58 protein-coding genes (2 of these 58 running past the window's edge) are annotated in these 56,698 nt (G+C 51.8%); 33 read left to right on the top strand and 25 right to left on the bottom strand.

The window, feature by feature from the left end; translation table 11 throughout:
- Positions 1-386: the 3' end of a Holliday junction branch migration DNA helicase RuvB gene (gene ruvB / locus OGX92_RS17415; RefSeq protein WP_003034872.1), read on the top strand. The gene continues 625 nt to the left of window position 1, outside the view; 386 of the gene's 1,011 nt are visible here — the last part of the coding sequence; the start codon falls outside the window, past its left edge; the stop codon is at positions 384-386.
- A 78-nt stretch (positions 387-464) separates the two neighbouring features.
- Here the strand turns inward: ruvB and znuB are convergent, their stop codons facing one another.
- On the bottom strand, positions 465-1,250 hold the full coding sequence (znuB, locus tag OGX92_RS17410; protein WP_003833831.1) for a zinc ABC transporter permease subunit ZnuB: 786 nt from the start codon (positions 1,248-1,250) through the stop codon (positions 465-467).
- The gene (gene znuC, locus OGX92_RS17405; protein ID WP_003833829.1) at positions 1,247-2,002 is read right to left on the bottom strand and encodes a zinc ABC transporter ATP-binding protein ZnuC; all 756 of its coding nucleotides are present in this window, start codon (positions 2,000-2,002) and stop codon (positions 1,247-1,249) included. The genes znuB and znuC overlap by 4 nt, the downstream gene beginning before the upstream one ends.
- Positions 2,003-2,080: 78 nt before the next feature.
- On the opposite strand from znuC, the gene znuA reads away from it, so the two are divergent.
- From znuA to lpxM, 3 genes are all read left to right on the top strand, one after another.
- Positions 2,081-3,025 carry a zinc ABC transporter substrate-binding protein ZnuA gene (gene znuA, locus OGX92_RS17400; RefSeq protein ID WP_003844151.1) on the top strand — a complete coding sequence of 315 codons (945 nt, stop codon included), beginning with the start codon at positions 2,081-2,083 and terminating at the stop codon, positions 3,023-3,025.
- 15 nt (positions 3,026-3,040) lie between these two features.
- Positions 3,041-4,360, top strand: coding sequence for a murein DD-endopeptidase MepM (gene mepM / locus OGX92_RS17395; RefSeq protein WP_003833825.1), 1,320 nt, complete (start codon positions 3,041-3,043; stop codon positions 4,358-4,360).
- A gap of 120 nt (positions 4,361-4,480) precedes the next feature.
- A complete protein-coding gene (gene lpxM / locus OGX92_RS17390) occupies positions 4,481-5,452 on the top strand; it encodes a lauroyl-Kdo(2)-lipid IV(A) myristoyltransferase (protein ID WP_020996628.1) in 972 nt (323 codons plus the stop codon).
- 46 nt (positions 5,453-5,498) lie between these two features.
- Here the strand turns inward: lpxM and pyk are convergent, their stop codons facing one another.
- Together pyk and OGX92_RS17380 are read right to left on the bottom strand one after the other, a co-directional pair.
- Positions 5,499-6,941: a pyruvate kinase gene (pyk, locus tag OGX92_RS17385; protein WP_003833821.1), complete on the bottom strand. Its 1,443-nt coding sequence runs from the start codon at positions 6,939-6,941 to the stop codon at positions 5,499-5,501.
- A 119-nt stretch (positions 6,942-7,060) separates the two neighbouring features.
- A complete protein-coding gene (locus OGX92_RS17380; protein WP_032934480.1) occupies positions 7,061-7,930 on the bottom strand; it encodes a MurR/RpiR family transcriptional regulator in 870 nt (289 codons plus the stop codon).
- 364 nt (positions 7,931-8,294) lie between these two features.
- Between OGX92_RS17380 and zwf the strand changes: the two genes are divergently transcribed.
- From zwf to kdgA, 3 genes are all read left to right on the top strand, one after another.
- Complete coding sequence (gene zwf, locus OGX92_RS17375; protein ID WP_003833817.1) at positions 8,295-9,770, top strand: glucose-6-phosphate dehydrogenase; 1,476 nt, start codon at positions 8,295-8,297, stop codon at positions 9,768-9,770.
- A gap of 233 nt (positions 9,771-10,003) precedes the next feature.
- Complete coding sequence (gene edd, locus OGX92_RS17370) at positions 10,004-11,815, top strand: phosphogluconate dehydratase (RefSeq protein WP_003833815.1); 1,812 nt, start codon at positions 10,004-10,006, stop codon at positions 11,813-11,815.
- 34 nt (positions 11,816-11,849) lie between these two features.
- Entirely contained in the window at positions 11,850-12,491 is a 642-nt protein-coding gene (kdgA, locus tag OGX92_RS17365) for a bifunctional 4-hydroxy-2-oxoglutarate aldolase/2-dehydro-3-deoxy-phosphogluconate aldolase (RefSeq protein WP_003034901.1), read from the top strand.
- Positions 12,492-12,558: 67 nt separating this feature from the next.
- Here kdgA and purT read toward each other — a convergent pair whose 3' ends face one another.
- Entirely contained in the window at positions 12,559-13,737 is a 1,179-nt protein-coding gene (gene purT / locus OGX92_RS17360; RefSeq protein WP_003833812.1) for a formate-dependent phosphoribosylglycinamide formyltransferase, read from the bottom strand.
- Between the two features lie 132 nt (positions 13,738-13,869).
- Between purT and yebG the strand changes: the two genes are divergently transcribed.
- From yebG to ptrB, 4 genes are all read left to right on the top strand, one after another.
- Positions 13,870-14,160, top strand: coding sequence for a DNA damage-inducible protein YebG (gene yebG / locus OGX92_RS17355; protein ID WP_003833810.1), 291 nt, complete (start codon positions 13,870-13,872; stop codon positions 14,158-14,160).
- A 121-nt stretch (positions 14,161-14,281) separates the two neighbouring features.
- Positions 14,282-14,635: a protein YebF gene (gene yebF / locus OGX92_RS17350; protein ID WP_206159589.1), complete on the top strand. Its 354-nt coding sequence runs from the start codon at positions 14,282-14,284 to the stop codon at positions 14,633-14,635.
- Between the two features lie 93 nt (positions 14,636-14,728).
- Complete coding sequence (locus OGX92_RS17345; RefSeq protein ID WP_063940875.1) at positions 14,729-15,388, top strand: tellurite resistance TerB family protein; 660 nt, start codon at positions 14,729-14,731, stop codon at positions 15,386-15,388.
- Positions 15,389-15,474: 86 nt separating this feature from the next.
- The gene (gene ptrB / locus OGX92_RS17340; protein WP_286586881.1) at positions 15,475-17,529 is read left to right on the top strand and encodes an oligopeptidase B; all 2,055 of its coding nucleotides are present in this window, start codon (positions 15,475-15,477) and stop codon (positions 17,527-17,529) included.
- Here ptrB and exoX read toward each other — a convergent pair.
- From exoX to OGX92_RS17325, 3 genes are all read right to left on the bottom strand, one after another.
- Complete coding sequence (exoX, locus tag OGX92_RS17335; RefSeq protein WP_003833802.1) at positions 17,520-18,182, bottom strand: exodeoxyribonuclease X; 663 nt, start codon at positions 18,180-18,182, stop codon at positions 17,520-17,522. The genes ptrB and exoX overlap by 10 nt on opposite strands.
- A gap of 23 nt (positions 18,183-18,205) precedes the next feature.
- Positions 18,206-18,862 carry a carbon-nitrogen hydrolase family protein gene (locus tag OGX92_RS17330; protein WP_206159588.1) on the bottom strand — a complete coding sequence of 219 codons (657 nt, stop codon included), beginning with the start codon at positions 18,860-18,862 and terminating at the stop codon, positions 18,206-18,208.
- Between the two features lie 106 nt (positions 18,863-18,968).
- Complete coding sequence (locus OGX92_RS17325; protein WP_003833800.1) at positions 18,969-19,199, bottom strand: DNA polymerase III subunit theta; 231 nt, start codon at positions 19,197-19,199, stop codon at positions 18,969-18,971.
- Between the two features lie 143 nt (positions 19,200-19,342).
- Here OGX92_RS17325 and yobA point away from each other — a divergent pair, with 143 nt between their 5' ends.
- From yobA to pphA, 4 genes are all read left to right on the top strand, one after another.
- Complete coding sequence (gene yobA, locus OGX92_RS17320) at positions 19,343-19,717, top strand: CopC domain-containing protein YobA (protein ID WP_003833799.1); 375 nt, start codon at positions 19,343-19,345, stop codon at positions 19,715-19,717.
- A 3-nt stretch (positions 19,718-19,720) separates the two neighbouring features.
- Positions 19,721-20,593, top strand: a complete 873-nt coding sequence (copD, locus tag OGX92_RS17315; RefSeq protein ID WP_008785042.1) for a copper homeostasis membrane protein CopD — start codon at positions 19,721-19,723, stop codon at positions 20,591-20,593.
- Between the two features lie 20 nt (positions 20,594-20,613).
- Positions 20,614-20,952 (top strand): YebY family protein, encoded by a 339-nt coding sequence (locus OGX92_RS17310; protein ID WP_003833793.1) that lies wholly within the window; start codon positions 20,614-20,616, stop codon positions 20,950-20,952.
- Positions 20,953-21,364: 412 nt separating this feature from the next.
- The gene (pphA, locus tag OGX92_RS17305; protein WP_286586880.1) at positions 21,365-22,006 is read left to right on the top strand and encodes a protein-serine/threonine phosphatase; all 642 of its coding nucleotides are present in this window, start codon (positions 21,365-21,367) and stop codon (positions 22,004-22,006) included.
- On the opposite strand, the gene OGX92_RS17300 is transcribed toward pphA, so the two are convergent.
- The 5 genes from OGX92_RS17300 to yebS form a co-directional block, all read right to left on the bottom strand.
- A complete protein-coding gene (locus tag OGX92_RS17300; protein WP_003833789.1) occupies positions 22,007-22,198 on the bottom strand; it encodes a YdfD/YebW family protein in 192 nt (63 codons plus the stop codon). It abuts the gene before it with no gap.
- A gap of 102 nt (positions 22,199-22,300) precedes the next feature.
- Positions 22,301-22,537, bottom strand: coding sequence for a YebV family protein (locus OGX92_RS17295; RefSeq protein WP_029139506.1), 237 nt, complete (start codon positions 22,535-22,537; stop codon positions 22,301-22,303).
- A gap of 100 nt (positions 22,538-22,637) precedes the next feature.
- The gene (gene rsmF / locus OGX92_RS17290; RefSeq protein ID WP_286586879.1) at positions 22,638-24,059 is read right to left on the bottom strand and encodes a 16S rRNA (cytosine(1407)-C(5))-methyltransferase RsmF; all 1,422 of its coding nucleotides are present in this window, start codon (positions 24,057-24,059) and stop codon (positions 22,638-22,640) included.
- Positions 24,060-24,141: 82 nt separating this feature from the next.
- Positions 24,142-26,775: a PqiB family protein gene (locus OGX92_RS17285; RefSeq protein WP_063940870.1), complete on the bottom strand. Its 2,634-nt coding sequence runs from the start codon at positions 26,773-26,775 to the stop codon at positions 24,142-24,144.
- On the bottom strand, positions 26,744-28,027 hold the full coding sequence (yebS, locus tag OGX92_RS17280; protein ID WP_003833783.1) for a membrane integrity lipid transport subunit YebS: 1,284 nt from the start codon (positions 28,025-28,027) through the stop codon (positions 26,744-26,746). Before yebS ends, OGX92_RS17285 begins: the two co-directional genes overlap by 32 nt.
- Positions 28,028-28,155: 128 nt before the next feature.
- On the opposite strand from yebS, the gene msrC reads away from it, so the two are divergent.
- The 4 genes from msrC to htpX all read left to right on the top strand — a co-directional run bounded on the left by msrC (position 28,156) and on the right by htpX (position 32,578).
- Complete coding sequence (gene msrC, locus OGX92_RS17275; RefSeq protein WP_286586878.1) at positions 28,156-28,653, top strand: free L-methionine (R)-S-oxide reductase MsrC; 498 nt, start codon at positions 28,156-28,158, stop codon at positions 28,651-28,653.
- Between the two features lie 96 nt (positions 28,654-28,749).
- Entirely contained in the window at positions 28,750-29,436 is a 687-nt protein-coding gene (gene proQ, locus OGX92_RS17270; RefSeq protein WP_003833781.1) for an RNA chaperone ProQ, read from the top strand.
- A 19-nt stretch (positions 29,437-29,455) separates the two neighbouring features.
- Positions 29,456-31,504, top strand: a complete 2,049-nt coding sequence (prc, locus tag OGX92_RS17265; RefSeq protein ID WP_048235216.1) for a carboxy terminal-processing peptidase — start codon at positions 29,456-29,458, stop codon at positions 31,502-31,504.
- A gap of 192 nt (positions 31,505-31,696) precedes the next feature.
- On the top strand, positions 31,697-32,578 hold the full coding sequence (htpX, locus tag OGX92_RS17260) for a protease HtpX (protein WP_003034964.1): 882 nt from the start codon (positions 31,697-31,699) through the stop codon (positions 32,576-32,578).
- Positions 32,579-32,624: 46 nt separating this feature from the next.
- Here the strand turns inward: htpX and OGX92_RS17255 are convergent, their stop codons facing one another.
- Positions 32,625-33,998, bottom strand: a complete 1,374-nt coding sequence (locus tag OGX92_RS17255) for an MFS transporter (RefSeq protein WP_286586877.1) — start codon at positions 33,996-33,998, stop codon at positions 32,625-32,627.
- A gap of 174 nt (positions 33,999-34,172) precedes the next feature.
- On the opposite strand from OGX92_RS17255, the gene kdgR reads away from it, so the two are divergent.
- A complete protein-coding gene (gene kdgR / locus OGX92_RS17250) occupies positions 34,173-34,964 on the top strand; it encodes a DNA-binding transcriptional regulator KdgR (RefSeq protein ID WP_003833778.1) in 792 nt (263 codons plus the stop codon).
- Between the two features lie 114 nt (positions 34,965-35,078).
- On the opposite strand, the gene OGX92_RS17245 is transcribed toward kdgR, so the two are convergent.
- Positions 35,079-35,318: a YobH family protein gene (locus tag OGX92_RS17245; protein WP_003034975.1), complete on the bottom strand. Its 240-nt coding sequence runs from the start codon at positions 35,316-35,318 to the stop codon at positions 35,079-35,081.
- Positions 35,319-35,482: 164 nt separating this feature from the next.
- On the opposite strand from OGX92_RS17245, the gene mgrB reads away from it, so the two are divergent.
- From mgrB to rlmA, 6 genes are all read left to right on the top strand, one after another.
- Positions 35,483-35,626: a PhoP/PhoQ regulatory lipoprotein MgrB gene (gene mgrB, locus OGX92_RS17240; protein ID WP_003833775.1), complete on the top strand. Its 144-nt coding sequence runs from the start codon at positions 35,483-35,485 to the stop codon at positions 35,624-35,626.
- A gap of 74 nt (positions 35,627-35,700) precedes the next feature.
- Positions 35,701-35,985 (top strand): YebO family protein, encoded by a 285-nt coding sequence (locus tag OGX92_RS17235; protein ID WP_003833774.1) that lies wholly within the window; start codon positions 35,701-35,703, stop codon positions 35,983-35,985.
- Positions 35,986-36,621: 636 nt separating this feature from the next.
- Positions 36,622-36,765, top strand: a complete 144-nt coding sequence (locus OGX92_RS17230; RefSeq protein WP_003034983.1) for a DUF2627 domain-containing protein — start codon at positions 36,622-36,624, stop codon at positions 36,763-36,765.
- A 12-nt stretch (positions 36,766-36,777) separates the two neighbouring features.
- Positions 36,778-36,987: a transcription antiterminator/RNA stability regulator CspE gene (gene cspE / locus OGX92_RS17225; RefSeq protein ID WP_001062678.1), complete on the top strand. Its 210-nt coding sequence runs from the start codon at positions 36,778-36,780 to the stop codon at positions 36,985-36,987.
- A 219-nt stretch (positions 36,988-37,206) separates the two neighbouring features.
- Positions 37,207-38,952, top strand: a complete 1,746-nt coding sequence (gene ftsI2, locus OGX92_RS17220; RefSeq protein ID WP_003833773.1) for a peptidoglycan DD-transpeptidase FtsI2/PBP3(PARA) — start codon at positions 37,207-37,209, stop codon at positions 38,950-38,952.
- 63 nt (positions 38,953-39,015) lie between these two features.
- Positions 39,016-39,825 (top strand): 23S rRNA (guanine(745)-N(1))-methyltransferase, encoded by an 810-nt coding sequence (gene rlmA / locus OGX92_RS17215; RefSeq protein ID WP_197385804.1) that lies wholly within the window; start codon positions 39,016-39,018, stop codon positions 39,823-39,825.
- Here rlmA and mntP read toward each other — a convergent pair.
- The 5 genes from mntP to manX form a co-directional block, all read right to left on the bottom strand.
- The gene (gene mntP / locus OGX92_RS17210) at positions 39,822-40,388 is read right to left on the bottom strand and encodes a manganese efflux pump MntP (RefSeq protein WP_003021013.1); all 567 of its coding nucleotides are present in this window, start codon (positions 40,386-40,388) and stop codon (positions 39,822-39,824) included. The genes rlmA and mntP overlap by 4 nt on opposite strands.
- 433 nt (positions 40,389-40,821) lie before the next feature.
- Positions 40,822-41,280 carry a DUF986 family protein gene (locus tag OGX92_RS17205; RefSeq protein WP_003021010.1) on the bottom strand — a complete coding sequence of 153 codons (459 nt, stop codon included), beginning with the start codon at positions 41,278-41,280 and terminating at the stop codon, positions 40,822-40,824.
- A gap of 60 nt (positions 41,281-41,340) precedes the next feature.
- The gene (locus OGX92_RS17200) at positions 41,341-42,192 is read right to left on the bottom strand and encodes a PTS mannose transporter subunit IID (protein WP_003833769.1); all 852 of its coding nucleotides are present in this window, start codon (positions 42,190-42,192) and stop codon (positions 41,341-41,343) included.
- Positions 42,193-42,204: 12 nt separating this feature from the next.
- Positions 42,205-43,005 carry a PTS mannose/fructose/sorbose transporter subunit IIC gene (locus OGX92_RS17195; protein WP_003021004.1) on the bottom strand — a complete coding sequence of 267 codons (801 nt, stop codon included), beginning with the start codon at positions 43,003-43,005 and terminating at the stop codon, positions 42,205-42,207.
- A gap of 58 nt (positions 43,006-43,063) precedes the next feature.
- Positions 43,064-44,026, bottom strand: a complete 963-nt coding sequence (manX, locus tag OGX92_RS17190; protein WP_003833768.1) for a PTS mannose transporter subunit IIAB — start codon at positions 44,024-44,026, stop codon at positions 43,064-43,066.
- Between the two features lie 262 nt (positions 44,027-44,288).
- Here manX and OGX92_RS23620 point away from each other — a divergent pair, with 262 nt between their 5' ends.
- Positions 44,289-44,498, top strand: coding sequence for a protein YoaL (locus OGX92_RS23620; RefSeq protein WP_008785027.1), 210 nt, complete (start codon positions 44,289-44,291; stop codon positions 44,496-44,498).
- Positions 44,486-46,045 (top strand): CNNM family cation transport protein YoaE, encoded by a 1,560-nt coding sequence (gene yoaE / locus OGX92_RS17185; RefSeq protein ID WP_008785026.1) that lies wholly within the window; start codon positions 44,486-44,488, stop codon positions 46,043-46,045. The genes OGX92_RS23620 and yoaE overlap by 13 nt, the downstream gene beginning before the upstream one ends.
- Positions 46,046-46,051: 6 nt before the next feature.
- On the opposite strand, the gene pdeD is transcribed toward yoaE, so the two are convergent.
- The 4 genes from pdeD to pabB form a co-directional block, all read right to left on the bottom strand.
- A complete protein-coding gene (gene pdeD, locus OGX92_RS17180; protein ID WP_267397856.1) occupies positions 46,052-47,653 on the bottom strand; it encodes a cyclic di-3',5'-guanosine monophosphate phosphodiesterase PdeD in 1,602 nt (533 codons plus the stop codon).
- Between the two features lie 130 nt (positions 47,654-47,783).
- Positions 47,784-49,148 (bottom strand): L-serine ammonia-lyase, encoded by a 1,365-nt coding sequence (gene sdaA / locus OGX92_RS17175; protein ID WP_003833765.1) that lies wholly within the window; start codon positions 49,146-49,148, stop codon positions 47,784-47,786.
- Positions 49,149-49,331: 183 nt separating this feature from the next.
- A complete protein-coding gene (locus OGX92_RS17170) occupies positions 49,332-49,910 on the bottom strand; it encodes a CoA pyrophosphatase (protein ID WP_003020991.1) in 579 nt (192 codons plus the stop codon).
- 3 nt (positions 49,911-49,913) lie between these two features.
- A complete protein-coding gene (gene pabB, locus OGX92_RS17165) occupies positions 49,914-51,275 on the bottom strand; it encodes an aminodeoxychorismate synthase component 1 (RefSeq protein WP_197385807.1) in 1,362 nt (453 codons plus the stop codon).
- Positions 51,276-51,358: 83 nt separating this feature from the next.
- Between pabB and OGX92_RS17160 the strand changes: the two genes are divergently transcribed.
- The gene (locus tag OGX92_RS17160; protein WP_286586876.1) at positions 51,359-51,532 is read left to right on the top strand and encodes a YoaH family protein; all 174 of its coding nucleotides are present in this window, start codon (positions 51,359-51,361) and stop codon (positions 51,530-51,532) included.
- Between the two features lie 6 nt (positions 51,533-51,538).
- Here the strand turns inward: OGX92_RS17160 and OGX92_RS17155 are convergent, their stop codons facing one another.
- Positions 51,539-51,883: a RidA family protein gene (locus OGX92_RS17155; protein ID WP_003020984.1), complete on the bottom strand. Its 345-nt coding sequence runs from the start codon at positions 51,881-51,883 to the stop codon at positions 51,539-51,541.
- A 141-nt stretch (positions 51,884-52,024) separates the two neighbouring features.
- On the opposite strand from OGX92_RS17155, the gene yoaA reads away from it, so the two are divergent.
- From yoaA to fadD, 4 genes are all read left to right on the top strand, one after another.
- Complete coding sequence (gene yoaA, locus OGX92_RS17150; RefSeq protein WP_286586874.1) at positions 52,025-53,935, top strand: DNA repair helicase YoaA; 1,911 nt, start codon at positions 52,025-52,027, stop codon at positions 53,933-53,935.
- Positions 53,936-53,993: 58 nt separating this feature from the next.
- Complete coding sequence (gene tsaB, locus OGX92_RS17145; RefSeq protein WP_286586872.1) at positions 53,994-54,689, top strand: tRNA (adenosine(37)-N6)-threonylcarbamoyltransferase complex dimerization subunit type 1 TsaB; 696 nt, start codon at positions 53,994-53,996, stop codon at positions 54,687-54,689.
- Positions 54,690-54,783: 94 nt separating this feature from the next.
- Positions 54,784-55,368 (top strand): Slp/YeaY family lipoprotein, encoded by a 585-nt coding sequence (locus tag OGX92_RS17140; RefSeq protein ID WP_267397854.1) that lies wholly within the window; start codon positions 54,784-54,786, stop codon positions 55,366-55,368.
- 204 nt (positions 55,369-55,572) lie between these two features.
- Positions 55,573-56,698 carry the 5' portion of a long-chain-fatty-acid--CoA ligase FadD gene (gene fadD, locus OGX92_RS17135; protein WP_286586867.1) on the top strand. It continues 560 nt past the right edge of the window, so 1,126 of the gene's 1,686 nt are visible here — the first part of the coding sequence; the start codon lies at positions 55,573-55,575; its stop codon lies off the right edge, out of view.

The following is a 56,698-nucleotide window of genomic DNA, read 5'->3' as shown; positions in this document are numbered from 1 at the left end:
CGCTGGAAGTGGCACGCCGCGCCCGCGGTACGCCGCGTATCGCCAACCGTTTATTACGCCGGGTACGCGATTTCGCTGAAGTGAAGCATGACGGCACGATTTCGGCTGATATTGCCGCCCAGGCGCTGGATATGCTCAATGTGGATGCGGAAGGATTCGATTATATGGACCGTAAGCTGCTGCTGGCGGTTATCGATAAATTCTTTGGCGGACCGGTAGGACTGGATAACCTGGCAGCGGCGATTGGGGAAGAGCGTGAAACCATTGAGGACGTGCTGGAGCCGTATCTGATTCAGCAAGGTTTTCTGCAGCGTACGCCGCGTGGACGTATGGCAACCGTGCGCGCCTGGAACCATTTTGGCATTACACCGCCACAGATGCCTTAGTGCCTGATGTCGTGACGCTCATCAGGCCTGGGCGATTTTGTAGGCCCGGTAAGCGCAGCGCCACCGGGCAACGCATGCTTAGTTCGCCTGCTTTTTCATCATGCTGAAAATAAACAGCAGCGCGGCGCACAGCACCACGGAGGGACCTGCCGGGGTGTCATAGAAGGCCGAGAAGGTCAGCCCGCCTGTAACCGCTATCATTCCCACTCCAACGGCAACTCCTGCCATCTGCTCCGGCGTACGGGCAAAGCGACGGGCGGTCGCCGCAGGGATGATAAGCAGTGAGGTGATAATCAGCGCCCCGACAAACTTCATCGCCACACCAATCGTTAACGCCGTAACTAGCATCAGCAGCAGCTTCACGCGTTGCAGCTTCACACCATCGACAAATGCCAGATCAGGACTGATGGTCATCGACAGCAGGTTGCGCCACTGCCAGAACAGAATCGCCAGAACAATAACCACGCCGATGGCGATGGAGATAAGATCTTCTGGCGTCACGGCGAGCAAATCACCAAACAGGTAAGCCATCAGATCCACACGGATGTTGGACATCAGGCTGACAACAACCAGCCCCAATGACAACGCGCTGTGCGCCATAATACCCAGCAAGGTATCGATCGCAAGGTGAGGGCGCTTCTCCAGCCATACCAGACCGCCAGCCAGCAACAGGGTGACGGCGATAACCGCATAGAAAGGGTTTACATCCAGCAGCAGGCCAAAGGCGACCCCCAGCAGCGAAGCGTGGGCCAGCGTATCACCGAAATAAGACATTCGACGCCAGACTACAAACGAGCCGAGTGGGCCAGCGGCACAGGCCAGCATGATCCCGGCTAACCAACCGGGTAATAACAATTCAATCATGAGTGACCATTTCCCCGGCGTAAGACGATACGACCCTGTAAATCGTGGCGGTGATTGTGATTATGACGGTAAATTCCGAGTTGTTCGGCGCCGCGTTGCCCGAACATTGAGATGAATTCCGGGTGCATAGAAACCACTTCCGGCGCACCGGAACAGCAAATATGATGGTTCAGGCACAGTACCTCATCGGTTTTGGCCATCACCAGATGCAGGTCATGGGAAACCATCAGTACGGCGCAATCCAGTTCACGTCGCAACTGGTCGATAAGGTCGTACAGTGCGACCTGCCCATTGACATCCACGCCCTGGGTTGGTTCATCGAGCACCAGTAGCTGAGGTTTATTCAATAAAGCACGGGCCAACAGGACGCGTTGTGTTTCCCCGCCAGAGAGCTTTTGCATCGGCGCATCCATCAGATGCCCGGCCTGAACGCGCTTCAGTGCCGGAAGGATATCCTCTTTTTTGGTACCGGGACGTAAGCGCATAAACCGACTTACCGTCAGTGGCAGCGTAGTATCGAGGTACAGTTTTTGCGGTACATAGCCAATCCGCAATTGACCATTACGCTTGATTACTCCCTCATCAGCCGCTACCAGCCCTAATACAACGCGCACCAGCGTAGACTTCCCGGCGCCATTTGGGCCGAGAAGCGTTAAAATTTTACCGGGTCGAAGTTCAAGCGATACGTCAGACAGGACGCGGCGTTGACCATAAGAGACCGAGACATTTTCCAGTGAAACCAAAGTCGTCATATCAATTTTAGTCTTGCAGAAGTTATAGAATGTTATAATATCACATTTCTTACATTCATTACGATGATTGGTCGCATTATGTTACATAAAAATACGCTTCTTTTCGCAGCATTATCCGCTGCTCTTTGGGGTAGTGCAACACAGGCAGCAAATGCCGCTGTGGTGGCCTCGCTCAAGCCGCTGGGGTTTATTGCTTCAGCCATTGCAGACGGGGTAACAGACACTGAGGTTCTGTTGCCTGATGGGGCTTCCGAACATGACTATTCACTGCGTCCATCAGACGTAAAACGCTTACAGGGCGCGGACTTAGTTGTTTGGATTGGGCCTGAGATGGAAGCGTTTATGGAAAAGTCAGTCAAGAATATTCCTAACGCGAAACAGGTAACGATTGCGCAGCTCAATGACGTGAAACCGTTACTCATGAAAGGTGCTGATGACGACGATGACGATCATGGACACAATGATGCTGGCAGTGAAAAAAGTGACGAGCATCACCATCATGGCGATTACAACATGCATCTTTGGCTTTCCCCAGAGATAGCGCGGGCCTCAGCGGTTGCAATCCATGAAAAATTAGTGGAACTTATGCCGCAAAGTCGAGCCAAACTTGACGCCAACCTGAAGGATTTTGAGGCACAATTAGCCGCAACCGATAAGCAGGTAGGTAACGAGCTCGCACCGCTCAAGGGAAAAGGTTATTTCGTTTTTCATGACGCCTATGGCTACTACGAAAAACACTACGGACTAACACCGCTTGGTCACTTTACCGTGAACCCTGAGATTCAACCTGGTGCGCAGCGTTTACATGAAATAAGAACACAGTTGGTTGAGCAAAAAGCAACCTGCGTTTTTGCTGAGCCACAGTTCAGGCCAGCGGTCGTTGAAGCCGTCGCGAGAGGGACATCCGTTCGAATGGGAACGCTGGATCCGCTCGGAACGAATATCAAACTGGGTAAAACAAGCTATTCAGCGTTTTTGAACCAATTAGCCAACCAGTATGCGAGCTGCCTGAAAGGAGATTAATGAGGAAGTGAATACGTGCAACAGATAGCCCGCTCTGTCGCTCTGGCATTTAATAATCTGCCGCGACCCCATCGCGTTATGCTGGGGTCGCTTACCGTACTGACATTGGCCGTCGCCGTCTGGCGGCCTTATGTTTACCATCCCGATTCTGCACCCATCGTTAAAACTATCGAGCTGGAAAAAAGCGAGATTCGTTCGCTGTTGCCTGAGGCCAGTGAACCTATCGATCAGGCCGCGCAGGAAGACGAAGCCATTCCGCAGGATGAACTGGATGACAAAACGTCTGGTGAAGCTGGCGTGCATGAGTATGTCGTCTCCACAGGCGATACGCTGAGCAGTATTCTTAATCAGTACGGCATCGATATGGGCGACATCAGTCAGCTCGCTGCTTCCGATAAAGAACTGCGCAATCTGAAAATTGGTCAACAGTTATCCTGGACGTTAAGCGCGGAAGGTGACCTGCAGCGCCTGACCTGGGAAGTGTCCCGCCGTGAAACCCGCACTTACGATCGCACTGCGACAGGTTTCAAAATGAGCAGCGAAATGCAGCAGGGCGATTGGGTTAACAGCCGTATCAAAGGCACGGTGGGCGGAAGCTTTGTCGCCAGCGCCAAAGAGGCCGGACTGACCAGCTCTGAAATCAGCGCGGTGATTAAGGCCATGCAGTGGCAGATGGATTTCCGCAAACTGAAAAAAGGCGATGAGTTCTCAGTGCTGATGTCTCGCGAAATGCTGGACGGTAAGCGCGAGCAAAGCCAGCTGCTGGGCGTGCGTTTACGTTCTGAAGGCAAAGACTATTACGCCATCCGTGCTGAAGACGGTAAGTTCTATGACCGTAACGGTACCGGGCTGGCGAAAGGCTTCATGCGTTTCCCGACGGCGAAACAGTTCCGTATCTCCTCGAACTTTAACCCGCGTCGCCTGAATCCGGTGACTGGACGCGTAGCACCGCACAAAGGTGTCGACTTTGCGATGCCGCAGGGGACGCCAGTACTGTCGGTAGGCGATGGTGAAGTGGTCGTAGCGAAGCGTAGCGGCGCTGCCGGATACTATGTTGCGGTACGTCATGGTCGCACCTACACCACCCGTTATATGCACCTGCGTAAGCTATTGGTGAAACCAGGTCAAAAAGTGAAACGTGGCGATCGTATCGCGCTGTCAGGTAACACCGGGCGTTCAACCGGTCCGCACCTGCACTACGAAGTGTGGATCAACCAGCAGGCCGTGAACCCTCTGACGGCGAAACTGCCGCGTACAGAAGGTCTGACCGGCTCGGATCGCACCGATTATCTGGCGCAGGTGAAAGAAGTTATGCCTCAGCTACGTTTTGATTAATTAGCACACTGATAAAGCCGGTACGCGATGCGTGCCGGCTTTTTTTATTTTGTACGGCGCATCGTGCGCCGCTACACTATCAGCAGATCTACTTTTCGCCGCACCAGACACTGGAAGAGCATGGAAACGAAAAAAAAGAATATTGAGTATATCCCTGAGTTTGATAAATCATTTCGCTATCCGCGCTACTGGGGCGCCTGGCTGGGTGTAGCGGCGATAGCTGGGATTGCGTTAACGCCGGCGTCATTTCGCGATCCTATTCTGGCAAAGCTCGGACGGATGGTTGGACGTTTGGGAAAAAGCTCTCGTCGCAGAGCACTGATCAATTTATCCCTTTGTTTTCCTGAACGCAGCGAAGCTGAGCGCGAAGCCATTGTCGATGAGATGTTCGCGACAGCCCCTCAGGCGATGGTCATGATGGCGGAACTGGCCCTGCGCGGTCCGGAGAAAATTCAGAATCGGGTTGACTGGCAGGGCCTTGAAATCATCGAAGAGATGCGCCGCAACGATGAAAAAGTGATTTTTCTCGTTCCTCATGGCTGGGGTGTAGATATCCCGGCGATGCTGATGGCTTCCCAGGGACAGAAAATGGCAGCAATGTTTCACAATCAGGGGAACCCGGTATTTGATTACGTCTGGAACACGGTGCGCCGTCGTTTCGGAGGCCGATTACATGCACGTAATGATGGCATCAAACCGTTTATTCAGTCTGTACGTCAGGGATATTGGGGATACTACCTGCCGGATCAGGACCATGGGCCTGAGCACAGCGAGTTTGTCGATTTTTTTGCTACCTATAAAGCAACGTTACCGGCAATTGGTCGCTTGATGAAGGTTTGCCACGCGCGTGTAGTGCCGCTGTTTCCGGTGTATGACGGTAAAACGCACCGCCTGACGATTAAGGTCCGTCCTCCGATGGATGACATCCTGACAGCGGATGACCACACCATTGCCAGACGAATGAACGAAGAGGTGGAAATTTTTGTCACGCCTCATGTCGAACAATACACCTGGATACTGAAACTGCTTAAGACGCGTAAACCCGGCGAGATTGAGCCCTATAAGCGCAAAGATCTCTATCCGAAGAAATAAAAAAAAGCCTCTCAAACGAGAGGCTTTTTTACATCAAACGCTGGCGTTACTCGACGGTCAGAATACGCGTGGTGTTAGTTGAGCCAATAGTGCTCATCACATCGCCCTGTGTCACAATCACCAGATCGCCGGAAACCAGATAGCCTTTATCGCGCAGCAGGTTCACTGCTTCATTGGCGGCAACGACGCCATCTGTTTCGCTGTCAAAGTGAACCGGGGTGACACCGCGATACAGAGAGGTCAGATTCAGCGTACGTTCATGACGAGACATCGCGAAAATTGGCAGACCGGAACTGATACGAGAAGTCATCAGCGCAGTACGACCAGACTCCGTCATAGCGATAATAGCGGTGACCCCTTTCAGGTGGTTAGCAGCGTACATCGCTGACATCGCAATCGCTTCTTCAACGTTATCAAACTGCACGTCAAGGCGGTGTTTAGAGACGTTGATGCTTGGGATCTTCTCTGCACCCAGGCAAACGCGCGCCATTGCCGTGACGGTTTCCGCCGGGTACTGACCTGCTGCTGTTTCGGCAGAGAGCATCACGGCATCGGTACCGTCGAGGACGGCGTTAGCCACGTCCATCACTTCCGCACGAGTCGGCATTGGGTTGGTGATCATCGACTCCATCATCTGTGTGGCGGTGATGACCGCACGGTTCAGCTGACGCGCACGGCGAATCAACGCTTTCTGAATACCTACCAGCTCAGGGTCACCGATTTCAACACCCAGGTCGCCACGGGCTACCATCACTACGTCAGAAGCCAGGATGATGTCATCCATCGCATTCTGGTCGCAGACGGCTTCTGCACGTTCTACCTTGGCGACAATTTTCGCATCGCAACCGGCGTCGCGTGCCAGACGGCGGGCATAGTTTAGATCTTCGCCGCAGCGCGGGAAGGAGACAGCCAAATAGTCAACGCTGATTTGCGCTGCGGTAATGATGTCGGCTTTGTCTTTTTCGGTGAGGGCTTCAGCAGAGAGACCGCCGCCCAGTTTGTTGATGCCCTTGTTATTGGACAGCGGGCCACCGACAGTGACTTCGGTGAAGACTTTCATGCCCTGAACTTCCAGCACTTTAAGCTGTACGCGACCGTCGTCGAGCAGCAGGATATCGCCAGGCACGACGTCTGCAGGCAGTCCCTTATAATCAATGCCGACTTTTTCTTTGTCGCCTTCGCCTTTACCGAGGTTGGCGTCTAACAGGAACTTGTCGCCAACATTAAGAAAAACTTTACCTTCTTTAAAGGTAGATACGCGGATTTTAGGTCCCTGCAGGTCACCCAAAATAGCTACATGACGTCCCAGTTTTGCGGCAATTTCACGGACCTTATCCGCCCGCAGTTTGTGATCTTCTGGAGAGCCGTGGGAAAAGTTCATACGTACGACGTTCGCACCCGCGGCGATAATCTTCTCAAGGTTGTTATCGCGGTCAGTTGCCGGGCCTAACGTGGTAACGATTTTGGTTCTGCGAAGCCTTCTGGACATGTAATACTCCGTTGACTGAAACAACTAGGTGTTGCGTGAACATTAATCCGGCCGTTCTCAAACATTAACGGTAAAATGAACGACCCGGATGATAAAAGGGTAGAACATTGTTATTGCTTTTAGCGGTCATCACTCTTGATGAGTAATTCTTTATCAAAACGCGATTCCTTGAGCGCTTCCTTGACACGCTTCAAGTTATCTCTAAATTTTGCCCCTCGGCGCAAAGTAAATCCTGTAGCCAGCACATCTATCACGGTCAGTTGAGCAAGTCGAGAGACCATGGGCATATAAATGTCAGTATCTTCCGGTACATCGAGGGTAATAGCCAGCGTGGCTTCACGCGCCAGTGGCGTGCCGGGAGAGGTGAGGGCGATAACCATAGCGTCGTTTTCCCTTGCTAACTGCGCCAGTTCAACCAGACTTTTGGTTCTTCCGGTATGAGAAATAAGCACAATGACGTCGTCGTCGCTACAATTCATACAACTCATCCGTTGCAGGACAATGTCGTCGGAATAGATTACCGGTACGTTAAAGCGGAAAAATTTGTTCATCGCGTCGTGCGCGACCGCGGCGGAAGAACCTAAACCAAAGAAGGCGATTTTCTTCGCCTGGGTTAACAAATCTACCGCCCGGTTTACCGCTGTGTTATCCAGCGACTGACGAACGTGGTCAAGGCTTGCCATCGCCGATTCGAAGATTTTCCCCGTATAAGATTCTACGCTGTCATCCTCATCCACATTGCGATTAACATAAGGGGTACCATTTGCCAGACTTTGTGCCAGATGCAGTTTAAAATCAGGGAAGCCGCGCGTATCCATGCTACGACAGAAACGGTTCACCGTCGGTTCGCTGACGTTGGCTTCTACAGCAAGCGTGGCGATGCTTGAGTGAATTGCCCGCTCGGGAGAGGCAAGAATAATGTCGGCGACTTTACGCTCTGACTTGCTCAAATGTTCCAGTTTTAACTGGATTTTTTCCAGCATATTCATGATGTAGGTAGACTCATGGGTCATGGGCAAAAACGATTTCAACGATAAGGGGAAATCGAGTGGTAACTCTGGTAGATAGTACCCCTGCTAGTGCAGCAACGGGGCAAAATGGACAAAATAGTTGTTGTTTTTTTTCATTACATGATCGGAGTCGGATTTTCATACTTCTTCATGGGTACGAAAAAGACGACTTTTTTATCCATTTTGATGGGTTATACGCCAATAAAGCGGCTGTTCGCGGTAACAGCACGGCTGGATAAGCGTTTACGGTTTCCGGATTCACGTAAAAGCAGTACAGTGCACTGTAATAAAATTACAACCAGTGTCTGGCAAAAGCACCAGGCACTTAATTGAGGAGAATGACATGGCGGTAACGCAAACAGCCCAGGCATGTGATCTGGTCATTTTCGGCGCGAAGGGCGACCTGGCGCGACGGAAATTGCTGCCTTCCCTGTATCAACTGGAAAAGGCCGGCCAGATTAACCCGGATACCCGCATCATTGGGGTTGGGCGTGCCGACTGGGACAAAGCAGCCTATACCAAGGTTGTGCGCGAAGCGCTCGAAACCTTCATGAAAGAAAAAATTGATGAAAGTTTGTGGGAAACCCTCAGCGGTCGTCTTGAGTTTTGTAACCTGGACGTCAACGACACCGCCGCGTTTAAGCGTCTGGGCAAAATGCTGGATCAAAAATCGCGTACCACCATCAACTATTTTGCAATGCCGCCGAGCACCTTTGGCGCGATCTGCAAAGGTCTGGGTGAAGCAAAGCTGAATGCTAAGCCTGCCCGCGTGGTGATGGAAAAACCGCTGGGTACATCACTGGCAACATCCCGTGAAATCAACGATCAGGTTGGCGAGTATTTCGAAGAGTGCCAGGTTTACCGCATCGACCACTATCTCGGCAAAGAGACGGTACTGAACCTGTTGGCACTGCGTTTTGCCAACTCCCTGTTTGTGAATAACTGGGATAACCGCACTATCGACCACGTAGAAATTACCGTGGCGGAAGAAGTGGGCATTGAAGGGCGCTGGGGCTACTTTGACCAGGCCGGTCAAATGCGCGACATGATCCAGAACCACCTGCTGCAGATCCTGTGCATGATCGCGATGTCTCCGCCGTCCGATCTGAGCGCCGACAGCATCCGTGATGAAAAAGTGAAAGTACTGAAATCACTGCGTCGTATCGATCGTTCGAACGTACGTGAAAAGACAGTTCGTGGTCAGTACACCGCCGGTTTTGCCCAGGGCAAAAAAGTTCCGGGATACCTGGAAGAAGAAGGCGCGAACAAGAGCAGCAACACGGAAACGTTTGTGGCGATCCGCGTGGATATCGATAACTGGCGCTGGGCGGGCGTACCGTTCTACCTGCGTACCGGTAAGCGTTTACCGACCAAATGCTCTGAAGTGGTGGTTTACTTCAAAACGCCTGAGCTGAACCTGTTCAGAGAATCCTGGCAGGACCTGCCGCAGAACAAGCTGACTATCCGTTTGCAGCCTGATGAAGGTGTCGATATCCAGGTACTAAACAAAGTGCCGGGGCTGGATCACAAGCATAACCTGCAAATTACCAAACTTGATCTGAGCTACTCCGAAACCTTCAACCAAACGCATCTGGCCGACGCTTATGAGCGCCTGCTGCTTGAAACGATGCGCGGCATTCAGGCGCTGTTTGTGCGTCGAGATGAAGTTGAAGAAGCATGGAAGTGGGTCGATTCTATTACTGAAGCCTGGGCAATGGACAACGACGCACCTAAACCGTATCAGGCCGGGACCTGGGGACCGGTTGCCTCTGTGGCCATGATTACCCGTGATGGTCGTTCCTGGAACGAATTCGAGTAAAATATCATCTAGCTCATAGGTGTTATTTTACCGGTAACATGATCTAACACAGATTGTAGAATAATTTTTGCACTTTTAAGCTCCGCGTGGATTCACCCGCGGGGCTTTTTTTATTACACTGCCTGAAACGATTTTGCCCCTGAGCTACGGCTAACAAGCGATTCAGCTGCTTTTAACCCAACTGAAACACATTGTTGATCCAACGCTCTGACAGATAAATTTTAGGAGCCTCTATGAATCCGAATTTGTTACGCGTAACAAAGCGTATTGTCGAACGTTCTCGCGACACGCGTTCCGCCTACCTTGCCCGTATTGAACAAGCGAAATCGACTACCGTTCATCGTTCACAACTGGCGTGCGGTAACCTGGCGCATGGTTTTGCTGCCTGCCAGCCAGATGACAAGGCCTCGCTGAAAAGCATGCTGCGTAACAATATCGCGATCATTACCTCCTATAACGACATGCTTTCCGCGCATCAGCCGTACGAACATTATCCGGACATCATTCGTAAAGCGCTGCATGAAGCCAATGCGGTAGGCCAGGTCGCTGGCGGTGTTCCTGCGATGTGCGACGGTGTGACCCAGGGACAGGATGGGATGGAGCTTTCGTTACTGAGTCGCGAAGTGATTGCGATGTCGGCTGCTGTCGGCCTCTCACACAATATGTTCGACGGCGCGTTATTCCTTGGCGTGTGCGACAAAATTGTCCCGGGTCTGGTGATGGCGGCACTGTCATTTGGTCATCTGCCTTCGATCTTTATTCCCTCCGGCCCGATGGCGAGTGGTCTGGCGAACAAAGAAAAAGTGCGTATCCGTCAGTTGTATGCTGAAGGCAAAGTCGATCGCATGGCGCTGCTTGAATCCGAAGCGGCGTCTTATCACGCACCGGGGACCTGTACGTTCTATGGTACGGCAAACACCAACCAGATGGTGGTGGAGTTTATGGGGATGCAACTGCCAGGGTCCTCATTCGTACACCCGGATGCCCCGCTGCGCGAAGCGTTGACCGCCGCGGCTGCTCGTCAGGTAACGCGTCTGACCGGTAACGGCAATGAATGGATGCCGATCGGTAAAATGATCGATGAAAAAGTAGTGGTGAACGGTATTGTCGCGCTGCTGGCGACCGGGGGGTCAACCAACCATACAATGCACCTGGTTGCGATGGCGCGCGCAGCCGGGATTCTGATTAACTGGGACGACTTCTCCGATCTGTCCGATATAGTGCCGTTGATGGCGCGTCTGTATCCGAATGGTCCGGCAGATATTAACCACTTCCAGGCAGCGGGTGGCGTGCCGGTGTTAATGCGCGAACTGCTGAATGCGGGTCTGCTGCATGAAGATGTGAACACCGTTGCTGGGTTTGGTTTGTCGCGTTACACCATGGAACCCTGGCTCAACGAGGGTGAACTGGACTGGCGCGAAGGGGCAGCGAAGTCGCTGGACAGCAATGTGATTGCTACCATCGATCAGCCATTCTCCCACCACGGCGGTACCAAAGTGCTGAGCGGTAACCTCGGACGTGCGGTGATGAAAACGTCGGCGGTTCCGGTAGAAAATCAGGTAATTGAAGCGCCCGCGGTTGTTTTTGAAAGTCAGCATGATGTATTGCCGGCCTTCGATGCGGGACTGCTCGACCGTGATTGCGTAGTCGTTGTGCGCCATCAGGGACCAAAAGCAAACGGAATGCCAGAATTACATAAACTCATGCCGCCACTTGGTGTATTATTGGACCGTTGTTTCAAAATTGCGTTAGTTACCGATGGACGACTTTCAGGTGCTTCAGGTAAAGTGCCTTCAGCAATCCATGTAACCCCAGAAGCCTACGATGGCGGGCTGCTGGCAAAAGTACGCGATGGCGACATCATTCGTGTGAATGGACAGACAGGTGAATTGACGCTGCTGGTTGATGAAGAGGAACTTGCTTCTCGTCAGCCTCACATTCCTGACCTCAGCGCATCGCGCGTGGGCACAGGCCGTGAAATGTTCAGCGCGTTGCGTGAAAAGCTGTCCGGTGCGGAACAGGGCGCAACCTGTATCACTTTTTAAGACTTATTTTGTAATCAGGCGAGAGAAAACTCTGATGAAAAACTGGAAGACAAGTGCAGAAGCAATCCTGACCACTGGCCCGGTTGTACCGGTTATCGTGGTTAATAAACTGGAACACGCAGTGCCGATGGCAAAAGCGCTGGTTGCAGGCGGCGTGCGCGTTCTGGAAGTGACCTTACGTACAGCATGTGCGATGGATGCCATTCGCGCGATCGCAAAAGAAGTTCCGGACGCTATCGTTGGTGCAGGTACTGTACTGAATCCACAACAGCTGGCTGAAGTTACCGAAGCCGGTGCACAGTTTGCTATCAGTCCGGGTCTGACCGAGCCGCTGCTGAAAGCCGCGACGGAAGGTACTATTCCGCTGATCCCTGGTATCAGCACCGTGTCTGAACTGATGCTGGGTATGGACTACGGTTTGAAAGAGTTCAAATTCTTCCCTGCTGAAGCAAATGGCGGTACCAAAGCGCTGCAGGCAATTGCGGGTCCGTTCTCTCAGGTGCGTTTCTGCCCAACCGGCGGTATCTCTCCGGCGAACTACCGTGACTACCTGGCACTGAAAAGCGTGCTGTGCATCGGTGGTTCCTGGCTGGTTCCGGCGGATGCGCTGGAAGCGGGTGATTACGATCGTATTACCAAGCTGGCTCGTGAAGCAGTAGAAGGCGCGAAGCAGTAAGCCGTTAATGCGTAAACCGTAGGTCGGATACGGCATCAATGTTTTATCCGGCCTACGGGTCTGGTTTTTATCCTGCGACTTTCACCTGTGCGGCTGCGTCTTTCGCGCGTATCACCGCATCTTCAATGCTCTGTGCTGTGGCCAGCACAACGCCCAGACGACGGCTCCCGTCGATTTCCGGCTTGCCAAAGAAACGCACTTGCATACCCGCACCTACAGCGGCTTGTACGTTATCAAATGTGATATTCTGGCTGGTAAGTTGCGGCAGAATAACGGCGGAAGCAGAAGGTCCATACTGGCGGATTTCGCCAACGGGCAGACCGAGAAATGCACGTACGTGCAGGGCAAACTCAGACAGATCCTGCGAAATTAAGGTCACCATACCCGTGTCGTGAGGGCGAGGGGAGACTTCGCTGAAAATCACCTCATCACCGCAGACAAACAGCTCCACGCCAAACAGTCCGTGACCGCCCAGCGCCAGTACCACCTTGCGGGCTATTTCCTGCGCGCGCGCCAGCGCCAGGTCACTCATCTGCTGCGGCTGCCAGGACTCGCGATAATCGCCATCTTCCTGGCGATGACCTACCGGCGCGCAGAAATGCACACCATCAACGGCGCTGACGGTTAGCAGGGTGATTTCAAAATCAAAATTCACTACGCCTTCGACGATAACGCGTCCGGCGCCTGCCCGGCCTCCCTGTTGAGCATAGTTCCACGCCTCGGTGAGCTGATCGGCTGAACGGATAAAGCTCTGCCCCTTGCCGGAAGAACTCATGACCGGCTTCACAATGCAGGGATAGCCGATTTCGGCAACGGCCTCACGGAAGCGTGTTTCGGTGTCTGCAAAACGGAAAGATGATGTAGGTAAAGACAATTCTTCGGCGGCGAGACGACGGATTCCTTCCCGGTTCATGGTCAGTTGGGTCGCTCGTGCGCAAGGCACAACGTGTTGACCTTCCTGTTCCAGTTTGACCAGCATATCCGTGGCAATCGCCTCTATTTCCGGCACGATGTAATGTGGTTTTTCACGCTCGACAAGCTGGCGTAATGCCTCGCCATCCAGCATGTTAATTACGTAGGAGCGATGGGCAACGTGCATGGCTGGCGCGTCGGGGTAACGATCCACGGCAATGACTTCCACACCCAGGCGTTGGCATTCAATCGCCACTTCTTTACCCAGTTCACCTGAACCTAATAACATCACTCGCGTTGCTGCGGGACGCAGCGCTGTGCCTAATAACGTCATAAATTAATCCCCTGTTTTATCTGGGCGCAGTATATACGAAAACGTTTGCGTCTGTCTTTATTACCAGGTTGATTTCAGAGCTTAAAAAGAATATACTGTACATAAATACAGGTAATTTAAGAGGCTGCAAAAATGGCGGTTGAAGTTAAATACGTAGTCATTCGGGAAGGTGAGGAAAAAATGTCGTTTACCAGCAAAAAGGAAGCCGATGCGTATGACAAAATGCTGGATACAGCAGATCTGCTCGACACATGGCTGGAGCAATCGCCGGTAGCGCTCGAAGACGAGCAGCGTGAAGCTCTCTCCCTGTGGCTGGCTGAGCAAAAAGATGTGCTGAGCGCCATTCTGAAAAACGGCAAGCTGCCTTCGCCACAGGCTGTCGAAAACGATGCGCACGCTGAGGATGATACTCAGGCTGCCTGAAACGACTTGCGCTCCTGACGTTTTGTACCATGCTTTTCCCTGAATCATTGTGCAATTCCTGACGTTATTTCACGTTGCCGCAGGCAACCTGAAGGACGAAGGGGAGATTAAGGAGAAAAGAATGTATAAAAAAAGAGCGTTATTGAGCCTGCTGTTATTGTCTGCCAGCGTATCGGTATTTGCGGCAAATATGGAAAGCAAGAATGTTCAGTTCCCCAAGTGCGAAGGACTGGATGCTGACGGTATTGCGGCAAGCGTGAAACGTGACTATCAGCAAAATCGCATCGCGCGCTGGGTTGACGATCAAAAACGCGTCGGTCAAGCCGACCCTGTCGCCTGGGTTAGCACGCCCGATATTACGGGCAAAGACGCGAAATGGTCAGTTCCCCTGACGGTTCGTGGTAAAAGCGCAGATATTCACTACCTGGTGAAAGTCGACTGCAAAGCCGGAACGGCCGAGTATCAGCCGCAGTAACGCAGGTATTTGCACATCTTTTGATGACCTGAACACTTCCTGACAACCCTCGGGTACGCTTTGATGATTATTCGTCTGTACTTGAGGGGCAAAATGGCTAATTGGCTGAATCAACTACAATCTCTTCTTGGGCAAAAAGGATCCTCCGCGTCATCTTCTGGCGAGCAAGGGCTGAGTAAACTTCTGGTTCCAGGCGCGTTAGGCGGTCTGGCAGGATTACTGGTTGCCAACAAATCTTCACGAAAATTGCTGAGCAAATACGGCACCAGCGCGCTTCTGGTGGGCGGCGGTGCGGTTGCCGGTACCGTGTTATGGAACAAATACAAGGATAAGGTTCGCGCTGCGCATCAGGATGAGCCGCAGTTTGGCGCACAAAGTTCACCGCTGGATGAGCGCACCGAGCGTCTGATCCTGGCGCTGGTTTTTGCGGCGAAAAGCGATGGACATATTGATGCCAAAGAACGAGCGGCCATTGAACAGCAGCTCCGTGAAGCGGGCGTGGAAGAGCAGGGCCGCGTTCTGATTGAACGTGCTATTGAACAACCGTTAGATCCTCAGCGCCTGGCGCAGGGCATCCGCAACGAAGAAGAAGCGCTGGAAATTTACTTCCTGAGCTGTGCGGCGATTGATATCGACCACTTTATGGAGCGTAGCTATCTCAATGCGCTGGGCGATGCGTTGAAGATCCCGCTGGATGTTCGTGAAGGCATTGAACAGGATCTCAAAGAACAAAAACAGGCTTTACCGGGTTAATTACTTACCGCTAAGGCGCATGTTTCGCTTGCATCATTGCTGTCTTTTGCCACCCTTATAGGATGTTTAAGCAAAAGAACAATGACATGCTACCAAAAGCTTCTCGTATTCCTCACGCCATGACGCAGCATGGCGATACTCGTGTTGATAATTATTACTGGCTGCGAGATGACACCCGCTCGCAGCCAGAAGTGCTGGATTATCTGCAACAAGAAAACGCGTATGGCCGCCAGGTTATGGCCTCGCAGCAGGCTTTGCAGGATCGTGTCCTGAAAGAGATTATCGACCGTATCCCGCCTCAGGATGCATCCGCCCCCTATGTGAAGAATGGTTATCGCTACCGGCATATTTATGAACCGGGGTGCGAATATGCTATTTATCAGCGTCAGTCTGCCCTCAGTGAAGAGTGGGATGATTGGGATACTCTATTGGATGGGAACCAGTGCGCGGCACACAGCGAGTTTTATACGCTGGGTGGACTGGCGATATCTCCGGATAACACCATCATGGCGCTGGCGGAAGATTATCTCTCTCGCCGGCAATATGGCGTGCGTTTTCGCAACTTGCAAAGCGGCAACTGGTATCCGGAAGTGCTGGAAAACGTCGAAGCGGATCTGGTCTGGGCGAATGATTCTCAGACTTTCTATTACGTGCGCAAGCACGAAACAACGTTATTGCCGTATCAGGTGTGGCGACATACAGTCGGCTCTCCATCGTCATTGGATGAGCTGGTGTATGAAGAAGCCGATGATATGTTTTATGTCAGCCTGCATAAAACCACCTCGCTACACTATGTGGTTATTCATATCGCCAGTGCGACCACCAGTGAGGTTTTACTGCTTGACGCAGAACTGGCGGATGCCGAACCGTTGGTCTTTTTAGCGCGACGCAAAGACCATGAATACAGTCTCGATCACTATCAACACAATTTTTATCTGCGCTCCAACCGTCAGGGGAAAAATTTCGGCCTGTATCGTACCCGCGTTCGTGATGAGCAAGCCTGGGAGACGCTGATCCCAGCGCGCGACAACGTGATGCTGGAGGGCTTTACGCTATTCACTGACTGGCTGGTGGTAGAAGAGCGTCAGCGGGGCTTAACCAGCCTACGACAGATTAATCGTAAAACGCGCGAAGTGGTCGGGATCGCCTTTGACGATCCGGCTTATGTGACCTGGCTTGCCTATAATCCAGAGCCTGAGACATCGCGCCTGCGCTATGGCTATTCCTCCATGACCACCCCGGACACGTTGTTTGAACTGGATATGGACACCGGGGAACGTCGTGTGCTTAAGCAGACGGAGGTCCCCGGATTTGATGCGGCGAATTACCGTAGCGAACACCTATGGATAACTGCGCGTGATGGCACCGAGGTTCCGGTTTCGCTGGTTTATCATCAAAAGTATTTCCTGAAAGGAAAAAATCCGTTACTCGTTTATGGCTATGGCTCATATGGCGCCAGCATGGATGCCGATTTCAGCAGCAGCCGTTTGAGCTTACTGGATCGCGGCTTTGTTTATGCTATTGCCCATGTGCGTGGTGGTGGTGAATTAGGACAACAGTGGTACGAGGACGGTAAGTTTCTGCACAAGAAAAATACTTTTAATGATTACCTCGACGTCTGTGATGCGCTGCTAAAAATGGGCTATGGCGCGCCTGAGTTATGTTATGGCATGGGCGGAAGCGCCGGAGGCATGTTAATGGGCGTCGCCATTAATGAACGCCCGGAACGCTTCCATGGTGTTATTGCTCAGGTGCCGTTTGTCGATGTGGTAACCACTATGCTCGATGAATCAATTCCCCTGACGACCGGTGAGTTTGAAGAGTGGGGTAATCCGCAGGACGAAGAGTATTACACCTATATGAAAAGCTACAGCCCGTATGACAATGTAACCGCGCAGGCATACCCACATCTGCTGGTCACGACGGGATTACACGATTCCCAGGTGCAATACTGGGAACCAGCAAAATGGGTGGCAAAACTGCGTGAGCTGAAAACGGACGATCGTTTGCTGCTACTTTGCACGGATATGGATTCCGGACACGGCGGTAAATCCGGGCGTTTTAAATCTTACGAAGGCGTGGCCCTTGAGTACGCTTTTTTGATTGGACTGGCGCAGGGAACACTGCCTGCTCAGGCGTGATCCAAATAGTGTTTTAGCGTTAATCGTAGTTCCGGGCTCATATTGTCAAGGTTATTAAATAACCAACGTAGATAGCCCGGATCGCGTTCAGCCACTTCTGATACCGGTTTTCCGCGGTACTTTCCAAAAGTGAAAGTAGTGAGTAAGGCGGGACGGCCGGTAATATCGACCATTTGATCGGCTGTCCAGCCTGACGTCTGCATGATGTCGATCAGCAGTGCCGCAGTGATGTAGCAATCGTACAGGGCGCGGTGATGGTGGAGACCCGCTGGCGTCTGGACGCTCAGCTTGCGCGATTTATACAACGCCATGTTGCTGTATTTGATCCCCGGCCACAACCGACGGGAGAGCTTCATGGTGCAAATCCATTCCCCGGGCATATCGGGCAATACGCGGCGGTCAAAGCTGGCATTGTGCGCCACGTACCATTCGCTGCCGTAATACTGCGGGATGACGTCTTCAATCCATGGCTTATCGGCCACCATTGCTTCAGTAATGCGATGGATAGCCATTGCTTGTGGGCTGATGGGGCGGTCAGGGCGTACCAGGTGGCTCATGGGGTTGACTATTTTTCCGTCAACCACGTCGACAGAAGCAATTTCAACAATGCCTCCCTGTAGACCACAGGTTTCTGTATCTATTATGCGCAACATGCCATGCTCCTGACCCAAAACGACTAGCGTAATGGAATGATATCACCTTGCCAACCCCGTGGCGTGCGTTGGCCGGTTAACAGCAACGAACCGCTGTCTGCGCGAACAATCAATCGACCTCGTTCATCCCATAACGCACTGCTACCCCGCGCATTGGCCATTAATACCGCGATGGCGAATTTATGTGAGAAACTTTGTAGGCGAGATGTAGAGGAGAGCAGTTCCGGTTCACTGACTGATTGGCAGCTGGTGAACAGCGAAAAAGCCGGGTCGATATCAATGCCTTCCGGTTGGCTATCTACAACGCTGATGGCATTTCGCTGTCTGGTAATACAGGCCCCGTGGCTCTGATGGAAGGTTAATGGCGAAGTCATCCAGGGAGAGAAAAGCGCAATGCCTTTCACGAACCGGTTGTTATGTTCTACAGGTAGTCCCGCAATTATCGTCATGCGATAAGTCGCTGCGGCATGTGCGAGAGGTTCTAACAGCGCTTCATCGGGTGGGGCAGGAAGCGCGTCATTCTCATCAACACAACCCAGCAATGAGAGGGAAGGGAAGACCAGCAATTCACATTGGCATTGAGCTGCCGCATGAATGAATTGCAGGTGATGCGCGACATGTTCGGTAACTGAGGTGTGAAGAGGTTCGTATTGTGCTGCTGCGATTTTCCAGTATGACATAATGATTTCCTTTTCATAGTGTCTACAACCATCCTTAATGTGTGGATTAAGAATATGCTTATACTGTAGCAGGCGTCATGTAAGGAATCGTAACGTAATATAAGTTTTATTTAACTTTAGGCTCGTATGGTAAACGTGAAAGCGTAACGGATGCCAGACGGTGCGCGATGAGTCTTTCGCGGAACCAGTCGCGTAAATGCTCTGGCTGTTCGCGTTCAACAACTTCTGCAACAACGGGCATATTGTATCGCTCCTTAAATGCCACTCCAGCCGCAGCCAGATCGACATTGACCTTATCCATTTCCGCTTGCTCAAGTTTGGCCAGATTGATGTTCATGGGCTTTTCCTTTTCTCTGTCTTTCGGCGCGCAAAGTTACTAAGAGTGTGCGTTAATGGCAAGACAGAAATGATGATTCTCGACTCGACCATTGTAGAAGGTTATTCTCTACAGGTTAGACATAACAAAAAGGAATAGTTGAAATGGCTTCATCTGCATCTATGCTTCGCAACGCGCTCATCGTACTCGCCAGCGTTCTGGCAACACCTGCGGCATTGGCGCATGCCCACCTCACAAAACAAAGTCCGGCGGCTAACGCTGAAGTTGCGGCATCTCCTCAGGCGTTGACGCTGAATTTTTCTGAAGGCGTAGAGCCGGGATTCAGCGGTGCAACGCTGACCGGTCCTAACAAAGAACAGATCAAAACGGGCAAGGCATCGCGCAGTGAGCAGGACAAAACGCAGCTGATTGTTCCGCTTGATCAAACACTTGAAGCAGGAAAATATACGGTCGACTGGCACGTTGTCTCCGTGGATGGTCACAAGACGAAGGGGCAATATACCTTTAGCGTGAAATAACCAATGCTGGCATTTACCTGGGTTGCACTACGGTTTATCCATTTTACCGCTTTGATGCTGGTGTTTGGCTGTGCGCTTTACGGCGCATGGCTGGCTCCCGTTTCGGTTCGTCGTTTAATGATGCGTCGTTTTTTACGTCTGCAACGGCATGCTGCGACGTGGAGCTTTATCAGCGCGACGCTGATGCTGGCGATTCAGGGTGGGTTAATGGGCTCAGGCTGGCGGGATGTTGTCTCTACTGACGTTTGGCTCGCCGTGTTGCAAACGCAATTTGGTGGCGTCTGGTTATGGCAGATTATCCTCGCGTTGGTCACGCTGGTGGTGACCATCATGGTGCCGCGCAGTATGCCGCGACTACTATTAATGCTGACTATTGCGCAGTTTATTTTGCTGGCTGGCGTCGGACATGCGACGCTGCACAGCGGTATCCCTGGCGCAATCCAGCAGGTTAACCACGCTTTACATTTGGTATGCGCTGCCGCCTGGTTCGGTGGTTTGCTGCCCGTACTTTACTGTATGCGAATGGCGCAAGGTCGCTGGCGGGAACAGGCCATCAGTACCATGATGCGCTTCTCACGCTATGGACATCTTTTCGTTATCGGTGTTTTACTAACCGGTATTATGAATGCGCTGTTTATTGTCGGTTTTTCTGTTCCCTGGCACATGGCTTACGGGCGACTGCTTTTGTTAAAAGGTGCCCTGGTCATGCTAATGGTGGCGATTGCGCTGGTGAATCGGTATGTTCTGGTACCACGCATGCGGCAGGATAACCGCGGCATGACTCTCTATTTTATTTGGATGACCAAACTGGAATGGGGTATAGGAGCCGTTGTTCTGGCGATTGTCAGCCTGTTTGCAACCCTCGAACCTTTCTGATTGATGGACTGGCGAAACGCATGAAAAAAATCATAATCTCTTTATTACTCCTGGCAAGCTCCGGAGCCGCGCTGGCTGCGCCGCAGGTCATTACCGTCAGCCGTTTTGAGGTTGGCAAAGATAAGTGGGCGTTTAATCGGGAAGAGGTGATGCTGACCTGCCGTCCAGGTAACGCGCTGTATGTCATCAATCCTAGTACGCTGGTGCAATACCCGTTGAATGATGTCGCCAGACAGCAGGTGGAGAGCGGAAAAACCACGGCAAAGCCGATAGAGATTATCCAGATTGATGATCCGGCGAAACCGGGCGAAAAAATGAGCCTGGCACCGTTTGTAGAGCGTGCAGAAAAGCTCTGTTAATTGTCAGATGTAGCGCTCTGATTTCCAATAAAAAACCGCAAGGATCTCGCAGGAGAACTTGCGGTTTTTGCGTTTGGATGCGTAACAAACGTCCTTTTTTTCCGGCCACTTTAGCCGCGGACTGGAAAACCTGGCGCTGTCATCTATTCTTAAATGGCAGGGTAACTTAGCCTGCATTAATGCCAACTTTTAGCGCACGGCTCTCTCCCAAGAGCCATTTCCCTGGACCGAATACAGGAATCGTATTCGGTCTCTTTTTATGTGGCGAATGCGATGCCATCCAGGGCAAAACACGACGTATTGCATGCTGCATTCTCCATAAACCATACCATACTCCTGCCCACGATCGTCCAGGCTTTTTTACCATCATTGCTAAAATTATAATCAGGTACCCTTGTAATCTGGAGGCGACATGGGACGACCTGGCAATATCTATCAACGAATCGACGGTACGCAGTGGCGTCACGTCTGGGTGGTTGGGGATATCCACGGATGCTTCTCGATGCTGATGGCTAAACTGCGCCAGTACCGTTTTGATCCCTGGCAGGATCTGCTGGTTTCAGTGGGGGATGTTATCGACCGTGGACCAGACAGTTTGCGTTGTCTGAAACTACTGCGTAAACGCTGGATTGTCGCGGTCAGGGGGAACCATGAACAGATGGCGCTGGACGCGCTGGCGACGGGGGATCAATTCATGTGGTTTATGAATGGTGGCTCGTGGTTCGAGCAGGCGGAGCAACCGGCAGCGAAATTTGCTCTTGAAGGGTGTTGGCAGTTACCCTGGATTCTGGAGCTGCATTGTCAGAACGGTATACACGTTATTGCTCATGCCGATTACCCGGATGATGATTATCAGTGGCTAAAAGAGATCGATTTACAGCGCGTGCTGTGGGACCGCTCGAGACTGATGAACAGTGGTTGTGCGATTCACGGCGCGGATCACTTCTGGTTTGGCCACACGCCGTTGCGCCATCGGCTGGATCGCGAGAATCTACACTATATTGATACCGGCGCTGTATTCGGCGGCGAGTTAACGCTGGTACAACTGCAATAATCAAAAATCGCTGTATTCCTGGGCCGGATGCCAGAAACTGTCGATGTAGTCGTCCGCAGGTAAACATCCGCCGTTACGAATACGTTGATCGTCCATCGATATCAGGCACTGCCGCTCAGTTTTGTAGACATCAACCACGATATCTTCACAACCGCCATCCAGATAGCACACAAAAAGAACCAGCGTGAACATTCCATCCTCAAATGGTAAAGCCATACCTGTAGTGTAGAAGATGTTGATAGATGAGGGAAATTAACCAAGAAATAACCCGTCTGGCGACGGGTTCTTTTTGAATCAGGCAAGGCGCATGATCCAGGCATCTGACTTACGATCGTAGTGTTCGCGAAATAGTACTGAATGTTCTCCGTTCAACAGGGCCGGGACGCTGGTGTCGGCATCCCAGGCATCCAGTTGCATACATAAATCTGGATCGGATTTACACGGAATGGTTAACGTTCGGTCCCCCGGCGATTCGCCATGTAACTCGGCGTCGTCGATTTCAAAAGCGCCAATGCGCACACTGGTTTTCATCATCGTGCTCTCCGTTAATTTGCTGGTTGTGGTACGACCAGTTAGGCCGTCCATTTTTCAGCGTAGTCAACGTTAGCAAAAGCGCCAGTAAAAACGTGCGTTATCCCGTAAAGAGTTTGCCATCCCGGACAAGATCGCGCGGATAGCTATTCTTCAGTCGCGATCCAATGCGTTTTGCCAGACCGATCGGCTGATGCTGGAACGTAACCAGTACGTCGTCACTCGTCGGTGCGGTTTGCGGGTAAACATCTCTACCGCGATACCACTCTTCCGCTTCGGCAAGGGTCAGCTCGAATGCATGGCTGTGGTTCGGATCGGCGAGGGCGATAACGGCCTCATGCTGCCAGCGATACCCTTTGTTGTGGGTTTCAGCCAGTTTGATCCCGAGTCGAGAAAAGCGAACCTTGCCAATCAGAGGTTCAATGTCAGTCGGGAACAGCCAGATCTCTTTATCGCGCTGCCACAGGCGCAAATTATCTTCCCACTGCAGTCCACAAGCGCTCGCGGCTTGCGTGACAAGCGCGGACTCGCGTCCTTTAAGCGGGCTAAACGGGAAGTTTCCGACTTTGTACTTCGGCGCAGGTAGTGCAGGGATTGCAGCTGTTTTGCGCAAACGCGCAACGAAGAAACCTTCGCAATCGTAAATCTGCGGGAATACATGCAGGAATCCTTCCGGCGTCAGGGCGCGTTCGGCCTGCGGAAATAAATCACCCAGAGGTAAAAACTCGACGGCATCAGGATAGGTCTCAATCAACCACTGCATGATATTTTCATTTTCGTCACGATTAAGCGTACAGGTCGAGTAAACCAATGTGCCACCGGGACGCAGGGCGTGGAAGGCGCTGTCGAGTAATTTGCGCTGGGTCGCGGCAATTTCCAGATTACTTTCTACAGACCAGTTTTTTAGCGCATCAGGGTCTTTACGCACCACGCCTTCACCGGAACACGGTGCGTCGAGCAATATGGCATCAAATGACTCCGGCAACGCAGCGCCAAATACGCGTCCGTCAAAATGGGTCAGGGCGACGTTGGCTATCCCGCAACGGCTGACATTGGCATGCAGGACTTTGACGCGACTGGCAGAAAACTCATTCGCCAGAATGGCGCCTCGATTATTCATTTTTGCGGCAATTTGCGTGGTTTTGGAGCCGGGGGCTGCCGCAACATCCATTACGCGTTCCGGGGTATTGCCTTCGGCGAACAGCGCGGCGACTGGCAGCATTGAGCTGGCTTCCTGAATATAAAACAGGCCGCTTAAATGTTCTGCGGTGCTGCCGAGCGGCACTGACTCTTCATCATCGCGTTCGATCCAGAAACCTTCCGTACACCAGGGAACCGGAGTGAGAGACCAGTTGTAAGGTGCTGTCAGCGCGAGGAAATCGGCAACGGAGATTTTCAGCGTATTGACGCGAATGCTGCGGCGCAACGGGCGCTGACAGGCAGCGAGAAAGTCATCGAATGAGAGCGTGGAAGGCATTGCTTCACGCATTTGAGTCAGAAAGGCGTCGGGAAAATAAGCCACTTGGTACCACCGGCAAAAAAACAGGTGCGCAGTGTAGCATAACTGCTCCGGCGTACGTACTCGCGCCGGAGCAGTGGATACATTAACGTGGCAGGGCGGTGCCCCATTCACGCCACTCTTTCGGTTCACTTTCCAGCAACAGGAAGTGTTTACCTGCCTGTGCTTTCGGAGCCAACGGTGTACCCGGTGGAGTCGCGAAGGCGATGCCGCCGCGGATGAACTGATTGAAGGTACCGGTCTTCACGACACCGCCGGTCAGGCCGAAGTCGAGATTGTAGCCGGATGCCAGCCAGAACACGGAGTTGTTGCGTACCAGATGCTGATAGCGTTGGCTAATGCGCATGGCAACCATCACACGATCGGAAAGCGAGCCCAGCGTCAGCCCGGTGACGGTCCCCACTTCAATACCTCTGAACAACACCGGGGTTCCGATATTCAGCGAACCTGCTTCTGGTGCTTCAACCACAATACTCAGACCATCGAGGTAACGAGAGTCGGTAATGGTGGCTTCCTGCAGCTCAAAATCACGGCGCGGATTACCGCGTCCTGGTTCAACGTTGATATACGGCTGCAGGATTGTATCCAGATGCTCCACGCCCGCTGCCGAAATTTGCGGGGTGATCACGGAGAAACGGGTACCGCTTCGCGCGAAGGTCTGCACGTATTCCGGGTACAGAACCGCTTTTGCCTGAACTTCGTTACGGGCGGTGATCAGCTCAAGCGTCTGGATCTGTCCGATATCGATTCCCAGGTAGCGAATCGGCATGCCTGCAGCGAGTTTGCCGGCATCGAACGCATGCAGCGTTATCTGGCCGCCGACCGCACGCGCGGCGGTTTCCGAAGCATACAGAATACGCTTGTCGCCTTTACGTTGGCTGGCGCTGGCACCGCTTAAATTATCGAAGCTAATCGCCCCTTTAAGCGCGCGTGAAAGGGGAGATGCCTGTACGGTTAATCCGCTGCCGTTAAGCTGAACTTTTGCTCCGCCTTCGGCCCAGAACACGCTGTTGCTGGTCAACAGGTTGCGATATTCCGGTTTGATATGCAGATCGATATCAAACGCATCGGCGCGAGGACGAACGCTAATCACTTCACCGACCTCGAATTTGCGGTAAAGCACCACCGAGCCGGCCTGCACATCAGGCAGCGTTTCGGCGCTCAGGCTGACCGTAGTGGTTGGCAGATCGCTCAGACTGTTTTCAATCGCTTTCTCCAGGTTAGCGTAAAGCGGGTAGCTTTTTTTCATTTCACCCTTAGTACCGGGCAAAATACGAATGCCGCCGCTGAGCCACTCACTGGCGCTGGCGCCAAGGAACTCCACGCCATCAAGTCCGACTTTGACATCCACGCGGCTGTTCACCACGAACTTACTGTCACCCTGCACCAGGTCACGATGCTGTGGTTCAACAGCAACGGTAAATGAGACGCCTTTGCTGGAAAGCGTACGCTCAATCACCTGACCGACCTGTACGCCGTGAAGAATTAGCGGCTGGCCAGCATCAATACCGTAACTCTCCGGCGCGGTCAGCGTAAACGTCATGACGCCTGGGTCGTGTAACAACGACTTCTCAGCGGGAATAACGACAAACTGGTTACGCGGCTCGCCTTCGCCAGGTACCAGCTCGAAAGTTTTACCTGTTAGCAGCGAACTGAGATTCACATCGCTTAACGATAATTTAGGGCTGTGTAACTCAATTCGTGTGTTGTCACGCAGCAGCGTTACGACGCTGGGATCGACCGTCATTTCGCCGGTGACTTTACCGCCTGGGTTTAAATCCAGTTTTGTGAGCTGACCGACTTCTAATCCTTGATACATCAGCGATGTTGAGCCTGCTTTGAGTCCATCTCCGCTGGGTAAATCAAGCTTGACGATTACTCCACGCTGGCTGTGCGCGAGATCCTGATATAGACCAAACGTGTCGTCTGCCGCAGCAGGTTTTGAGTCTTCGGGTGAATCAAAAGCAATGGCACCGTTGACCAGCGCCGCCAGACTCTCCAGTTTTACCTTCGCACCGCTAAGGCTGACATCCGCATTTACACCGGAGACGTTCCAGAAGCGGCTGCCTTTTTTCACCAGATTGGTGAAGCGACGTTCAATCAATACATCGATGGTTACGCCCTGATGGTTCGGGTTGATGGTGTAGTCATAGACCCTGCCCACCGGAATCTTACGGAAATAAACCAGCGAACCGCTATTAAGCGATCCGAGATCAGGGGCGCGCAGATGCAGCATTAAATCGCCATTATCCAGACGATACTTGGGCTGGGTGTCGAGGGCGACGAAATGATCCTCGGCCTCGCCAGTACCGGGCATCATGCCGATATAGTTGCCGCCAACCAACGCATCCAGACCAGAAACCCCAGCCAGCGACGCCTTCGGCGTGACCAGCCAGAACTGGGTATCTTTGCGCAGAGCATCTTTCATGCTCGATTTGATGCTGACGCGGACTTCAATTTTGCGTAGATCTTTGCTGAGGTTGATATCCTGCACCGTACCCACTTCAACGCCCTGATAGCGAACGGGAGTTCGGCCTGGCACAATGCCGTCCGCAGACATAAAGTCAATGGTCACGGTATTGCCGCGATCTTCATAGCTTCCCCAGATAAGCCATCCTGCGATCATCAGCGCGATGAACGGCAGTAGCCAGAACGGGGAGATACGGCGTTTTGTTTTAATCTGCGCTTCAGTCTGCGAAGCGGGCGTTTCCTGACTCATGTGCATCCCAAAGTAAGCGGCTGTCCAGCCATTCCACAGCAAGAATAGTCAATATTACCGCTGCGCCGAAATAAAACGCAGCCGGTCCCATAGTAAAAGCAAGTATCTGATCGCGATTTATCAGCGACATGGTTAACGCGATAACAAAGAGATCCAGCATCGACCAGCGGCCAATCCAGGTCACCATACGCAGTAGTTTTATACGGGTGCGCAACCCTTGTTCACAATTAAAGTGGATGCTGAATAGCAACGTAAACATCACAATCACTTTGGTAAATGGCACTAATATACTGGCGATAAACACGATCGCCGCTACGCCGACATTACTGTTTGCCAAAGACATTATGCCTGACAGGATTGTGTCTTCCTGCCGGCCGCCGTTGACATAAATTACCGAGATGGGCAGCAGGTTAGCGGGTAAAAGCAGGACAATCGAGGCCAGCAGAGCCGCCCAACACTTTTGGATACTTTGATTTCTGCGCCAGCGCAACGGAATATGGCAGCGGGGGCAGCGACCGCGGGCGTCCGGATAACCTGTAAAATGGCAGCCAAGGCAGACGCGGAGCTTATCATCGGGCCGACGAGCCGGTCTTTGCGGGTAGAAACGGTCCCAAAGTTGCTCAACGTTAAGATGCGACAGCGTCAAAATACTGAGGATCACCAGCGCAATAAAAGCAAACAGCCCCACGCCAGGCTGCAAAAAAGCATAGTCCTGAACCTTGATTGATGCGACACCGATACCCACCAGGTAAATATCGAGCATCACCCACTCTTTGAGCCTTTCCAGCATCAGCAGCACCGGGCGCAGGTTCATCCCGAGAATATTACCAAACCACAGATAAGCGATTGAAGTAACAAGAATTAGCGGCGCACCAGCGACGCAAAAAAGCACGAAGGAGGCGGTAAGGGGGTCACCTTGTCGGGTCATTTGCCAGATGCCTTGCATCACATTGGCATCAATGCGCACGCCTAATAAATAGATGTGCAGAAGTGGCTCTCCCCAGGCAAAGGGCATCAGCAGCAACATGGTGAAAGCCATGGCCGCCAGTCGCGTTAACGACCAGTCGCGTCCGTCACGAATTTTTGCCTGGCAGCGTGGGCAAAAGGCACTTTGGTGCGAACGCATTTTAGGCAAGCTAAATATCAGGTCACATTCAGGGCAGCGATGATAATGTGCACGAGGTAGTGCCTCACCGATGGACCTGATGGCTATTTTTTTAGTTGGCGTGATGCGTGGTGTCGTTAAGGCCATGTATCGCGAATCAAATTGTTGAAGTAATGTTATCTTAACTCATGACGGGAATGATCTTGAGCATTAACGCATTTAATGTTTATTTTAGTAGGCTGCAGTTTTAAGTAAGACAACTAAGTGATTATATAATGAACAAAATAGAGCTATATACGGATCTGAACCGTGATTTTCAGGCATTGATGGCAGGTGAAACCAGTTTTCTGGCAACGCTGGCGAATACCAGCGCATTGTTGTACGAGCGTCTTGCAGAAGTGAATTGGGCCGGTTTTTACCTGCTTGAGGACGATAAGCTGGTGCTTGGTCCCTTCCAGGGCAAAATTGCCTGCGTGCGGATCCCGGTAGGGCGCGGTGTGTGCGGTACCGCAGTGGCGCAGAACCAGGTTCAGCGTATTGAGGACGTACATGCTTTTGATGGGCACATCGCCTGTGATGCCGCCAGCAATGCTGAAATCGTCCTGCCGATCGCTGTGGACAATCAGATAATAGGCGTGCTGGATATTGATAGCACGGCATTTGGCCGCTTTACTGAAGAAGATGAACAAGGTCTGCGTACGCTTGTGGCACAGCTTGAAACCGTGCTTGCAACGACGGATTACAAAAAATTCTTTGCGCGCGTCGCAGGATAATCAACGGATAACGTAGCAATTACTGATGACGTCATTATAATGTCGCCTGTTCATGCCTGCGCTTGTTGGCTACGTCCGTTGTAATCAGGAAATTTCATGGAAAATCAACCTAAGTTGAATAGCAGTAAAGAAGTCATCGCGTTTCTGGCCGAACGCTTCCCGCAGTGTTTTAGTGCGGAAGGCGAAGCGCGCCCACTGAAAATTGGCATTTTTCAGGATCTGGTAGAGCGTGTTGAGGGTGAAATGAACCTCAGCAAGACTCAGCTCCGTTCTGCCTTACGTCTCTATACTTCAAGCTGGCGCTATCTGTATGGCGTTAAATTGGGCGCAACGCGTGTTGATCTCGACGGCAACCCTTGTGGTGAGCTGGATGAACAACATGTTGAACATGCTCGCAAACAGCTGGAAGAAGCTAAAGCCCGTGTTCAGGCGCAACGCGCAGAGCAACAGGCGAAAAAACGCGAAGCGGCCGCTGCCGCCGGTGAAAAAGAAGACGCACCGCGTCGCGAGCGTAAGCCGCGTCCTGCACCGCGTCGTAAAGAAGGTGCTGAGCGTAAACCTCGCGCTGAAAAACCAGCAGCAAAAGCACCGCGTGCTCCTCGAGAAGAACAGCATACCCCGGTATCTGATATTTCAGTACTGACGGTAGGGCAGTCTCTGAAGGTGAAAGCAGGAAATAATGCGATGGATGCCACCGTATTAGAAATCACCAAAGATGGCGTCCGTGTACAGCTGAATTCGGGTATGTCTTTGATTGTACGCGCAGAACACCTGGTGTTCTGAAACGGAGGCCAGGCCTGGCATGAACACTTTTTTTAGGCTTACTGCGTTAGCTGGTCTGCTTGCATTAGCAGGCCAGGCACTTGCTGTGGAAGACATCACGCGTGCCGATCAAATCCCCGTTTTAAAGGAAGAAACCCAGCATGCGACGGTAAGCGAACGTGTGACGTCGCGTTTTACGCGATCACATTATCGCCAGTTCGATCTGGATCAGGCGTTTTCGGCAAAAATTTTTGACCGCTATTTGAATTTGCTCGACTACAGCCACAACGTGCTGTTGGCGAGCGATATCGAACAGTATGCAAAAAAGAAAACGGTCCTCGGCGATGAACTGCGCACCGGCAAGCTGGATGTCTTTTACGATCTCTATAATCTGGCGCAAAAACGCCGATTTGAACGTTATCAGTACGCATTAAGCGTACTGGCACGTCCAATGGATTTCACCGGTAACGACACCTTTAACCTCGACCGAAGCAAAGCGCCGTGGCCGAAGAGCGAAGCAGAGCTTAATGCGCTGTGGGACGGCAAGGTTAAATTTGACGAACTCAGCCTGAAGCTGACCGGTAAAACCGATGCGGAAATCCGCGAAACGCTGACGCGCCGCTACAAATTTGCGATTCGCCGTCTGGCACAGACCAACAGCGAAGATGTGTTCTCACTGGCGATGACAGCGTTCGCCCGTGAAATCGATCCGCATACTAACTATCTCTCTCCGCGCAATACCGAGCAGTTCAATACTGAAATGAGCTTGTCTTTGGAAGGTATTGGCGCGGTTCTGCAGATGGATGATGACTACACCGTCATTAACTCCATGGTGGCAGGTGGTCCGGCAGCCAAGAGCAAAGCGATCAGCGTTGGCGATCGTATTGTCGGCGTCGGACAGACGGGCAAGGGCATGGTCGATGTGATTGGCTGGCGTCTGGATGATGTCGTGGCACTGATCAAAGGGCCTAAAGGCAGCAAGGTACGCCTTGAAATTCTGCCCGCCGGCAAAGGTACCAAGACGCGCACCGTGACGCTAACGCGTGAACGTATCCGTCTCGAAGACCGCGCCGTTAAAATGTCCGTGAAAACCGTCGGCAAAGAAAAAGTTGGCGTACTGGATATTCCTGGCTTCTATGTAGGCCTGACTGATGATGTCAAAGTCCAGTTGCAGAAACTGGAAAAACAGAACGTCAGCAGTATCATCATCGATCTGCGTACCAACGGCGGTGGAGCGCTGACCGAAGCGGTTTCGCTTTCCGGTCTGTTCATTCCTTCCGGCCCGGTGGTTCAGGTTCGTGACAATAACGGTAAAGTGCGTGAAGACAGTGATACCGACGGCGTTGTGTACTACAAAGGCCCGCTGGTGGTATTGGTCGATCGCTTCAGCGCCTCAGCTTCAGAGATTTTCGCTGCGGCAATGCAGGATTATGGCCGAGCGTTGATCGTTGGTGAACCCACCTTCGGTAAAGGCACCGTTCAGCAGTATCGCTCCCTGAACCGTATTTACGATCAGATGCTGCGTCCGGAATGGCCTGCGCTGGGTTCTGTTCAGTACACGATCCAGAAATTCTACCGCGTAAACGGTGGCAGCACGCAGCGTAAGGGTGTTACGCCGGATATCATCATGCCGACAGGTAATGAAGAAACTGAAACTGGCGAGAAGTTTGAAGATAACGCGCTGCCGTGGGACAGCATTGATGCGGCGACCTACACCAAGTCAGATAATCTGACGCCGTTCGGACCTGAATTGCTGAAAGAGCACAATGCACGTATTGCGAACGATCCTGAGTTCCAGTACATCATGAAGGACATTGCGCGTTTCAATGCGATGAAGGATAAGCGCAACATCGCTTCTCTGAATTACGCTCAGCGTGAAAAAGAGAATAACGAAGATGACGCAATGCGTCTGGCGCGTATTAACGATCGGTTCAAGCGTGAAGGCAAACCGCTGCTGAAGAAACTGGACGATCTACCGAAGGATTACCAGGAGCCGGATCCATACCTGGATGAAACGGTAAAAATCGCGCTCGACCTGGCGCATCTTGAAAAAGAAAAGCCAGCGGAACAGCCCGCAACCAGTCAATAATCTCGAACAGGCACAAGAAATTGTGCCTGTTTTTTTAACAAGTGCATGAAGACGTCAGTCTGATACGATAAAATGTAAAGTTGTGTCTTTCTGGTGACTTAGCACCTATGGATGCTTGAAAATAGTCATAAGACCCATACGATATGGGTAATCGCATAGTGCGTTTTGTTAAATTGAGGTTAAAAGAAAATTATGATGCGAATCGCGCTCTTCCTGCTGACGAACCTGGCTGTGATGGTCGTTTTCGGGCTGGTATTGAGCCTGACAGGGATTCAGTCAAGCAGCGTTCAAGGCTTGTTGATCATGGCACTGCTGTTTGGTTTTGGTGGTTCCTTCATTTCGTTGCTGATGTCCAAATGGATGGCGTTAAAGTCCGTTGGCGGGGAAGTGATCGAACAGCCTCGCAATGAAAGAGAACGCTGGCTGATGAATACAGTTGCGAACCAGGCCCGCCAGGCCGGGATCGCTATGCCGCAGGTTGCAATCTACCATGCGCCAGATATTAACGCGTTTGCTACCGGTGCGCGCCGGGATGCCTCGCTGGTGGCTGTAAGTACTGGCCTGTTGCAAAACATGAGTCCGGATGAAGCCGAAGCGGTTATCGCGCATGAGATCAGCCACATCGCTAATGGCGATATGGTGACCATGACGTTAATTCAGGGGGTGGTGAACACCTTCGTTATCTTTATCTCGCGTATTCTGGCGCAGATTGCCGCTGGGTTTATGGGCGGTAACCGCGATGAGGGAGAGGGTAGCAACGGTAACCCGTTAATCTATTTTGCGGTAGCGACGGTACTGGAGCTGGTATTTGGTATTCTGGCGAGCATTATTACGATGTGGTTCTCACGTCATCGTGAATTCCATGCGGATGCAGGCTCAGCGAAACTGGTGGGTCGTGAAAAAATGATCGCCGCGCTGCAGCGCCTGAAAACCAGCTATGAGCCGCAGGAAGCGACCAGCATGATGGCGTTCTGCATCAACGGTAAATCCAAATCGTTGAGCGAGCTATTTATGACTCACCCCCCGTTGGACAAACGTATTGAAGCGCTGCGTAGCGGTGAATACCTGAAATAATCTGCAGCAGACAACAACAAAAAGCGCGTCGACTGACGCGCTTTTTTTATGCCTGAACTCGCGGTTGTGTAATACGTAAGCCACTCACGATTGCGGCCAGCGAAGCCAGAATACCCGCTGTTATCAGCGAGACGTGTGTTCCACTGTCACCAAACTGATTTAGCATCAGCGCAACCAGTGCGGCCCCGGTACTCTGGCCCAGTAAACGCGCCGTTCCGAGCATACCGCTCGCGCCTCCGCTACGATCACGCGGCGCGGAGGTGATGATGGTGTGATTATTCGGTGACTGGAACAAGCCAAAACCCGCACCGCACAAAATCATTGGCCAGATGATATTAAAATCAGAAGGTGATGCGGGCAGCAACACCAGCGAAAACAGCCCACACGCCATTACTGCCATGCCCAGCGCGCCCAGCAGACCCGCATGAACACGTTCAATCAGATATCCCGCCAGTGGGGCCATCACCATGGTTGCCAGCGGCCACGGCGTCAGTAGCAGGCCCGTTTCAACCTCGCTGCGCCCGAGAACCGTTTGCATGAAAAAGGGGAGAGAAACCATTGCCAGCATTTGTGCGCTGAATGAACAGATTGAGGTGCAAATAGAGAGTGAAAACAGCGGAATGCGTAGCAGATCAACCGGCAATAACGGTACTGGCAATGCGAGTTGGCGGCGGATAAAGAAAAACCCTACCACGAGAAGCCCCACTAGTTCAGCACCAATCAATTTTAGCGACTGTCCCTGTGCAAACCCGCTGAGTGCCGTGATTAACAAACCGAATGTTAAGGCGTTCATTACTGCGCTGGGCAGATCAAAGCGCGGTTTATTTCTACGTGAAGAATTGGGGGGCAAAAAACGCATAGCCAGTAGCAGGGCGATGATCCCCAGCGGGACGTTAATCAGAAATAGCCATTTCCACGAGGCAATAGAGAGAATTGCCGCCGCAATAGTCGGACCCGCTGCCGAGGAGACTGCCACAATAAAGGAGTTAATACCCATTCCGCGGCCAAGCTGGCGCTGAGGATAAATGAGTCGGATCAATGCCGTATTAACGCTCATCAACGCCGCGCCGCCAAACCCCTGAGCCACGCGCGCTAACGTCAGCATATGTAGCGAGTCTGACAAGGCACAAAACAGCGACGCCAACAGAAACACGACCAGACCACACTTATAAATGCGTCGGTAGCCAAACATATCACCTAAAAAAGAGAGCGATAACAGCGAAACAACGATCGCAATTTGGTAGGCGTTCACAATCCAGATTGAGCTGGCGGGTGAGGCCTGAAGATCGGTGGCGATAGTGGGGAGGGCAACGTTCGCTATTGCGCCATCGAGTACTGCCATAGAGATGCCAATAACAATGGTTAAAATTGCGCCATATCGCTGGGGCAATGGCAGACCATCGGTCTGAGTTTTTTCCATAGGAAGTCAATATTGTCGGAATTTATGATGAGAATAATAATTTTAGCATTGATATTCAGGCGTTAGGTCGCAGATTTGTAACTAAGTAAGCAAAGAGCGATTGCGAGGGCTGATACGTGAAATTATAATAAAAACCGGTTCTGATTTTTATAAAACACTCGAAAGGGGTGATAAATGGCAATCGCAGATCTGGATAAACAACCCGATTCTGTATCTTCCGTGCTGAAGGTTTTTGGCATCCTGCAGGCGCTGGGTGAAGAGCGCGAAATTGGTATTACCGAGTTGTCGCAACGCGTCATGATGTCAAAAAGCACCGTTTATCGCTTTTTGCAGACCATGAAAACGCTGGGTTATGTGGCACAAGAAGGGGAATCTGAGAAATACTCACTGACCCTGAAATTATTCGAGCTGGGTGCTCGCGCGTTGCAAAACGTCGATCTTATCCGTAGCGCTGATATTCAGATGCGCGAACTTTCGCGCCTGACCAAAGAGACAGTACACCTTGGCGCACTGGATGAAGACAGCATCGTCTACATTCATAAAATCGACTCCATGTACAATCTGCGCATGTATTCTCGCGTAGGTCGCCGTAATCCACTGTACAGCACGGCTATCGGTAAAGTTCTGCTGGCATGGCGTGACCGCGATGAAGTGAAGCAAATACTGGACGGTATTGAGTACAAACGCAGCACCGACCGTACTATTACCAATACTGATGAACTGCTGGTACTGCTGGATAAAGTCCGTGAGCAGGGCTACGGTGAAGACAACGAAGAACAGGAAGAAGGTCTGCGCTGCATCGGTGTGCCGGTGTTTGACCGTTTCGGTGTGGTGATTGCAGGCTTGAGTATTTCATTTCCGACGCTGCGTTTCTCTGAGGAACGTTTGCACGAGTATGTGGCGATGCTGCATACGGCTGCGCGTAAAATTTCAGAACAAATGGGTTATAACGACTATCCGTTCTAATCTGGCGTAATAGCGTCAACGTTAAAACCCCAGGTATTTTTGTATCTGGGGTTTTTTATGAACAGTCATAAAGTTAGTTGGTGCAAATAACGTAGCGTATGTATTGTTGCTATATTAACCGTTATCAATAATGACCGTACTTTTTCTTAACAAAGGGCAATCCGACAGGCCAATGATACCGCTGTTTGTGTGGACGTATTGTGCGGTGCTGGTTCCGCGGGCGGTCAGATATTGGCATTGCAAGCCCAGACCCGCTGCATTCTCCTTACTTCCAATCAAAATTCCATAGCCGCTCAGTAATAAACCGATCCAAACCAGAGCTAACAACACAATAGCGCGGATTATCAGACGCATTACAACCTCTTATCTTTTCTCGTTATTATTAGATTAGCCTGTACATGGGATGAAACAAGTGAATCATTCCTAAAAAGATTGAATGCCGATACAGTTAACGCTGGGTTTAGGTAACGCATGATAATTTATAGACATAAGATGTAGATTCGAAGAGTGGAGCTGGAGTGAAAAAAATTCGCTGGGTAGTGCTGATAGTTGTCGTGCTGGTATGCATACTGATGTGGGCGCAAGTGTTCAACATCATGTGCGATCAGGATGTACAATTTTTCAGCGGTATTTGTGCCGTTAATAAATTTATTCCCTGGTAAGCGCATTTTTGCCACAGTTGATTACCTTCTTGTGCGGCAGTGGTAAACTACGCTGTCTACATTGAGGTGGTAAAATGAACGAAGTTTTGAATTCTGGCGCGTTGAGTTTGGCGTCTTTGGCTGTATCGGTGGTGATTCTGGTTGTCGGGCTTGTACTGTGGTTTTTCGTCAATCGGGCAAGTTCGCGTACTAATGAGCAGATTGAGCTGCTCGAAGCATTGTTAGATCAGCAAAAAAGACAGAACGCATTGCTCCGTCGCCTTTGCGAAGCGAACGAACCTGAAAAAGCGGCAGAGCCTGCTGCGGTCACAGCGAAGGATGAAGATGATGACATCATCCGCCTGGTAGCTGAGCGGTAAAAACGGTATGACAGGATGAGGATCTGTTGCTTTTGTTCTCAGATGTTTCATCCTGTCGCCAACGTGCCAGATTATTTTCTTCTGTACATGTCGTGTAATTAGCACTCTGATACGCGTCTAAACTCAGTATTTTCAGATGCTCCAACCAATTAATATCTTATCCCCGGTCTGATATAAATATAATTTCCCATACGATAAAAATATGATTATGTCATTTTTGTGATAGCGATCGTTTTATTAACAGCGAAACGTTTCTCTTACTTTTTTTGTGCATTGTCATCATTCTTTCATTATTTTGGTGCAAAAGCAGAAGGCGGATCTCATTTTTACGCTTGTGACATTTTATGCATTACTAAGCATAAAAAATGATATCCGGCACACCCTGTAACAGCTAATCTGGAATAACCGAAGCTATTGAGCTATGGTAGAAATGTCCCGGCAATGGTGCAAGCCAGGCGGGGGATGGGGCGAGCGGCGGGAATATAACACTACTCGGTGTGGCGCATAACTGTGCAGTTGCTGTTTGATGAACGACGGGATTTGTGCGACCGATCGAGACACGTTTAAAAATGGCTTGCCATTATTAACGTTGTATGTGATAACACGTTTTGGGTTAAACGAGGTACAGTTCTGTTTATGTGTGGCATTTTCAGTAAAGAAGTCCTGAGTAAACACGTTGACGTTGAATACCGCTTCTCTGCCGAACCTTATATTAGTGCCTCAAGCAGTAATGTCTCAGTTTTATCTATGTTATGCCTGCGGGCGAAGAAAATACTCTAAGGAATTTTGCAAATGGCAAAGATTAAAGGTCAAGTTAAGTGGTTCAACGAGTCTAAAGGTTTTGGTTTCATTACTCCGGCTGATGGCAGCAAAGACGTGTTCGTACACTTCTCCGCTATCCAGGGTAACGGCTTCAAAACTCTGGCTGAAGGCCAGAACGTTGAGTTCGAAATTCAGGACGGCCAGAAAGGTCCGGCTGCTGTTAACGTAACAGCTATCTGATCGACACCACTGATTTGAAGCGCATATGCGCAACCATCTCAGATATAAAGCCTCGCTTATGCGGGGCTTTTTAATTCAAAATACGTCTAAATATTTCTAAATGCCCTTCCATTAGCGCTTTGTTGCAAAGGCGTGATGTTCGTAGCATAGTTTTCCCCGCTTTCTTACGACATTTCTCGTTAAATCAGACACCTGAAAAACTATCTTGCTGGAGACCAGGTGAAAAAGAAAAACGACGGCGACGCGCGCAATTTTACTCCCGTACGTTTTGCCCTGCTTTGTGTGGCAATATTATTGAGTCTGGGATTGCTGCTGGGTCGGGTTGCGTGGCTGCAAATTGTCACGCCGACGAGTCTGGTGAAACAGGAAGACATGCGTTCGTTACGTGAGGTAACTATTGCCTCGCCGCGCGGGATGATTACCGATAGAGAAGGGCGACCGCTGGCGGTAAGTGTTCCGGTTAACGCCGTATGGGCCGATCCTAAGACCATCATCAGCAAGGGAGGCGTGGGTTACAACGAACGCTGGCAGGCTCTGGCAAGGACTCTGCATTTGTCACTTAGTACGCTGGCGGAACGCGTTAACAGTAATCCTGGCGGACGTTTTATTTATCTGGCACGACAAATTTCCCCTCAGCAGGCTGAGTGGGTCGATGATCTTAATCTCCCGGGCATCAACCTGCGCGAGGAATCCCGCCGGTTCTATCCCGCAGGCCACGTAGCGGCGAATCTCATTGGTTTTACCAACATTGATGGACAAGGCATTGAAGGGCTGGAAAAGAGCTTTAATAACCAACTGATGGGTAAACCTGGCTCCCGTCTGGTACGTAAAGACAAATTTGGCCATGTCATCGAAAATATCACCGAAGTTACGCCTGTTCCTGCACACGAATTACAGCTCAGCATCGATGAGCGTCTGCAGACGGTCACCGAAGATGCGTTGGACAATGCCGTTACGTGGAATAAAGCGGAATCAGGAGCCGCAGTGCTGGTCAACATTGCTACCGGTGAAATACTGTCCATGGCGAGCTTTCCTGACTTCAACCCCAATAATCGTGATGGCGCGGTACTGGATGATTTTCGTAACCGTGCAATTAGCGATACGTTTGAACCCGGTTCAACCGTTAAACCGCTGGTGATCATGACTGCACTCCAGCAGGGGATAGTACAACCCGACAGCGTGATTGATACCCATCCTTTTTACCTTGATGGACATCGCATTCGCGACGTCGGATTTTACCCGGAACTGTCGCTGACCGGGATTTTACAGAAATCGAGCGATACCGGCGTGTCGCACCTTTCATTGGCTATGCCTGTCCAAAAATTGCTGGATACCTATAAAAGCTTTGGTTTTGGCGATCCAACCGGACTGGGATTAACCGGTGAAAGTAGCGGTTTAATGCCTCAACGCCGCTACTGGAGCGATTTGGATCGCGCGACCTTTGCATTTGGTTATGGATTAATGGTAACGCCGCTGCAGTTGGCGCACGTATATGCAACCATTGGTAGTTTTGGTATCTATCGGCCCCTTTCGATTACCCGTATTGACCCGCCGGTAATCGGTACCCGAGTGATGCCGGAGGCGCTGGTTCACCAGGTTGAACATATGATGGAAAGCGTTGCATTACCCGGTGGTGGGGGAACTAAAGCCGCGGTCAGAGATTATCGCGTGGCGGTTAAAACAGGAACGGCAAAGAAAATTGGTGATGACGGTAAGTATGTCGATAAATACGTGGCCTACACGGCAGGTGTTGCGCCAGCGAGCGACCCGAAATTCGCATTGGTTGTCGTCATCAATAATCCGCAAAACGGTGCTTATTATGGTGGGGCTGTCTCTGCGCCTGTCTTCAGCCAGATAATGGGTGATGTCCTGCGTCTGGAGAACGTTAAACCGGATGGCATGCCTGCTGACTCCGATCATCTGCTGGTGATGCACGGCAGCAACGTATCCTCGCCGTCGCTGTAAGTTATTTTCCCAGGGCGCAATTCGCGTTACACTTGCGCCCTTAAGTCACCTGCCGGAGTTGTCATGTCGTTTTCCTGTCCTCTTTGCCACCAGCCTCTTACTCAAGCGAATAACAGTTTTGTCTGCCCCGGGCGGCACCAGTTTGACGTGGCGAAAGAAGGGTATGTCAACTTACTGCCGGTTCAGCATAAACGATCGCGCGATCCGGGTGACAGCGCTGAGATGATGCAGGCGCGACGGGCATTTCTTGATGCCGGGCACTATCAACCGTTGCGTGATGCGATTGTGAATGTGCTGAAAGATAAGTCGACTTCAGAAGATGCAGCGATCCTGGATATTGGCTGTGGGGAAGGGTATTACACCCATGCGTTTGCCGACGCGCTGACGGGTTGTACAACCTTTGGTCTTGACGTCTCCAAAGTGGCAATTAAAGCCGCAGCCAGACGCTATCCGCAGGTGACCTTTTGCGTTGCCTCCAGCCATCGTCTACCGTTCGCAGATGAGTCAATGGATGCCATCATCAGGATCTACGCGCCCTGTAAAGCGCAAGAGCTGGCACGCGTGGTTAAACCGGGGGGATGGGTTATCACCGCCACGCCGGGACCGCGTCATTTAATGGAACTGAAAGGGCTTATTTATGATGAGGTGCGTTTGCATGCGCCGCACACAGAGCAACTGGACGGTTTTGTTCTGCAACAGAGTATTGCGCTGGGGTATCAGATGCAGCTTCAGGGCAGCGAGGCCGTTGCGTTACTGCAAATGACGCCGTTCGCCTGGCGGGCAAAGCCGGAGGTGTGGGAAACGTTAGCGGGGAAAACGACGTTTGACTGCCAGACCGACTTTAGTATTCATGTCTGGCAGCGTCTGAATTAACCGTGGAAGTGTGCCCAGAGGATCTGGGCACCGATACCAATCAGCACCACCCCACCCAAAATTTCTGCTCGTTTGCCCAGCATCGGGCCAATAAAACGACCAATCATCATGCCGAGCGTGGACATAATCAATGTGGCGCAGCCGATGGCCAGCGCGGTGGCAATAATGTTGACCTGCAGGAAAGCCAGGCCCACCCCGACGGCCATTGCGTCTAGACTGGTGGCAATGGCGGTGGTGACCAGCAGCCAGAAACCATGACGGCGCTGCGGTTCTTCCTCTTCATCACCGTTGTCGCGAAAACCTTCGATTATCATTCGCCCGCCTAAAAAAATCAGCAGAATGAAGGCGATCCAGTGGTTCCACTCCAGCACGAATTTGCTGGCTAACATACCCATGCCCCAACCAATCAGCGGCGTAAGCGTTTCAACTGCGCCGAATATCAGACCTGTGCGCAATGCTTCAGAAAATTTGGGTTTATGCAGTGTGGCGCCTTTGCCAATTGATGCAGCAAAAGCATCCATCGACATGCCGAAAGCGAGAAGAACGGTAGCGGTGAGATTCATAACAGCGTCCTGACCGGGGTATCCATAAAACACATCACTGCCCCCAGTAACCATGCATACAGGCCGGAATCACTGTAAATACAGCGCCATTCAGATATGCATTGCAGTTGATGTGCCTATGGTCTCGCCTGACTGAACCTGTAAATTCAGTCCGTACGCGCCACGTTTTTCAACGAGTATGTTGACACGTACATTTCCGGAGTCTGGAAATCGGCTACTCCCCAACGACGGGCGCAACCTTAACATATTTTGAGAATATAAAACAAGAAACGCAGAAATAATATTTGACTTCTAATTGAAAACGATTTTCATTTAGATTTATTTTTAAATAAAACGTTAAAATAAATAACATTGCGGACAGTGAAATATAGCCTTGGCTATGTTTATTTTTATGCTGATATATAAAAAACATAGTTCAGGCTATATTTATAACTTATTGATTTGAAATTAAAAGTTTATATATTCTCTCAAGATCGTCTATATTTCGTACGCGAATCAACAATCTTCGATGTTCTAATTGCATCACTAATACACCGTCTTCAGATAAATTCATCTCTTTAATGCGGTTATATTCAATCCAGACGTTGGCGAAGAAAAAACCTTTCTGCTTGAAGATGATTTTTGGCGTACGGATCCAGAACAGATACAACCCCATCAATACCAGTGCACATAATAACCATGTGGTAAATTGCGCGCCGTGGCTGGTGATGTTGTTGTAGATAAGAATAGCTACCAAGCCAAGGAAGATAACGCTGTCGACTCTGCTGCGGGGAAGCAGGGCGACAGTAAGCAGAGTAGGGCCATTACGGCGGGGCATGATGAACTGATCGTAAATGGCATACGCCAGCAGCGAAAAGATAAATAGAACCAGCACCAGGTCCGTGATAGTCATGAATCCTCAACCCTCTAAATAGAAAAACCGGGGGCAAGCCCCCGGTGATGTACAACAGTCTTACAGGCCGAGCAGTCCGACAGCGTAGCCCGCGATACCGATGACGAAGAAGCCAACGATGATCCACAGCGGGTTCACTTTCTTACGCAGCAGCCACATACAGGCGAATGTCAGCAGCAGAGGAACCAGACCCGGCATCAGCTGGTCAAGGATAGTCTGCACGGTGGTAACACGAGTCTGACCATCCTGACCGGTGATAGTAGAAACCACCAGTGGGATGTTTACGTGCGTCCACTTGTTAACCAATGCTCCCATGACAAACAGGCCGAGGATTGACGCCCCCTCAGTCAGTTTCTGCAGGAAGCCGCCGCCCATATCTTTAACGATATCGACACCTTTACGGTAGCCATATGCCACACCGTAATAACGGGTTGCCAGACGAACCAGGTTAAACAGGATGAAGAACAGCAGTGGCCCCAGCAGGCTGCCGCTCATCGCGATACCTGCGCCGAGTGCGGCGAAGACCGGACGTACGGTACCCCAGAAGATCGGGTCACCGACGCCTGCCAGCGGACCCATCAGACCAACTTTGATACCGTTGATGGCACCATCGTCAATCTCTGCGCCGTTTGCACGCTGTTCTTCCATTGCCAGCGTAACGCCCAGTACTGGAGCCGCTACGTACGGATGGGTGTTAAAGAATTCCAGGTGACGCTTAATCGCTTGCTTACGTGCATCGTTGTTTTCCGGGTACAAGCGGCGGATAGCCGGTACCATGGAGAAACAGAAACCCAGCGCCTGCATACGTTCGAAGTTCCATGAACCCTGAAACAGGTTAGAACGAATGAACACGCCACGAATATCACTCGGAGTGAGTTTTTTCTCGGTGGTAGTTTTAGTCATATCAACCATTTCGCTCACCTGCTAGTCCAGTTCGTTATCGAGATCGTTATTGCCAGCCGCCGCAGCAGGTGCACCGGCTACGCGGTTATATTTCGGGCTCAGCTGAATGTAGAGGATGGCCATGACTGCGCCAATCACACCCAGAGCAACCAGGTTGAAGTTAGTAAATGCCGCGGTGACGAAGCCGAGGTAGAAGAATGGCATCAGATAGCCTGCGCGCATCATGTTGATGACCATCGCATAACCAACCACTACGATCATACCGCCTGCGATGTTCAGACCACCGGTTACGACTTCCGGAATGGCGTTAAGCATGCTCTGAACTTCACTGGTACCAACAGAAATCGCTACGATTACCGCCGGGATAGCGATACGCATAGCCTGCAGGAACAGAGAGGATACGTGCAGCCAGGAGAGCGCCGTCAGGTTACCGTTTTCGGCCGCCTTATCCGCTGCGTGCTGGAATGCTACGGTGATAGTACGAACGATAATGGTCAGTACCTGGCCTGCTGCTGCCAGTGGGATAGCCAGCGCGATACCGGCACCAATGCTTTGGTGACCCGCGATAACCAGAACGGTAGAGATAATTGAGGCCAGCGCGGCATCTGGTGCAACCGCAGCACCGATGTTCATCCAGCCCAGGGCGATCATTTCCAGGGTACCACCGATGATGATACCGGTTTTCATATCCCCGAGAACGGCACCAATCAGCGTACAGGCCACCAACGGACGGTGGAACTGAAATTCATCGAGTACCGACTCCATACCCGCGATACATGCGACGATGAACACCAGCACAATCTGAAGAGTGGTAATCTCCATTGTACTTCTCCTATTGCTATACAGACTTAAGTGTGAAAACTAAGTAAATGCCAGGGAATTATTTCACCTTGGCAATCAAATCCATCATTTTCAGTTTCTGATCGGTAGAAACCTTACGGGCCTCAAGCTCAATACCGCGTTCGTTGAGTTTCTTGAAGGCTTCGATGTCTTTGTCATCGACAGAAATTGCGTTGTTTACCTGCGTTTTACCCTGACGGAAAGCCATACCGCCAATGTTTACGGAGGTAATTTTCACACCACCTTCAACGATACGTTCTACGTCGGTTGGGTTGGTGAACAACAGCATCACACGCTCACCTGCATATTTCGGGTTGTTGTAGACGCGGATCATTTTCGCGACATCAACCACATGCGCCGTCACACCCGGAGGTGCTACCTGAGTCAGCAGCGTTTTACGCACGGTATCGGCGGCAACTTCATCACTGACGACGATAATGCGCGTTACGTTGGTTTCTTTGGTCCAGCGAGTTGCCACCTGACCATGGATTAAGCGGTCATCAATACGCGCCAGGCCGATCTGCATATAATCGTTCGGCCCCATCGGTTTCGCGGGGGTTGCTGCTTTCGGTGCCGCGACGGGGGCAGGAGCGGCTTTTTCCACCGGTTTTGCTTTCAGCGCTTTCACGCCTTCACTACCGGTTTCAACGGCCAGTGCCACTAATTCATCAAAGCTTGGGTTGTCATCACGCGCCATGAAGGTCTCAACCAGCATGGGAATGTTCACACCGGCGATTACTTCGTAATGCTCTTTATCGACGACAATGCGGCTCGCAGCGTTAAACGGGCTGCCTCCCCATGTGTCAACGAGAAACAGCACGCCTTTACTGGTATCGAGTTTTGCCAACTGAGCGTTGTACTTTTCGATCAGCGTTTCAGCATTTTCGCCTGGAACGAAATCGATCCAGCCGACGTTTTCCTGCTCGCCTAACAGCATCTCTGCCGTCTTAAGTAACTGCTCTGCAGCCCAACCATGTGTGCCTATTACAATAGCAATGGTCACTTGCTACCTCCTTTATTATCGTTAACACATCAACATGAAGATGTATTTGAATCGTCGTCCGCAATCGAATCGATTCAGATAAGGGTTACAAAGAAAAACCTATGATTTTCGTGAATTATTTTAGATATCGAAAAAAATATTTTATGTGATGAAGATCCGTAATTTAACTTCCGATAAAAAGAAATTTCGAAGGGTAAAATATCTCCGAAACAACTTATTGCAAAGGAAGGTAAATCTTTGCTAAAAACAGCTTCTCTCTGTTATGTTTAGCATCTGTTTAATTACTCAGGAGTATAGGGCAGTAGCCCACCATATGGATCGTCACCGACGTCATTTCACCTTCAGGCCGTATCAAGCCTGTCAGATTGGCACTTTTTGCCACAAATTTTCTCTGCATATCGCTTTAACGCCTGAGATCCTCAGCGCGCAGTTTGGTCATTCCTTAAGCAGGAGCTTGTCATGGAATTATTAATGGACCCGCAGATTTGGGTGGGTTTGCTCACGCTTGTCGTTCTCGAAATTGTTCTGGGTATTGATAACCTGGTCTTCATTGCGATCCTGGCTGATAAGCTGCCGCCGAAACAGCGTGATAAAGCGCGTTTAATCGGTTTGTCACTGGCACTGATTATGCGTCTGGGCTTGTTGTCCGTGATTTCGTGGATGGTGACGCTTACAAAACCTCTGTTCACGGTAATGGACTATGCGTTCTCGGGGCGCGATCTGATTATGCTGCTGGGGGGTATCTTCCTCTTGTTCAAGGCTACGACAGAGCTGCATGAGCGGCTGGAAAACCGTGAACATGATACCGGGCAGACGAAAGGGTATGCGAGCTTTTGGGTTGTCGTAACACAGATTGTCATCCTCGACGCGGTGTTCTCGCTGGATGCCGTGATTACGGCGGTCGGCATGGTCAACCATCTGCCAGTGATGATGGCGGCAGTAGTGATTGCCATGGCCGTGATGCTGCTGGCCTCTAAGCCGCTGACACGATTTGTGAACCAACACCCGACGGTGGTGGTGCTGTGTCTGAGCTTCCTGTTGATGATTGGTCTGAGCCTGGTTGCCGAAGGGTTTGGCTTCCATATTCCGAAAGGTTATCTGTATGCGGCGATTGGTTTCTCGATCATCATCGAGCTGTTTAACCAGATTGCCCGTCGTAATTTTATTCGCCACCAGTCGACGCTGCCGCTGCGTGCACGTACTGCCGATGCAATCCTGCGTCTGATGGGCGGTAAACGTCAGGCCAGCGTGCAGATGGAATCCGATAACCCGGTGCCGGTTCCTGTCCCGGAAGGCGCGTTTGTGGAAGAAGAACGCTATATGATCAACGGCGTCCTCTCCCTGGCGTCGCGTTCGTTACGCGGCATTATGACGCCACGTGGTGAAATCAGCTGGGTTGATGCCGACCTGAGCGTGGCGGAAATTCGCGAGCAGTTGCTCTCTTCACCTCACAGCCTGTTCCCGGTGTGTCGTGGCGAACTGGATGAGATCATCGGTATCGTGCGTGCTAAAGAGCTGCTGGTGGCGCTGGAAGACGGTGTGGATGTGGCGGCGATTGCCTCTGCTTCTCCGGCTATTGTTGTTCCGGAGACGCTGGACCCGATCAATCTGTTAGGCGTACTGCGTCGTGCCCGCGGTAGCTTCGTTATCGTCACTAACGAGTTTGGCGTAGTACAGGGTCTGGTCACGCCGCTGGACGTATTAGAAGCCATTGCCGGTGAATTCCCGGATGCCGATGAAACACCTGAAATTATTGCTGATGCAGGTGGTTGGTTGGTCAAAGGCGGTACCGATCTGCATGCGTTGCAACAGGCGCTGGACGTGGATACGTTAGTGAATGAAGACGAAGACATCGCCACGGTGGCAGGTTTAGTCATTGCGGCTAACGGCCATATTCCACGTGTAGGTGATGTTATCGAAGTCGCACCGCTGAGCATTACGATTGTCGAAGCGAATGACTATCGTGTGGATTTAGTTCGCATTGTTAAAGAACAACCCGCTCACGACGAAGACGAGTAACCGGGTTTAGCGAAACGGCATGACGGGCATACTGTGTCGCCCGTTATGTCGGGTGGGCGGCGGCGTGCTGCCCGCCAGCCATTTTGGGAAATCACGCAGCGGCATTGGCTTTGCGTACAAAAAACCTTGCAACAAATGTACGCCGTGTCGGCGCAAATGCTGAGCCTGCGCCTGGGTTTCAACGCCTTCCGCCACCAGTTCTATATTCAATTTTTTCCCCAAAGCGATAATGATGTCTGTGACGGTTGAGTTCACGGCGTCTGTTCCTATGGCCGAAGTAAATGATTTATCGATCTTCAGCACATCCGGGCGGAGTTTTTCCAGCCAGGAGAGCGAGCTGTTACCGGTACCGAAATCATCAATCGCCAGTTTTACGCCAAGCCGATTTAATTCGCGTACGACCCGATAATCCACATCCAGTAACGCATCGCGTTCGGTCAGTTCGATAACCAACTGCTGGATTGGGTGCTGGCTGAACCAGTACTGATTAAGATCTTTTAGCAGCGTGCCGTTACGAAAATGGCTGGCGGCGACATTAATCCCAATATGAAACTGACTGCTCATCGGGAAAACGTGTCTTTGCTGAATGGTTTCTGCGATGACATGACGGGTTAGCGGCACAATCAGGTTGTGCTCCTCAGCGATGGGAATAAACACTTCCGGAGAGATCCAACCCTGGCGTGGGTTATTCCAGCGTAGAAGAATCTCCACGCCCATGCATTGCTGGGTTTGCGCATTAAGCAGCGGCTGGCAAAATAGCTCGAATTCCCGAGCAGCAAGGGCCAGATTAATCTCCCAGGAAAAACTCATTCTGCTGGCGGTCGCCAGCCATGCCAGGTAACCCACTAATAAACTTAGGATCACCGCCAGCGGCAGCTGTGTTGGCAGATGTTTAATCGCCAGTTCACTGGGACCGGGGCCGGTGACGCTAATGGTAAACGGGAAATGTTGAGATGACAGCTGGTAGCGTTTTTCATCATTTAGCTTAGGCAGAGTATCGACCACACCTTGATCATACAGTAGATGCCGATTACCAACGGTTAAGCTGGCATCGGTGATCTGCGGCGGCTGCGGTTCAAGCAACATAGACGACAATAAATCAATATTGACGATTTCCAGCACGCCATCTTCACCATCAGCAGAGGACGGGTACCACTGCGTCAAAATCGGACTCCCTTTAATCAGCGAATGGTCAGTAGACAGCAGCAGTTGCGGTTCCCGGCTGGGTAATTCGGGCTGTAGTTGACGAATGGGGACATTGCGATACCCAAAAATGCTGGAGCAATAGAGGATCCCGCTTTGAATCAGATTAATAGAACGCACCGTTTGCAGTCTTGCGGCATGTTTGCTTAAGGGTAAACGCGCCACTGAGCAGGGGAGGCCAATTAACGGCAGCAATACATCACGTCCGGTCTGCAAGGGTAAAAGCACGTCATCCAGTTCTTCTACAGCATGGTTGGCAAAGGTGACGATATTTCGGTGATTTAAATTACGCTCCGAAATAAATCGGACAGTTAATGTGAGGATGAGCGTCAGTAGTGCACATACTGTGCAGACGATGAAGCGATTCCGGCGATAATTTTTAATGATCCGTTGTGCTGTTTGCATGCGGGCCGCCCGATAAGCCGTTGGTCACAGAAGCCAACAGCAACAGAGCAAGTGTAGTGGGGAAAATTACAGTAGACGAGGGAGAGGGGGCAAATTCGCCCATCCGTCGCAGATGGGCGAAAATTAAGTATTAGTCACATTGAACTTTGATTGCCAGGCCACCGCGTGACGTTTCGCGGTATTTGGCGTTCATGTCTTTACCTGTTTCGTACATGGTCTCAATGACTTTATCCAGCGAGACGCGCGGCGCGCTGGTACGGCGCATTGCCATACGCGCAGCGTTGATCGCCTTCACTGAAGCAATGGCGTTACGCTCAATGCACGGAACCTGTACCTGACCGGCAACCGGATCGCAGGTTAAGCCGAGGTTATGTTCCATGCCGATTTCGGCAGCAACACACACCTGCTCAGGGCTCGCGCCCAACAGTTCAGCCAGACCCGCGGCAGCCATGGAGCAGGCTACGCCCACTTCACCCTGACAACCTACTTCTGCACCAGAGATTGAGGCGTTCATTTTGTACAACGCGCCAATCGCACCAGCCGCCAGGAAATAGCGGGTATAGATATCCGGGCTGACGGACTCGATGAAATGATCGTAATAGGCCAGTACCGCAGGCACGATGCCGCAGGCACCGTTGGTTGGCGCTGTCACTACGCGACCGCCTGCGGCGTTTTCTTCGTTAACGGCCAGCGCGAACATGTTAACCCAGTCGATCACGTTCATCGGATCGTTGGACAGCTTATCGCTGGAAACCAGCATACGGCGCAGAGCTGAAGCACGACGAGGAACGCGCAGCGGACCCGGCAACACACCTTCGGTGTTCATGCCACGATCGATACAGGCCTGCATGGTTTGCCAGACGTGGCCAAAGTACTCTTCAATCTCTTTTTTGCTGTGCAGAGCAAGTTCGTTCTGCATCGCCATGCCAGAGAGAGACAGGCCGGTGCTGTTGCAGTACTCCAGCATTTCAGTCGCGGATTTGAACGGATAAGGCACGCTGACCTCGCCCGCGGCATCCTGACCAAAATGTTCTTCATCAACGATGAATCCACCGCCGATTGAGTAGTAGGTTTTGCTATAAATGACGGTTTCGCCATTGTACGCATGGATCTGCATTCCGTTTTCATGCAGCGGCAGGTTGCCGTTGTGAAAACGCATCCCGTCATTCTGCGGGAAATCCACTTCGTGCTGACCCTGCGCAAGCAGCAGGCGTCCACGCGTTTCTACGTCGCGGATAAATCCGGGGATGCTATCAATATCCACGGTAGCAGGCTCATTGCCCGCCAGACCCATAATAATGGCGATATCGGTGTGGTGACCTTTACCCGTGAGCGACAGTGAACCATACACGTCGACGGCGACACGAGTAACGCTGTCCAGTAATCCTTTTTCGACCAGGTCATCGACGAACTGTTTACCCGCCTTCATAGGCCCTACGGTATGGGAAGATGAGGGACCAATCCCCACCTTAAACATGTCGAATAGACTAATCACGATAATACTCCTACAGGGCGACTGGGCTTTCCAGTAACGATGTTATAACTGCGCATAGTGTAAGAGGGAACGCGGCGATCGGCTTAACTATTCACATGAATTAAACTAATAGATAACCGCGGTTTTACTAATGTTGTGACCTGAGTTTCAAGTTGTCTATGGCGCGCGTAAAGATAAGTATAGTCAGGGCTTGACGCCAATTTGCAGCGCCAGCTCACGAATTATTCCGGCAGTCATTCCCCAGACGAAATATTGCTCATACCAGGAAAGCCATACGCGATGTGAATCGCCACGACGGTAAATATCCAACGGGTGGTAACGACCTAAATGCAGGGCCTGGGCCAGCGGCATTTCGAACACTGCTGAAACTTCATCTTCACTGGCGCGATACGGCAGATTAGGCGGGATAATGCCTACCACTGGGGTGACCTGGAAACCGGTCACGCTGTCGACCGGCGGCAGAACGCCGATCACTTCTACGCATGAAGGTGGGATCGCCACCTCCTCCTGTGCCTCGCGAAGGGCGGCGGCAATTAACGAGGCATCACTGCTATCCACCGCCCCACCGGGGAAGGCGACCTGTCCGGCGTGCTTGCGTAGGTGAACGGAACGCTGGGTTAACAACAACCCCGGCTGTGGACGACGCACGACGGGGATCAGTACGGCGGCCTGGCGCTGGTTTAACGCGGCATGATTGACCTGCGGACGCAGGAGTTGAAAGCGCGATAAGAAATCATCAAGCGTCAGGCTGCTGTATTCCACGTCTCAGTTCTCCAGTTGGTGCAAAATACGATTCACTTTATCAAATGTTTCCTGATATTCAGCGTCTTCCTGACTGTCCGCCACTATGCCGCCGCCAGCGGAACAATAAATTTGTCCGTTTGTGGCTGTCAGCGTGCGAATGGTGATGCTGGTATCCATATTGCCGCAAAAACTCAGATAACCGATGCTGCCACACCAGGCATTACGTCTTTGTGGCTCCAGTTCGTCAATAATTTCCATCGCCCGCACTTTCGGCGCACCGGTAATAGAGCCGCCAGGGAAGGCTGCGCGTAGCAGATCGGTGGCGTGTAATGACTCTGGCAGACGTGCGGTAATGGTGCTGACCAAATGATGAACGGCAGGGAACGGTTCTACGACAAACAGCTCCGGAACCTGTACCGAACCCGGTACGGCAACGCGGCCAATATCATTACGCATCAAATCGACGATCATCAGGTTCTCCGCACGATCCTTCGGCGAATTCGCCAGCCGCCGGGCCTGCTCACGATCGGCATCGGCATCTTCAAGCCTGGGCAACGTACCTTTAATAGGACGCGTCTGGATATGCTGATTCTCCAGCAGAATAAAACGTTCCGGCGAAAGACTGAGGATAACGCCTTCCTCAAGACGAATAAACGCGCTGAACGGGGCGCGGTTAGCGTGATTGAGTTTGACGAATGCCTGCCACTCATCCCCCTCGTAATGCGCTTGAAAACGCTGCGCGAGGTTGACCTGGTAACAATCGCCGCTGTGCAGATAGCCCTGTACCTGGCGGAATTTTTCGCCGTACCGGGCGCGGCTCATATTGGACTGCCACGCCGAGGTCAATGTAAACGGCTCACGCGTTGGCGGTTGTTGCGCATCGAGCCACTTCAGGCGAGCCTCGACATCGTTATGGCTGAGCAGCGATACGGTCTGCAACTGGTGATCGACAATCAGCGCCCAGTCGTAAATGCCAACGGCCATATCCGGTAGCGTAATATCGCGCTCAGCAATAGTCGGCAGAGATTCAAAGCGTCGGCCAAGGTCGTAGCCAAACAGACCTAACGCGCCGCCCTGAAACGGCAGATCCGGGTGATACTCGGGGTGAATCTTGTGTGCAGCTAGCGCGGAATGTAATACCGTCATTGGATCATCAAGCGAGCGCGTGATTGCGTGCCCGTTCTGCACTACGGTCTCTTCAGCACGTGTAACCAACGTGGTGACGGGGTCCGCCACCAGAATATCAAAGCGGTTATGCGGATGGTCGGCTTGACCTGAATGCAACAGCATCGCCCAGGGCAGATGGCTTAATGTCGAAAAATAGCGTTCAGCGGCGTCCTGACGCCAGGGTAATGTGATTACTACGGGAGATAACGTCTTCATCAGTCCTGACTCGTTGCTACTCTACTGGCTAACTGCCCGGTAGCATGAAATAATTAGCGCAGACAATTTAGCAGGAGTTAACAATGTTTGCAGGTTTACCTTCACTCAGTCATGAGCAGCAGCAAAAAGCGGTAGAGCGTATTCAGGAGCTGATGTCACAGGGGATGAGCAGCGGACAAGCCATTGCTCTGGTTGCTGAAGAGTTACGCGCCAGTCATACCGGTGAGCGGATCGTGGCGCGTTTTGAAGATGAATAACGCCGCTTAAACTGCAGCGATTATCTTAATCTCAACTTTGTATTTCGGGTTCATCAATCCGGCCTGAACGGTACAACGTACCGGCGCGTGGCCAGCAACGACCCACGCGTCCCAGGCTTTGTTCATGGCGGCAAAATCGTTTTTGTCTGCCAAAAACAGGGTGGCATCAAGAATACGTGACTTGTTGCTGCCTTGTTTTTCCAGCACAGCATCAATTTGCGCCAGCGTATTTGCCGTCTGCTCAAAGGCGTCTGCATCCAGATTTTCCGGCACGCCGGTGTAATACAGCGTGTTGTTGTGGATTACCACGTCGGACCAACGCGCTTCGGCATCAATGCGCACAATCGTCATAAATCATTCCTCGTTTACGTTTTTTCATAATAGCTTTGGGTTGCGCCAAGACTGCCATAATGTTGTGCCCACGTCACCTCTTCAACTGGCGAAAGACCCGCTGGCCTGACATAATCCCTGTTCAAATGAACAGGGGGCAGTGTGACGGACGATTTTGCAGCAGACGGTCAGTTGGCTAAAGCGATACCGGGTTTTAAACCGCGAGAACCACAGCGGCAGATGGCCATCGCCGTCAGTCATGCCATCGAAAAATCACAACCGCTGGTGGTAGAAGCCGGAACCGGAACGGGTAAAACCTACGCTTATCTTGCTCCAGCGCTGCGTGCCGGAAAGAAGGTCATTGTCTCCACGGGCTCGAAGGCGTTACAGGATCAGCTATACAGCCGCGACCTCCCGACTGTCGCTAAAGCACTGAAGTTCACCGGTAAACTGGCGCTGCTGAAAGGGCGTTCAAACTATCTGTGCCTCGAACGTCTCGAACAGCAGGCGCTGGCGGGTGGCGACTTGCCGGTACAAACGTTAAGCGACGTCATTCTGCTGCGCTCCTGGTCAAATCAAACCCTTGATGGGGACATCAGCACCTGCGTCAGCGTGGCGGAAGACTCGCAGGCCTGGCCGCTGGTGACCAGCACTAATGACAACTGTCTGGGCAGCGACTGCCCGCTGTATAAAGAGTGTTTTGTCGTTAAAGCGCGTAAAAAAGCGATGGATGCGGATGTTGTCGTGGTTAACCATCATCTGTTTCTCGCCGATATGGTGGTAAAAGAGAGCGGGTTTGGCGAACTGATCCCGGAAGCTGATGTGATGATCTTCGATGAAGCGCATCAGTTACCGGATATCGCCAGCCAGTACTTTGGTCAATCACTCTCCAGTCGCCAGCTGTTAGACCTGGCGAAAGACATCACCATTGCCTATCGCACCGAGCTGAAAGACACTCAGCAGTTGCAAAAGTGCGCCGATCGCCTTGCACAAAGTGCTCAGGACTTCCGCTTGCAGCTTGGTGAGCCGGGTTATCGCGGAAACCTGCGGGAACTGCTGGCCGACCAGCGCGTACAGCGCGCGTTTTTGCTGCTCGATGACACGCTGGAGCTGTGTTATGACGTGGCGAAGCTGTCTCTCGGACGTTCGGCATTGCTGGATGCCGCGTATGAGCGCGCCACGCTTTATCGTGCGCGTCTGAAGCGCCTGAAAGAGATCAACCAGCCAGGCTTCAGCTACTGGTATGAATGCACCTCCCGCCATTTCACCCTCGCGCTGACGCCGCTTACGGTGGCGGATAAATTCAAAGAAGTGATGGAACAAAAGCCGGGCTGCTGGATTTTTACTTCCGCGACGCTGTCGGTAAACGACGATCTTCATCATTTCACCGCACGACTGGGTATTGAAGATGCCGAGTCGATGCTGCTGCCGAGCCCTTTTGATTACACGCGCCAGGCGCTGCTGTGCGTGCCGCGTAATCTCCCGCAAACCAACCAGCCGGGGGCTGCACGCCAGTTAGCATCCATGCTGCGACCTATTATCGAAGCGAACAACGGTCGCTGTTTTATGCTGTGCACTTCGCACGCGATGATGCGCGATCTGGCGGAACAATTCCGCGCTACTATGACGCTTCCCGTACTGCTGCAGGGCGAAACCAGCAAAGGACAACTGCTACAGCAGTTTGTCAGCGCAGGTAATGCGCTACTGGTTGCCACCAGCAGCTTCTGGGAAGGCGTGGACGTGCGCGGCGATACCCTGTCGCTGGTGATAATCGATAAACTGCCGTTTACCTCGCCGGACGACCCGCTGTTAAAAGCCCGAATGGAGGATTGTCGACTGCGCGGCGGCGATCCGTTTGAAGACGTCCAGTTGCCGGATGCGGTAATCACACTGAAGCAGGGGGTAGGGCGTCTGATACGTGATGCTGACGATCGCGGCGTGCTGGTGATTTGCGACAATCGTCTGGTTATGCGGCCATACGGCGCCACCTTCCTGGCGAGTCTTCCACCTGCTCCACGGACGCGTGACATCGCTCGCGCGGTTCGCTTTCTTGCCATACCAACGGCTGAGTAATTTGTTGCGGAGTGTGGTAAGATGCGCGCCAAATTTATTGATCTGATCACAAACACCCATGCGAATTTTGGCTATCGATACCGCCACAGAGGCGTGCTCTGTTGCCCTGTGGAATGACGGTACTATCAAGGCTCACTTTGAGCTTTGCCCACGAGAACACACCCAACGAATTTTACCGATGGTTCAGGAAATCCTGGCCGCTGGCGATCTCACGTTAACCGATATCGACGCCCTGGCGTTTGGTCGCGGTCCCGGCAGTTTCACCGGCGTGCGTATCGGTATTGGCATTGCTCAGGGGCTGGCGTTAGGCTCAAACTTACCGATGATCGGCGTCTCCACCCTGGCGACCATGGCGCAGGGCGCCTGGCGTAAGTCGGGCGCGACTCGCGTACTGGCGGCGATTGACGCGCGAATGGGCGAAGTCTACTGGGCCGAATATCAGCGTGATGACAACGGTAACTGGCACGGTGAAGAAACCGAAGCGGTGTTAACCCCCGAGCAGGTACATGAGCGTTTATTGCAGCTTTCTGGCGACTGGGTGACGGTCGGGACGGGGTGGCCGGCATGGCCTGAGCTTGGTAAAGACAGCGGTCTGACGTTCAGCGATGGTGACGTGCTGCTTCCAGCGGCTGAAGACATGCTGCCCGTCGCCACGCAAATGCTGGCTGCGGGTGAGACCGTAGCGGTCGAACACGCTGAACCGGTTTATTTACGTAACACCGTGGCGTGGAAGAAACTTCCCGGTAAAGAATGAATCTTAGTAGTAGAACCCCGGCTAAGACCTACAGTCGTCAGTGAACAGCATTGTGAACAGGCCGGGGCAGAAGCTAAGAAAAGGGAGTCACAATATGGCGGTGCAAAAGCAGTTAATAAAGGGTGTGTTGGCGGGGGCCTTAGCGTTAATGCTTAGCGGCTGCGTCACCATTCCGGATGCGATTAAAGGTTCGAGCCCGACGCCGCAGCAGGATCTGGTGCGGGTGATGAATGCGCCGCAGCTGTATGTCGGACAGGAGGCGCGTTTCGGCGGCAAAGTGGTGGATATTCAGAACCAGCAGGGAAAATCCCGTCTGGAAATTGCCACCGTTCCGCTCGATAGTGGTGCGCGTCCAGTGCTGGGTGAAGCCTCTCGCGGGCGGATATATGCTGATGTAAATGGCTTCCTCGACCCGGTGGATTTTCGCGGACAACTGGTCACCGTCGTCGGTCCGATTAGCGGTACGGTGGACGGAAAAATCGGTAATACGGCGTATAAATTCATGCTGATGCAGGTAACCGGTTATAAACGCTGGCATATTACTCAGCAGATTGTCATGCCGCCTCAGCCTATCGACCCCTGGTTCTACGGTGCGCGTGGCTGGCCTTACGGTGGCTACGGCGGATGGGGCTGGTACAATCCCGGCCCGGCACAGGTTCAGACCATAGTAACAGAGTAACTCTTTGTTTTATTGGTAAAAGAAACAGCGGCTCGTCCGCTGTTTCTGCATTAACGTGGATATAAGAAAAATAAATAGTGACGTGCTTCGCAACCTTGTCGTTGTGTAATAAACAAACTGGTACGCTGAGTTAATATTATGTTAACAGTTTGTTTATTGCCTGGGGTTGTGATGACGACGAATACGCATTTTAGAGGTGATGTATTGAAAAAGGTTTGGCTTAACCGTTATCCCGCTGGTGTTCCTGCGGAGATCAATCCTGACCGTTATCAATCCCTGGTGGAACTCTTTGAACACTCAGTAAGACGGTATGCCGATCAGCCCGCGTTTGTAAACATGGGGGAGGTGATGACCTTCCGCAAGCTTGAAGAGCGGAGCCGGGCATTTGCGGCCTATTTACAACAAGGCCTGGGGCTGAAAAAGGGCGATCGCGTCGCGCTGATGATGCCGAACCTGCTGCAATATCCGGTCGCACTGTTTGGGATTTTACGTGCCGGCATGATCGTCGTGAACGTTAACCCGCTTTACACGCCTCGCGAGCTGGAACATCAGCTCAACGATAGCGGCGCGTCGGCGATTGTCATCGTATCTAACTTTGCTCATACGCTGGAAAAGGTGGTCGACAAAACGTCTGTGCAACACGTGATCCTGACGCGTATGGGCGATCAGCTGTCGACCGCAAAAGGGACGCTGGTCAACTTTGTCGTCAAGTATATCAAACGGCTGGTGCCGAAATATAACCTGCCGGATGCCATCTCGTTTCGCAGTGCGCTGCAAAACGGTTACCGCATGCAGTATGTGAAACCCGAAGTGGTGTCGGAAGATCTGGCGTTCCTGCAATATACCGGCGGGACAACCGGCGTGGCGAAAGGCGCGATGCTCACGCACCGCAACATGCTGGCTAACCTTGAGCAGGTTCATGCTACCTACGGTCCGTTGCTGCATCCGGGTAAAGAATTGGTGGTGACGGCGTTACCGCTGTATCACATTTTTGCGCTAACGATGAACTGTCTGCTGTTTATTGAGCTAGGCGGTCAAAACCTGCTGATTACTAACCCGCGTGATATTCCGGGGTTGGTAAAAGAGCTGGCGAAGTATCCGTTTACCGCGATGACCGGCGTCAATACGCTGTTTAACGCGCTGCTGAATAACAAAGAGTTCCAGCAACTGGACTTCTCGTCACTGCATCTCTCGGCAGGTGGCGGAATGCCGGTTCAACAAGCGGTAGCTGAACGCTGGGTGAAGCTGACGGGGCAGTATCTTCTGGAAGGTTTTGGCCTGACGGAGTGCGCCCCGCTGGTGAGTGTTAACCCTCACGATATTGACTACC

Origin of the sequence: Citrobacter sp. Cpo089, assembly GCF_030332695.1 — a bacterium.
Classification (GTDB): domain Bacteria; phylum Pseudomonadota; class Gammaproteobacteria; order Enterobacterales; family Enterobacteriaceae; genus Citrobacter; species Citrobacter portucalensis.
This window is presented reverse-complemented; position numbering and strand designations above follow the sequence as displayed.

What these genes read in the sequence shown, in the direction of transcription:
- zwf (WP_003833817.1), top strand. Translation starts at nt 8,295, where the DNA reads ATGGCGGTAACGCAAACAGCCCAGGCATGTGATCTGGTCATTTTCGGC.
- pphA (WP_286586880.1), top strand. Translation starts at nt 21,365, where the DNA reads ATGGGACGACCTGGCAATATCTATCAACGAATCGACGGTACGCAGTGG.
- OGX92_RS17380 (WP_032934480.1), bottom strand. Translation starts at nt 7,930, where the DNA reads ATGAATATGCTGGAAAAAATCCAGTTAAAACTGGAACATTTGAGCAAG.
- ptrB (WP_286586881.1), top strand. Translation starts at nt 15,475, where the DNA reads ATGCTACCAAAAGCTTCTCGTATTCCTCACGCCATGACGCAGCATGGC.
- OGX92_RS17235 (WP_003833774.1), top strand. Translation starts at nt 35,701, where the DNA reads ATGAACGAAGTTTTGAATTCTGGCGCGTTGAGTTTGGCGTCTTTGGCT.
- yebS (WP_003833783.1), bottom strand. Translation starts at nt 28,027, where the DNA reads ATGGCCTTAACGACACCACGCATCACGCCAACTAAAAAAATAGCCATC.
- purT (WP_003833812.1), bottom strand. Translation starts at nt 13,737, where the DNA reads ATGACGTTATTAGGCACAGCGCTGCGTCCCGCAGCAACGCGAGTGATG.
- yobA (WP_003833799.1), top strand. Translation starts at nt 19,343, where the DNA reads ATGGCTTCATCTGCATCTATGCTTCGCAACGCGCTCATCGTACTCGCC.
- copD (WP_008785042.1), top strand. Translation starts at nt 19,721, where the DNA reads ATGCTGGCATTTACCTGGGTTGCACTACGGTTTATCCATTTTACCGCT.
- lpxM (WP_020996628.1), top strand. Translation starts at nt 4,481, where the DNA reads ATGGAAACGAAAAAAAAGAATATTGAGTATATCCCTGAGTTTGATAAA.
- OGX92_RS17255 (WP_286586877.1), bottom strand. Translation starts at nt 33,998, where the DNA reads ATGGAAAAAACTCAGACCGATGGTCTGCCATTGCCCCAGCGATATGGC.
- znuC (WP_003833829.1), bottom strand. Translation starts at nt 2,002, where the DNA reads ATGACGACTTTGGTTTCACTGGAAAATGTCTCGGTCTCTTATGGTCAA.
- znuB (WP_003833831.1), bottom strand. Translation starts at nt 1,250, where the DNA reads ATGATTGAATTGTTATTACCCGGTTGGTTAGCCGGGATCATGCTGGCC.
- OGX92_RS17195 (WP_003021004.1), bottom strand. Translation starts at nt 43,005, where the DNA reads ATGGAGATTACCACTCTTCAGATTGTGCTGGTGTTCATCGTCGCATGT.
- OGX92_RS17325 (WP_003833800.1), bottom strand. Translation starts at nt 19,199, where the DNA reads ATGAACATCAATCTGGCCAAACTTGAGCAAGCGGAAATGGATAAGGTC.
- yoaE (WP_008785026.1), top strand. Translation starts at nt 44,486, where the DNA reads ATGGAATTATTAATGGACCCGCAGATTTGGGTGGGTTTGCTCACGCTT.
- pabB (WP_197385807.1), bottom strand. Translation starts at nt 51,275, where the DNA reads ATGAAGACGTTATCTCCCGTAGTAATCACATTACCCTGGCGTCAGGAC.
- OGX92_RS17230 (WP_003034983.1), top strand. Translation starts at nt 36,622, where the DNA reads ATGTGTGGCATTTTCAGTAAAGAAGTCCTGAGTAAACACGTTGACGTT.
- znuA (WP_003844151.1), top strand. Translation starts at nt 2,081, where the DNA reads ATGTTACATAAAAATACGCTTCTTTTCGCAGCATTATCCGCTGCTCTT.
- pyk (WP_003833821.1), bottom strand. Translation starts at nt 6,941, where the DNA reads ATGTCCAGAAGGCTTCGCAGAACCAAAATCGTTACCACGTTAGGCCCG.
- OGX92_RS17310 (WP_003833793.1), top strand. Translation starts at nt 20,614, where the DNA reads ATGAAAAAAATCATAATCTCTTTATTACTCCTGGCAAGCTCCGGAGCC.
- tsaB (WP_286586872.1), top strand. Translation starts at nt 53,994, where the DNA reads ATGCGAATTTTGGCTATCGATACCGCCACAGAGGCGTGCTCTGTTGCC.
- yebF (WP_206159589.1), top strand. Translation starts at nt 14,282, where the DNA reads ATGTATAAAAAAAGAGCGTTATTGAGCCTGCTGTTATTGTCTGCCAGC.
- rlmA (WP_197385804.1), top strand. Translation starts at nt 39,016, where the DNA reads ATGTCGTTTTCCTGTCCTCTTTGCCACCAGCCTCTTACTCAAGCGAAT.
- OGX92_RS23620 (WP_008785027.1), top strand. Translation starts at nt 44,289, where the DNA reads ATGTTTAGCATCTGTTTAATTACTCAGGAGTATAGGGCAGTAGCCCAC.
- yebG (WP_003833810.1), top strand. Translation starts at nt 13,870, where the DNA reads ATGGCGGTTGAAGTTAAATACGTAGTCATTCGGGAAGGTGAGGAAAAA.
- htpX (WP_003034964.1), top strand. Translation starts at nt 31,697, where the DNA reads ATGATGCGAATCGCGCTCTTCCTGCTGACGAACCTGGCTGTGATGGTC.
- OGX92_RS17140 (WP_267397854.1), top strand. Translation starts at nt 54,784, where the DNA reads ATGGCGGTGCAAAAGCAGTTAATAAAGGGTGTGTTGGCGGGGGCCTTA.
- exoX (WP_003833802.1), bottom strand. Translation starts at nt 18,182, where the DNA reads ATGTTGCGCATAATAGATACAGAAACCTGTGGTCTACAGGGAGGCATT.
- cspE (WP_001062678.1), top strand. Translation starts at nt 36,778, where the DNA reads ATGGCAAAGATTAAAGGTCAAGTTAAGTGGTTCAACGAGTCTAAAGGT.
- OGX92_RS17160 (WP_286586876.1), top strand. Translation starts at nt 51,359, where the DNA reads ATGTTTGCAGGTTTACCTTCACTCAGTCATGAGCAGCAGCAAAAAGCG.
- OGX92_RS17330 (WP_206159588.1), bottom strand. Translation starts at nt 18,862, where the DNA reads ATGTCATACTGGAAAATCGCAGCAGCACAATACGAACCTCTTCACACC.
- kdgA (WP_003034901.1), top strand. Translation starts at nt 11,850, where the DNA reads ATGAAAAACTGGAAGACAAGTGCAGAAGCAATCCTGACCACTGGCCCG.
- proQ (WP_003833781.1), top strand. Translation starts at nt 28,750, where the DNA reads ATGGAAAATCAACCTAAGTTGAATAGCAGTAAAGAAGTCATCGCGTTT.
- prc (WP_048235216.1), top strand. Translation starts at nt 29,456, where the DNA reads ATGAACACTTTTTTTAGGCTTACTGCGTTAGCTGGTCTGCTTGCATTA.
- kdgR (WP_003833778.1), top strand. Translation starts at nt 34,173, where the DNA reads ATGGCAATCGCAGATCTGGATAAACAACCCGATTCTGTATCTTCCGTG.
- OGX92_RS17300 (WP_003833789.1), bottom strand. Translation starts at nt 22,198, where the DNA reads ATGTTCACGCTGGTTCTTTTTGTGTGCTATCTGGATGGCGGTTGTGAA.
- pdeD (WP_267397856.1), bottom strand. Translation starts at nt 47,653, where the DNA reads ATGCAAACAGCACAACGGATCATTAAAAATTATCGCCGGAATCGCTTC.
- OGX92_RS17285 (WP_063940870.1), bottom strand. Translation starts at nt 26,775, where the DNA reads ATGAGTCAGGAAACGCCCGCTTCGCAGACTGAAGCGCAGATTAAAACA.
- OGX92_RS17200 (WP_003833769.1), bottom strand. Translation starts at nt 42,192, where the DNA reads ATGGTTGATATGACTAAAACTACCACCGAGAAAAAACTCACTCCGAGT.
- OGX92_RS17345 (WP_063940875.1), top strand. Translation starts at nt 14,729, where the DNA reads ATGGCTAATTGGCTGAATCAACTACAATCTCTTCTTGGGCAAAAAGGA.
- OGX92_RS17155 (WP_003020984.1), bottom strand. Translation starts at nt 51,883, where the DNA reads ATGACGATTGTGCGCATTGATGCCGAAGCGCGTTGGTCCGACGTGGTA.
- OGX92_RS17245 (WP_003034975.1), bottom strand. Translation starts at nt 35,318, where the DNA reads ATGCGTCTGATAATCCGCGCTATTGTGTTGTTAGCTCTGGTTTGGATC.
- mntP (WP_003021013.1), bottom strand. Translation starts at nt 40,388, where the DNA reads ATGAATCTCACCGCTACCGTTCTTCTCGCTTTCGGCATGTCGATGGAT.
- edd (WP_003833815.1), top strand. Translation starts at nt 10,004, where the DNA reads ATGAATCCGAATTTGTTACGCGTAACAAAGCGTATTGTCGAACGTTCT.
- OGX92_RS17205 (WP_003021010.1), bottom strand. Translation starts at nt 41,280, where the DNA reads ATGACTATCACGGACCTGGTGCTGGTTCTATTTATCTTTTCGCTGCTG.
- msrC (WP_286586878.1), top strand. Translation starts at nt 28,156, where the DNA reads ATGAACAAAATAGAGCTATATACGGATCTGAACCGTGATTTTCAGGCA.
- OGX92_RS17295 (WP_029139506.1), bottom strand. Translation starts at nt 22,537, where the DNA reads ATGAAAACCAGTGTGCGCATTGGCGCTTTTGAAATCGACGACGCCGAG.